This is a genomic window from Veillonella sp. VA137 (assembly GCF_003992015.1).
Classification (GTDB): domain Bacteria; phylum Bacillota; class Negativicutes; order Veillonellales; family Veillonellaceae; genus F0422.
The window spans coordinates 1-55612 of record NZ_RQVK01000012.1; the positions used below are offsets into that span (position 1 = coordinate 1).

At 40.1% G+C, this 55612-nt stretch carries 41 protein-coding genes and 1 pseudogene; 37 read left to right on the forward strand and 5 right to left on the reverse strand.

What is annotated here, in order from left to right; translation table 11 throughout:
• Positions 1-287 precede the first annotated feature (287 nt).
• Both EO116_RS06480 and EO116_RS06485 read left to right on the forward strand, forming a co-directional pair.
• Positions 288-11921 (forward strand): ESPR-type extended signal peptide-containing protein, encoded by an 11634-nt coding sequence (locus EO116_RS06480; protein WP_127161139.1) that lies wholly within the window; start codon positions 288-290, stop codon positions 11919-11921.
• Between the two features lie 355 nt (positions 11922-12276).
• Positions 12277-16035 carry a YadA-like family protein gene (locus EO116_RS06485; protein ID WP_164726094.1) on the forward strand — a complete coding sequence of 1253 codons (3759 nt, stop codon included), beginning with the start codon at positions 12277-12279 and terminating at the stop codon, positions 16033-16035.
• A 269-nt stretch (positions 16036-16304) separates the two neighbouring features.
• Here the strand turns inward: EO116_RS06485 and EO116_RS06490 are convergent, their stop codons facing one another.
• Complete coding sequence (locus EO116_RS06490; protein ID WP_127161141.1) at positions 16305-17126, reverse strand: MetQ/NlpA family ABC transporter substrate-binding protein; 822 nt, start codon at positions 17124-17126, stop codon at positions 16305-16307.
• Positions 17127-17302: 176 nt separating this feature from the next.
• Positions 17303-18208 carry a 1,4-dihydroxy-2-naphthoate octaprenyltransferase gene (gene menA / locus EO116_RS06495; protein WP_127161142.1) on the reverse strand — a complete coding sequence of 302 codons (906 nt, stop codon included), beginning with the start codon at positions 18206-18208 and terminating at the stop codon, positions 17303-17305.
• A gap of 213 nt (positions 18209-18421) precedes the next feature.
• On the opposite strand from menA, the gene EO116_RS06500 reads away from it, so the two are divergent.
• Genes EO116_RS06500 through EO116_RS06510 form a run of 3 tightly spaced genes read left to right on the forward strand, consistent with a single transcriptional unit; the run spans position 18422 to position 21602 of the window.
• Positions 18422-19879 carry a nicotinate phosphoribosyltransferase gene (locus EO116_RS06500; RefSeq protein WP_127161143.1) on the forward strand — a complete coding sequence of 486 codons (1458 nt, stop codon included), beginning with the start codon at positions 18422-18424 and terminating at the stop codon, positions 19877-19879.
• Positions 19880-19891: 12 nt separating this feature from the next.
• Entirely contained in the window at positions 19892-20704 is an 813-nt protein-coding gene (locus EO116_RS06505) for a hypothetical protein (protein WP_127161144.1), read from the forward strand.
• A gap of 4 nt (positions 20705-20708) precedes the next feature.
• Positions 20709-21602: a hypothetical protein gene (locus EO116_RS06510; RefSeq protein WP_127161145.1), complete on the forward strand. Its 894-nt coding sequence runs from the start codon at positions 20709-20711 to the stop codon at positions 21600-21602.
• Positions 21603-21604: 2 nt separating this feature from the next.
• Here the strand turns inward: EO116_RS06510 and EO116_RS06515 are convergent, their stop codons facing one another.
• A complete protein-coding gene (locus tag EO116_RS06515) occupies positions 21605-22108 on the reverse strand; it encodes a methylated-DNA--[protein]-cysteine S-methyltransferase (protein ID WP_127161146.1) in 504 nt (167 codons plus the stop codon).
• A 130-nt stretch (positions 22109-22238) separates the two neighbouring features.
• Between EO116_RS06515 and EO116_RS06520 the strand changes: the two genes are divergently transcribed.
• The 15 genes from EO116_RS06520 (at position 22239) to atpC (ending at position 35289) form a co-directional block, all read left to right on the forward strand.
• Positions 22239-22613 carry a RidA family protein gene (locus tag EO116_RS06520; RefSeq protein WP_009353332.1) on the forward strand — a complete coding sequence of 125 codons (375 nt, stop codon included), beginning with the start codon at positions 22239-22241 and terminating at the stop codon, positions 22611-22613.
• A 124-nt stretch (positions 22614-22737) separates the two neighbouring features.
• Positions 22738-23730 (forward strand): YitT family protein, encoded by a 993-nt coding sequence (locus tag EO116_RS06525; RefSeq protein ID WP_127161147.1) that lies wholly within the window; start codon positions 22738-22740, stop codon positions 23728-23730.
• Between the two features lies 1 nt (position 23731).
• Complete coding sequence (locus EO116_RS06530; RefSeq protein ID WP_127161148.1) at positions 23732-25456, forward strand: phosphoglucomutase; 1725 nt, start codon at positions 23732-23734, stop codon at positions 25454-25456.
• Between the two features lie 192 nt (positions 25457-25648).
• Positions 25649-26671, forward strand: a complete 1023-nt coding sequence (locus tag EO116_RS06535; protein WP_127061521.1) for a glycosyltransferase family 4 protein — start codon at positions 25649-25651, stop codon at positions 26669-26671.
• A gap of 512 nt (positions 26672-27183) precedes the next feature.
• Positions 27184-28329, forward strand: coding sequence for a non-hydrolyzing UDP-N-acetylglucosamine 2-epimerase (gene wecB, locus EO116_RS06540; protein WP_127161149.1), 1146 nt, complete (start codon positions 27184-27186; stop codon positions 28327-28329).
• A gap of 188 nt (positions 28330-28517) precedes the next feature.
• Entirely contained in the window at positions 28518-28721 is a 204-nt protein-coding gene (locus EO116_RS06545; protein WP_164723754.1) for an AtpZ/AtpI family protein, read from the forward strand.
• A 9-nt stretch (positions 28722-28730) separates the two neighbouring features.
• A complete protein-coding gene (locus tag EO116_RS06550; protein WP_126940435.1) occupies positions 28731-29117 on the forward strand; it encodes an ATP synthase subunit I in 387 nt (128 codons plus the stop codon).
• Between the two features lie 14 nt (positions 29118-29131).
• The gene (gene atpB, locus EO116_RS06555; protein WP_009353413.1) at positions 29132-29803 is read left to right on the forward strand and encodes a F0F1 ATP synthase subunit A; all 672 of its coding nucleotides are present in this window, start codon (positions 29132-29134) and stop codon (positions 29801-29803) included.
• Positions 29804-29823: 20 nt separating this feature from the next.
• Positions 29824-30096, forward strand: coding sequence for a F0F1 ATP synthase subunit C (gene atpE, locus EO116_RS06560; RefSeq protein ID WP_009353316.1), 273 nt, complete (start codon positions 29824-29826; stop codon positions 30094-30096).
• A gap of 29 nt (positions 30097-30125) precedes the next feature.
• Positions 30126-30620, forward strand: coding sequence for a F0F1 ATP synthase subunit B (gene atpF / locus EO116_RS06565; protein ID WP_009353350.1), 495 nt, complete (start codon positions 30126-30128; stop codon positions 30618-30620).
• A 4-nt stretch (positions 30621-30624) separates the two neighbouring features.
• Positions 30625-31191, forward strand: coding sequence for an ATP synthase F1 subunit delta (gene atpH / locus EO116_RS06570; protein ID WP_009353260.1), 567 nt, complete (start codon positions 30625-30627; stop codon positions 31189-31191).
• 2 nt (positions 31192-31193) lie between these two features.
• Positions 31194-32729: a F0F1 ATP synthase subunit alpha gene (gene atpA, locus EO116_RS06575; RefSeq protein WP_009353315.1), complete on the forward strand. Its 1536-nt coding sequence runs from the start codon at positions 31194-31196 to the stop codon at positions 32727-32729.
• A gap of 3 nt (positions 32730-32732) precedes the next feature.
• Positions 32733-33587, forward strand: coding sequence for an ATP synthase F1 subunit gamma (atpG, locus tag EO116_RS06580; RefSeq protein WP_127161150.1), 855 nt, complete (start codon positions 32733-32735; stop codon positions 33585-33587).
• A gap of 22 nt (positions 33588-33609) precedes the next feature.
• Positions 33610-35028 carry a F0F1 ATP synthase subunit beta gene (atpD, locus tag EO116_RS06585; protein ID WP_127161151.1) on the forward strand — a complete coding sequence of 473 codons (1419 nt, stop codon included), beginning with the start codon at positions 33610-33612 and terminating at the stop codon, positions 35026-35028.
• 3 nt (positions 35029-35031) lie between these two features.
• Entirely contained in the window at positions 35032-35289 is a 258-nt protein-coding gene (atpC, locus tag EO116_RS06590) for an ATP synthase F1 subunit epsilon (RefSeq protein WP_127135749.1), read from the forward strand.
• Positions 35290-35511: 222 nt separating this feature from the next.
• Here the strand turns inward: atpC and EO116_RS06595 are convergent, their stop codons facing one another.
• The gene (locus EO116_RS06595; RefSeq protein WP_370447272.1) at positions 35512-36651 is read right to left on the reverse strand and encodes a pyridoxal phosphate-dependent aminotransferase; all 1140 of its coding nucleotides are present in this window, start codon (positions 36649-36651) and stop codon (positions 35512-35514) included.
• A 446-nt stretch (positions 36652-37097) separates the two neighbouring features.
• Here EO116_RS06595 and EO116_RS06600 point away from each other — a divergent pair, with 446 nt between their 5' ends.
• From EO116_RS06600 to EO116_RS06660, 13 genes are all read left to right on the forward strand, one after another.
• Complete coding sequence (locus EO116_RS06600; RefSeq protein WP_370447273.1) at positions 37098-38231, forward strand: RuBisCO large subunit C-terminal-like domain-containing protein; 1134 nt, start codon at positions 37098-37100, stop codon at positions 38229-38231.
• Positions 38212-39048: an MBL fold metallo-hydrolase gene (locus EO116_RS06605; RefSeq protein WP_127161153.1), complete on the forward strand. Its 837-nt coding sequence runs from the start codon at positions 38212-38214 to the stop codon at positions 39046-39048. Before EO116_RS06600 ends, EO116_RS06605 begins: the two co-directional genes overlap by 20 nt.
• Before the next feature lie 78 nt (positions 39049-39126).
• Positions 39127-39606 (forward strand): 23S rRNA (pseudouridine(1915)-N(3))-methyltransferase RlmH, encoded by a 480-nt coding sequence (rlmH, locus tag EO116_RS06610; protein ID WP_127161154.1) that lies wholly within the window; start codon positions 39127-39129, stop codon positions 39604-39606.
• Between the two features lie 14 nt (positions 39607-39620).
• Positions 39621-40520 (forward strand): hypothetical protein, encoded by a 900-nt coding sequence (locus EO116_RS06615; RefSeq protein ID WP_127161155.1) that lies wholly within the window; start codon positions 39621-39623, stop codon positions 40518-40520.
• 12 nt (positions 40521-40532) lie between these two features.
• A complete protein-coding gene (locus EO116_RS06620) occupies positions 40533-40994 on the forward strand; it encodes a CBS domain-containing protein (protein ID WP_127161156.1) in 462 nt (153 codons plus the stop codon).
• A gap of 99 nt (positions 40995-41093) precedes the next feature.
• Entirely contained in the window at positions 41094-42422 is a 1329-nt protein-coding gene (gene tig / locus EO116_RS06625; RefSeq protein ID WP_127161157.1) for a trigger factor, read from the forward strand.
• A gap of 40 nt (positions 42423-42462) precedes the next feature.
• A complete protein-coding gene (gene clpP / locus EO116_RS06630) occupies positions 42463-43056 on the forward strand; it encodes an ATP-dependent Clp endopeptidase proteolytic subunit ClpP (RefSeq protein ID WP_206168330.1) in 594 nt (197 codons plus the stop codon).
• 12 nt (positions 43057-43068) lie between these two features.
• Positions 43069-44292: an ATP-dependent Clp protease ATP-binding subunit ClpX gene (clpX, locus tag EO116_RS06635; protein WP_127161159.1), complete on the forward strand. Its 1224-nt coding sequence runs from the start codon at positions 43069-43071 to the stop codon at positions 44290-44292.
• A 92-nt stretch (positions 44293-44384) separates the two neighbouring features.
• Positions 44385-46694: an endopeptidase La gene (lon, locus tag EO116_RS06640; protein WP_127161160.1), complete on the forward strand. Its 2310-nt coding sequence runs from the start codon at positions 44385-44387 to the stop codon at positions 46692-46694.
• The gene (yihA, locus tag EO116_RS06645) at positions 46691-47383 is read left to right on the forward strand and encodes a ribosome biogenesis GTP-binding protein YihA/YsxC (RefSeq protein WP_127161161.1); all 693 of its coding nucleotides are present in this window, start codon (positions 46691-46693) and stop codon (positions 47381-47383) included. Before lon ends, yihA begins: the two co-directional genes overlap by 4 nt.
• Positions 47380-48351, forward strand: coding sequence for a polyprenyl synthetase family protein (locus EO116_RS06650; RefSeq protein WP_127161162.1), 972 nt, complete (start codon positions 47380-47382; stop codon positions 48349-48351). The genes yihA and EO116_RS06650 overlap by 4 nt, the downstream gene beginning before the upstream one ends.
• A gap of 2 nt (positions 48352-48353) precedes the next feature.
• Positions 48354-49208, forward strand: coding sequence for a twin-arginine translocase subunit TatC (tatC, locus tag EO116_RS06655; protein WP_127161163.1), 855 nt, complete (start codon positions 48354-48356; stop codon positions 49206-49208).
• A gap of 77 nt (positions 49209-49285) precedes the next feature.
• Positions 49286-49936 carry a PepSY domain-containing protein gene (locus tag EO116_RS06660; protein WP_127161164.1) on the forward strand — a complete coding sequence of 217 codons (651 nt, stop codon included), beginning with the start codon at positions 49286-49288 and terminating at the stop codon, positions 49934-49936.
• Between the two features lie 21 nt (positions 49937-49957).
• Here the strand turns inward: EO116_RS06660 and EO116_RS06665 are convergent.
• Positions 49958-50092, reverse strand: a pseudogene (locus tag EO116_RS06665) (7-cyano-7-deazaguanine synthase); the annotation flags it as partial.
• Between the two features lie 102 nt (positions 50093-50194).
• Here EO116_RS06665 and trmB point away from each other — a divergent pair.
• From trmB to EO116_RS06685, 4 genes are all read left to right on the forward strand, one after another.
• The gene (gene trmB, locus EO116_RS06670; RefSeq protein WP_127161166.1) at positions 50195-50869 is read left to right on the forward strand and encodes a tRNA (guanosine(46)-N7)-methyltransferase TrmB; all 675 of its coding nucleotides are present in this window, start codon (positions 50195-50197) and stop codon (positions 50867-50869) included.
• The gene (locus EO116_RS06675; protein WP_255416980.1) at positions 50856-52256 is read left to right on the forward strand and encodes an FtsW/RodA/SpoVE family cell cycle protein; all 1401 of its coding nucleotides are present in this window, start codon (positions 50856-50858) and stop codon (positions 52254-52256) included. The genes trmB and EO116_RS06675 overlap by 14 nt, the downstream gene beginning before the upstream one ends.
• A gap of 36 nt (positions 52257-52292) precedes the next feature.
• Complete coding sequence (gene uraA, locus EO116_RS06680; RefSeq protein ID WP_127161168.1) at positions 52293-53570, forward strand: uracil permease; 1278 nt, start codon at positions 52293-52295, stop codon at positions 53568-53570.
• A gap of 353 nt (positions 53571-53923) precedes the next feature.
• Positions 53924-55585 (forward strand): N-6 DNA methylase, encoded by a 1662-nt coding sequence (locus EO116_RS06685; protein WP_206168329.1) that lies wholly within the window; start codon positions 53924-53926, stop codon positions 55583-55585.
• The last annotated feature ends 27 nt before the right edge of the window (positions 55586-55612 follow it).

Below are 55612 nucleotides of genomic sequence, written 5' to 3' on the forward strand. Positions count from 1 at the left end.
GTATATATTGTTTAAATATGTAATTATACCAATTTTGAATATCAAGATAATTTGTATTGAAAAAAATCAAAAGTGGAATATATAATAAGGATAACAAAATTAAATATAGATAAAGTAAGAAATGCAAGACCTTTATAAATTTATAAATATAAGTAAACTTATGTATTAACCGACTATAGCTTCATCACAGATCGAGTTATAGTCGTTTTTTTATAAAGGTTTGTATACAAAAATGGTATCTATTATCTACTCTGGTATTGATAGTTTTAATAAAGGAGAGTGGCTATATGTCATTGAATCATATTTATAAAGTTGTTTGGAGTAAAACAAAAGGTTGTTATATTGTTGTATCAGAACTAGCAAAACGAGTAGGTCGCAATAAGGCGAAAGCTATTGTCATTAGCTCTGCTGCTATGGCTATGGCGGTGAGTTCAGTGATGACAAGTACAGTCAGTGCGACTATAAATCAGGCAGGCACAGGGGGAAATGAGAGTGTTGCTTTTGGAGAGCAATCGACTGCAGGGGGATCTGGTGCTGTGGCCTTGGGGAAAACGGCTACAGCTAGTGCTTCTGGTGCTGTAGCCTTGGGGCAAGAAACAAAAGCTGAGAAGAACAATGGTGTGGCCATAGGTAAAGGAGCAAAATCTACAGAAGACAGTGCAATTGCCTTAGGTTTTGGATCTAAATCTACTGGTAACTGGTCAGTTGCTATTGGGTTACAAACTAATGCAACTAATAAGCAAGCAGTGGCAGTAGGCTCCAGAAGTCAAGCAAGTGGTGAGAATTCCATTGCTATCGGTAATGCTGCAAATGCATCGAATGAATTCAGTGTTGCCTTGGGTAGTAGTACAACATCAATGAATAAGTTCACCACAGCGGTCGGTGGAAAAACTTTTGCGAATCAAGAAGGAGCTACAGCTTTAGGATATGAGGCTAGAGCTACTGCTAAAAATACAATTGCTATAGGTAACTCAGCGAAGGCAGAACAAGAAGGAGTCTTAGCCTTGGGAGCGCAAGCATATGCAAAAGCAGCTGATACAATAGCAATTGGTAACTCAGCAACTGCCAAACAAGTGGGAGATATCATCATTGGTAAGGATGCAAAAAGCCGTGACCAAGGTGGGGGACGTAGTGTTGCCATTGGCTTTAAAGCCATGGCGGGAAGTAATAGAAATGGTCATGAAAAAGATGATGCTAGTACGGGAAGACGGGGAGATGACGGTAGTGTAGCTATTGGTACAAATGCCTATACAGGACTTAATAAGGATAATACTGCCGTTAACAATTCAGTTGCGGTCGGTGCTGGTGCAGGGGTAGGGTATCGCTCCGTAGGGGATGATGGAAACCCTCTTGGCGTTGGTACAGATGCAGATGATAATGCAACTGTATTGGTGAAAGCTTTTGGTGGGACTACCAGTAAATTGGATTATTTCAAAAAAACAGGAAAGGCCCAGTCAGAAGGGTTCTTTTCGTTTCAAGGCGTAGATATTAATGAAGGTACAGCCTTAGGCCGTAACACCCGTGCCATTGGTGACCAATCAGTAGCCATTGGTGCGCAATCTGTAGCCGGTATGGGTTCTATCGTTATCGGTGGTAATGATATTCAAGCCTATGACCAAAAGAAATATTTTAAAGCTAAAAATCCTGATAGTGGAGAGGCTAAAGGCGTCAATGATTATAATGCTGAGGTAACTCCAGGGACAGGAAAAAATGGACAACCTATTACGATTGCCGATAAATATAAGGAGCTTGTAGGTGTAGGTTTAGATAGATCTTGGCGAGCCAGCTATGGTCAAGATGGTTCAACCGTAATCGGCATGCAGGCACATTCAACTACACCATTAGGCGTGGCGATTGGTACAAACTCTATCGTTCGAAAAGGTGCTTTTGGTGCTACAGCCATCGGTTCTGGTGCTTCTGTAGTGGCGAATGCAGAGGCGGCAGTCGCCATTGGTATGGGCTCGGAAGCACGAGGTAATTATGCAGTAGCGGCTGGTACAGCTGCACGAGCAAAGGAGTCTGCAGTAGCTTTTGGTTATAGTTCTCAAGCAGATGTAAATGCTGTTGCTGTGGGTAATAAATCAGTATCAAAAGGTTCTGCCGTTGCTGTTGGTGATGAGTCCCAAGCAGTTGAAGCTTCTGTAGCCGTAGGTCAATTGGCAAAAGCTAAAAAAGTGGCAGATATTGCGGTAGGTCAAGGTGCTGTTGCTTCTGGTGAGCAAGGTGCTATTGCTATGGGCTTAGGAACACAGGCACAAGGTGATTCCTCCATTATGATTGGTGGTTCCGAAATTACTAAGGTAGCTGCACAAACTGTGAACTATCAAAAAGAGAAAAAAGATGCACAAGGCCACACGATTATCAAATCCACTAAAAAGACAGAGACCATTGGCGGAGAACAAATTGAACGAACCATCCGTTCGGTAGAAATGGAGAACACTAGTGGTACTATCCAACAAGCTTATGGAGAGTTAACAAATGGAGGTACCTTAAATACAACTACATTAGATTATTCCTCAACAACAAATAAAAATGGTCATGGATCTATTTCTATGGGGGTACATTCCTTATCTACTGGAGATTTAGGAACGGCGATTGGTACAGGTGCTCGTGTGACAAAATTAGGTGGTGTAGCTTTAGGTACAGGCGCTATTTCTGAGTTACAAAATGGGGTAGCTATCGGGACTGGTTCTAGAGCTGATATGAATTCTATTGGTACTCGTCAAACAGATATTTCTTATGATAATGAAGGTAAAATTGTACCCTTTGATAGTAAAAAAGTAGCTTATACATTCTATTGGGCAGGTGGCACAAATACTTCTGAAGGTGACGTAGTTTCTTTTGGTTCACCAGGGGCAGAGCGACAATTGAAAAATGTAGCAGCTGGCCGAATTGCGGACGATTCTACGGATGCTATTAATGGTTCTCAGTTGAACTCCATTACAAAGCGTATGTCTAATGGTTGGTCTGTAGAAGCTGAAAAAGATAAAACTAGCTCTGGTGTATTGAAATTAAATGGAGCGCTAGCTACAAAAGGAACTGAAGTACATTCTGCGGATGGTAAAACAACAACACGAGAAAACCCTGGAACAGCTACAGGCAATATCGATAAGATTCGCCTTAGTGATGAAGTGAAAATTCGTGTAGGTGATAATTTGGTGTTACATCAAGAAGATGCATCTAGACCAGTGTATGAAGATCCAGATAACCCAGACCGTCAAACAGGAACACGTGTAACGTCTAAATTTACATATTCCTTGAACCCAGAATTGACGGGGCTAAAAAGTGCTCAGTTTAAAAATGATGCAGGTGATACGACTGATATCAATGGTGCTGGAGTGACAGTCACTCCAGTAACTGCGGGGAAACAACCTGTTTCATTAACTACGATAGGTTTGAATAATGGTGGCAATGTGATTTCTGATGTGGCAGGTAATTTGCCGAGCACTAAAAATAACGATGCAACTACAGGATCAAGTAATGCCACTACATCCCAAGCAGCCCCAATGTTAGGGAATGCTGCGAATCAAGTGAATCCGACCAATGCAGCCACTGTATCTGACGTATTGAATGCTGGTTGGAATTTACAAGGTAATAACAAAGCGGTAGATTTCGTGAAGCCTTATGATACAGTGAACTTTGTCAATGGAGATGGCACGACAGCTACTGTGGAAAGTGCAGATGGTAAAACATCTACAGTGAAATACAGCGTAAACCTTGGCAATGGCTTGAAAAAAGATGATGCGACCAACAAAATCACTGTGAGCGCAGCTGACAAATCCTTAACTGTTGGAACCGATGGAGTTAAGGTTAATCCAGGGGATAAGTCATTAAAAACAACAAATGCTGGTTTAACCGTTAATACAGCAGATAAGTCTTTAGAAGTAACAAATGATGGCTTAAAAGTTAAAACAGATGGTACTACGATTACCACTGACAATACTGCTGGATTAAAAGTTGTCACTGGCGGTATTGAATCTGTTATAACTGGTGCTGATTCTGGTACTGTGAAAGTAAAAGATGGTGACAAAGGTAAAATTGCTACTGTAGATTCTGTGGTAAATGCTGTGAATAGTGCAGCGTGGATTGCTACCTCTGAGAAAACAGCTGCTGGTGAGTTAGGCGCAGCACCAACAGATCAATCTGTGAAAGCAGGCGACAAAGTTACTTTTGAAGCAGATAAGAACATCAAGATTACACAAGCAGGTAGTAAATTTACTTTTGCTACTAGAGATGACGTATCTTTCAATACTGTACAAGTAGGTGGCAGCACAGGCCCTAAATTAAGTAAATCTGATGCGGGAGACCTTAAAGTATCTGGCCCTAATGGTACAGATCCAGTGAAAGTTACAAATGTAAAAGATGGAGATGTTTCTGCAGATTCCAAAGATGCTATTAACGGTAGTCAATTCCATAAACTAGCGAACAATACTATCCAATTAAAAGGCCAAACAGATGATAATGCTGCTACAGAAACTAAGAAACAAGCATTAAATAAAGAAAATGGGATTGCTTTCACTGTTAAATCTAGCGATGGTACTTTGCTAGAAGTGAGCGCAGCAGAGGATACGATCACATTAAAACCAAAAATAGCAAGCCTAACAACAGGAGCTGATGGCGTGCCAACAGCGGATACGACAAATGGCAAATTGGTGACTGCTGATCAATTGGTGAATACCTTAACAGAAATGGGTTGGAAAGCGACAGCAGATAAAGATGGCTCTGGTATTGTGTCTGGTGCTGCTACAGAGTTGATCAAAGCAGGTAATACAGTAACTTTCAAAGCTGGTGACAATTTAGCCGTTAAACAAGATGGTAAAAACTTTATCTATTCTTTACAAAAAGAATTAACTGGTCTAACAAGTGCTGAATTTAAAAACCAAGCTGGTGATAAAACTGTAATCAATAGTGATGGCGTGACAATTACACCTGCTACTAATGGTAAACAACCAGTATCTTTAACTAATAATGGTTTGGATAATGGTGGGAACCCAATTACTAGTGTAACAAGTAATTTAGTTAACTATACAGATCCTGAAGTAAATGGTGTACAACTAGCTAAAAATAGTTTGCGTAATCTTAATGATAATTCTGTAGCGAATACAAATGCTGCTACTGTAGGCGATTTGCGCAACATGGGTTGGATTGTGTCCTCCGATAAAACAACAGGCGCTAAGGGAACAACAACTACCACTGCATATTCTGAGGCAGTAAAAAATGCTAATGAGGTACGATTTGTCGGCGAAGGTAGTGCTATTGTATCTGGTAAAACAGAGGGTAATGTTCGTACTATCACTGTAAAAGTAGATAATCAAACAGGTATCAACAAAACTATGACTCCTGTGAATTACACGAAAGCAGATGGTACGAAAGTATATCCTCAAGAAGTGGATAATGGAGATGGAACTAAGACTGTTAAATTTTTTGAAAATCCAGATGGTACAGGTAAAGAAATTCCAAGTACAGAAGTCATTACCTCTGTGAACGGACCAAAAGGAACAACTACGCCAACTACATTGTCTAACATAAAATCTAACCTTCCTGATACAAAAAATAGCGATACTGCCAATACAGCAGATGCGCCAAGCAATGCGACAAAATCTCAAGGAGCACCAAATATAACAAATAAAGATGGCGACAAATATATCAATCCAAATAATGCCGCTACTGTATCTGATGTATTGAATGCTGGTTGGAATTTACAAGGCAATGGAACTGAAGTAGATTTCGTAAAAGCATATGATACTGTAAACTTCATCGATGGCGAGGGGACAACTGCAACAGTGGCAAGTACAGATGGCAAAATATCTACTGTAAAATATAGTGTAAATCTTGGCAAGGGTTTACAAAAGGATGATACAGGAAATACAATTTCTGTAAAACCAGCAGATAGTTCTTTAGTTGTTGATGATGCGGGTGTGAAAGTTAACACAGGTACGATCAATAATGTTACTACAGGTGACAAACCAGGTACTGTGGAAGCCAATAATGGTGATAAAAATAAAGTCGCTACGGTAGGTAATGTTGTTAATGCTATCAACAATGCAGCATGGACGGCTACATCTGCGAAAACAAATGATGGAGAATTAGGAAAAGAAGCCACTAATCAACTTGTTAAATCAGGTGACAAAGTTACTTTTGAAGCGGATAAAAACATCAAGATTACACAAGATGGTAGTAAATTTACATTTACCACTAAAAATGATGTATCTTTTGATACAGTACAAGTAGGTGGAGATCAAGGTCCTAAGTTGTCTAAAACAGATGCGGGAGACTTGAAAGTGTCTGGTCCTAATGGTACGTCTCCAGTGAAAGTGACTAATGTAACATCTGGCTTAGATACATATGGAGATAATGTACCAGGTACAACAGATAAAAACCGTGGCTTAGTTGATTTATCCAAACCAGAAAATGGACAACCAAAAGTGAGCGACAATACAGCCGCTACTGTAGGTGACCTACGCAATATGGGATGGATTGTATCTGCCGATAAAAAGACCGGTGATTTGACTAATGTGTACTCTGATACAGTGAAAAATGCGAACGAAGTGAAATTTGTAGGTGCAGGTACTGCCATCGTATCTGGTGATACAGTGGATGGTGTGCGTACTATTACTGTGAAAGTGGATGACCAAACGTCTACGAACAATGCTGTAACACCTGTGGTATATACAGATAAAGATGGCAACCAAGTATATCCAACTGGTAAGAAAGATAAAGATGGTAACCAAATCTTTAATACAAAACCAGATGGAAAAGGAGCGGATGTAACAGGTCCAGTAAAAACGACTATCAATGGACCAAAAGGAACAACAAGTCCAACATCCTTAAGCAATGTTAAAAATAACATTCCAAATGTGAATGATGGATTCAAAACAATTACAAATCCTGATGGTATAGAAAAAACAGGAGATGTAGAAAACATCAACAAAGCGCCATTAACAGCGGAAGAAGCAGCCGCATTGGCAAATCCAAAAACGAAAGATGGACAAACAAATCCTAAGTATATTGGTAACAATGCAGCTACAGTGTCCGATGTATTAAATGCAGGTTGGAACTTACAAAATAACGGCACTGCAAAAGACTTCGTAAAACCATTCGATACTGTGAACTTTGTAAATGGTGTGAACACAACAGCTGTGGTTACTACATCTGAAGATGGAACCACAAGCAATGTAACGTACAATGTAACAGGCTTACCTGTCACATACACTACAGCAGATGGAACACCAGTATCTAAAATTGGAGACGATTATTATACAGTGAATGATAAAGGTCAACCAATTGATGCAAATGGTAAGCCAAGTACGAAGGTGAATAAAGATGGTAATCCTGTGGATGAAAATGGAAACGTTATCAAACCAATTGATACAACTGCAAACCCATTAACATCTTCTTTGGTGAACCCAAATGTTAAAAATACAGATGCTGAACTAAATAAGAAAACTACAGATCCTACACAATTAGGAAATGTAACATCTGGCTTACAAAAATACGGTGATACAGTAGATGGAAAAGAAGTTCCAGGTTCTACAAAAGCGAACCATGGTTTAGTAGACTTATCGACTCCAATAGATGGTTCAAAACCAAAAGTAAGCGATAACACAGCTGCTACGGTAGGCGATTTGCGTAATATGGGGTGGATTGTGTCTTCTGACAAAACAACAGGAGAAACAGACAAGGCCTATACAGATACCGTGAAAAATGCAAATGAAGTGAAATTTGTAGGCGAAGGGACAGCCAACGTATCTGGTAAAACTGTGGATGGTGTTCGTACTATCACTGTGAAAGTAGATGATCAAGTATCTACTAATAACTCTGTAACACCTGTGAACTATACTAAAGCAGATGGAACAAAAGTATATCCTAAGATGGTTACTAATCCAGATACTGGAAAAGAAGAACTTAAATTCTTTGAAAATCCAGATGGATCTGGTGCAGAAGTTTCAAAAGATGATGTGGTTACATCTATCAATGGACCAGAAGGTACAACAAGTCCAACTACATTGAAAAATGTGAAGAACAACATCCCAAATGTAAATGATGGAACAGAAGACATTACAAAACCAGATGGAACTGTGGTAGGTAAAACTCCTGATAGTGGCAATATTAATAAAGCACCATTAACAGCAAAAGAAGCGGCAGCATTAGCAAATCCAAAAACAAAAGATGGACAAACAAATCCTAAGTATATTGGTAACAATGCAGCCACAGTATCTGACGTATTAAATGCAGGTTGGAACTTACAAAACAATGGGGAATCTCGTGATTTTGTAAAATCATATGATACAGTAAATTTTGTAAATGGCCTTGGTACTACCGCGGTGGTAACAACTCGTGAGGGTAACACGGCAAGTGATGTTACATTTAATGTAAAAGCAGCTAATGGTTCTGTAACAGTTGACGAAAATGGCGTAAAAGTAACTACAGGTGAAATGAAACCAGCAGTAGGTACGGATAATAAGGAAACAGGAGCTATTGCTACACCTGCAGATCCAGCTACAGCTAAACAATTAAAAGAAACCTTAGCAGCTGCTGAAAAAGACTTGTCTGCAGCACGAGAAGCTTTAAAAGACGCAGAAAAAGCATTAGCAGCTAATCCGAAGGACCCAGCATTACAACAAGCTGTGGCAGATAAGAAAGCTGATGTAGCAGCTAAACAAACACCAGTAGACGCAGCTCAAAAAGCTCATGATGAGGCAGGATTGAACAAAGTGGCTACCGTACAAAATGTAGCGGAAGCGATTAACAATGCAGGATTCAACTTAAAAACATCTGCTGAGGGGGGAGAAAAACTTACTGGAACTAAGGATGATGGGGAGTTAATTAAACCAAGCAATACTGTGGAAATGGTAGCAGGCAATAACTTGACTGTGAAGCAGGATGTAAATGGTAAAATTACATACGCTACAAAGGATAATGTGACTTTCACCAATGTGGATACAGGCACATTGAACGTAGGTAGCCCGAATACATACACAGATGGCAAAGGTAATACGTACACGAAAGTGGGCGACAAGTACTACAACCCAGCTGATGTGGTGAACGGTGCTCCTAAACAAGATGCAACGCCAGTGGATGTAACAACACCTGTTACACCAGTAAGCCCTGTAACGATGAAAACAGAAGCAGCGAAGCCGGCTACGAACAATGCTGCTGATGCGCAACCATCTTCTGCGTTGAATATCACAGCGAAAGATGGCAAACCGACACAAATTATAGGTGTAGGTTCTACGTTGAATACAAATGTGGTTACAACAACTCCAGAAGGCACAGCAACGAAACCAGGTGCAGTACCAGATACAAAACCAAAAACTGAGGATGCTCATTTAGTAGACTTGAATGGCACAGCTGATGCGCCTGTCAACAAAAATGCAGCAGCTACAGTAGGAGACCTACAAAATATGGGTTGGGTTGTATCTGCGAAAGATGGCAATGGCTACAAAGATGTGGTGAAAAATGCTAACGTAGTAGATTTCAAAGGTGGTAACGGCATTGAAATTACTGGTAACACATTGGCTGACGGCACTCGTGAGATTACGGTAGGCATCAAAGAAGGGGAAGTTACGAATAAAGTAACGATCACTCGTCCAAATGGTAAGAAAATCAAAGCACTTAGAGTTGGAAATAATTTCTATAAGGTAGATAAAGATGATAACGTCACAAGTATCAGAAAAGATGAACATAGTAATTTAGTAGGTACTCCATTAAGTGTTAATCCTAAGGAAGATACAATTACTAATACTGGTTCTGGTGTTGTAACTGGTAATACAGTTGCTAATGCGATTCAAGCATCGGGGTGGCATATAGGTCTTGGAGAGACTGATAAAGATTTCAGTAAAGAAAGAAAAGATTACGATAAAGTAAATCCTAATGATCATGTGAAATTCGTAGATGGCGCTAACGCAAACGTATCTATGGTAACTGTAGATGGAGTTAATATGGATGGTATTAAGGAAGAAACTACATTTGTCAAAGTAGATGTGAATAGAGATCTTAAAATTGATTCTGTCACAACTGGCGGCACAGCAGTTGATAAAAATGGTAACAACCTTGTGAAAGTAGGCGACAAGTACTACAAAGAGTCCGACGTTGATCCAGTGACAAAACAACTAAAAGAGACTGCTAAACCAGTTTCACCAGCGGATGTAATTCCAAGTAAAGATGGCGCTATGGCTGTGAAAGACGCTAAAGGTAACGATGGCGTATCTGCTACAGCTAAAGATGGTAAAGGTACTTTAACATTGAAAGATGCTGGTAAAGATGGTAAAGATGCTTCTCAAGTAGATATTTCTACAGCAAAAGCACCAGCTGATTTGAACGATACACCGAAAGATGCAGTTCATGCCAATGATGGTAAATGGTATGCTCCAGCAGATGTGGACGTGAAAACTGAAAATGGTAACACTGTGGTGACACCAAAAGCTGGTAAATCTCCAATTGCAGATGCACCGACTATGGATCGTATCCAATACAAAGGTACAGATGGTAAACTTCGTGACGTTGCGACTATGGATGACGGACTTCGTTTCCAAGGTGATGACGGCGAATCTATCAGCAAACCATTGAACTCTACCGTACAATTGACTGGTGGTAACCGTGAAGATACAGGTAAACCAGTAGCGAAAGATGCCACAACAACAGGCAATATCGGCGTATTCAACACAGATGGTAAATTGTCCGTTCAATTAGCTAAAGACTTAGATAAATTGAACAGCGCTAACTTTGAAAGTAAAACTGACAAAGCAGGCAACCCATTGAAAGTAGTAGATGGTAAATACTATCCTGAAAAAGCGGTTGTTAAAGAAGGTAAAGTATATCCTGAAGGTACTGTCATCATTGATGGAAAACCATATCCAGCAGGTACCATCAAAGATACTACTGGTAAATTGGTGACTAATGGTCAACCTGCTACAGAAGCTAAACCATTGAATCCAGTGTCTAATGATAGAATCCAAGAAGGTCCTACATCTAGATTGACTGGCACAGGATTGACTTTCAACACGCCTACACCTAAGGATGAAAAAGGTAATCCGTTAGTATTAGTGGATGGTAAATACTATAAAGCTGATAACCTAGAAAATGGTAAACCAAAAGCTGATGCAAAACCTGAACCAGTGAAACCGGCACAATCTACTGCATTTACTCCAGATGGATTGGTGGTAACTCCGGAAACGGCTAAAGTAAGAGATGTGAATGGTAACCCTATCATTGATAAAGATGGTAGAGAAGTAGTAGATCCTACGAAAGTAGTATCCTTCGGTTCTCCAACAATCGTGGTTGACCCTAATACAAAAAAACCAATGGTAGATGCAAATGGAAATCCAGTGATGAAATCTGGTATTTCTGCAGGTGGTCAAGTGATGGCAAATGTGGCACCAGGTGTCCTTGATACAGATGCGGTTAATGTATCTCAGTTGAAAGGCGTATCTAATGCGGTGATGAATGTGAATAACCGTATGAATCGTATAGGTGCACAAGCAGCAGCCTTAGCAGGATTACAGACCATTCAGTACGATCCATTAGAGCCAACTCAAATTTCTGCAGGCGTAGGACATTATAAAGGTTCTAGCGCATTAGCATTGGGCGTAAATCATTTCAAAAACGAATCCACAATGTTCCACCTAGGAGCATCCTTAAATGGTCATGGAGATGAAACTATGATGAACGCTAGCGTGACTTGGAAATTCGGCGCACGTGCTGATGAAACGGCTGTAAAAGACACATTTCGTCAAGGACCTATCAGTGCATCCTACACATTACAAGACAAAGTGTCTGCCTTAGAAGCTCAGACTAGAGTACAAAAGGAACAGTTGAAAACGATAAAAGGGTTAGAAAAACAGGTAGAACTATTGAAAGAGTTAAATGAAAAGCAACAAGAACAAATTGCTGAGTTATTCAAACGATTAAGTGAAAAATGATAAGAAGATTACATTTGAGTTATTGAGTGTAAATAGGATAAGCTTAGTAATAATGTGGGTGTGTGAGCATATAAATTAGTCCTATTTCAGATACAGCATCACATGTATATGAACATAGGAAGGATTATATGCTTGCTATCCCTAAATAAACTGAGTAGAAATGTAAAGAAACTTCTAAAAATATTTTTATATATGTTCTAGTGAACATGTTACATACATGAATAAAATTTAAAAAATTCAATTTGAATAGTATACACAAATGGTATATAATAAATTAAAATTAATTCTGTTTCAACTTGATTGATACAAGACCTAGCCGAGCAAGATGACTAGATCGGAAGATGAGAGGAACAACATGAAGAAACAAAAAGTAGCAGTGTATGTGGCAAGTATGTTAGTGTTGGGAAGTCATGCAGTAGGTTATGCAGAGGGAGATTCCCATTTTGTAGAGAGTGGACAAGTTACAGGAGAAAAATCTGTAGCTATTGTAAGCACAGCGTCAGTTAATGGTGCGTCTGCCATCGCAATAGGGGATACTTCTAAAGTGGAAGCGAATCATGCTGTTGCCATCGGTAAAAATTCTAAAGCTAGCGGAGAATCGTCTGTAGCGATTGGGGATCAAAGTGAAAGTATAGGGATTAATAGCTTGTCTTTAGGAAAAGAAGCTAAAGCGAATGGAGAATCTTCGGTGGCCATAGGCACACAAAGTAAAAGTGTAGGATCTAATAGTTTAGCATTTGGTAAAGAAGCGAAAGCTAACGGAGAATCTTCCGTAGCAATAGGCCCACAAAGTGAAAGTATAGGAACGAATAGTTTGGCCTTTGGAAAGGAAGCTAAGGCAACTGGAGAATCTACTGCGGCCATAGGAAAAGGATCAAAAGCAACTGGAGCATCTACTATAGCTATAGGTACACAGAGTGAAAGTGTGGGAACCAATAGTTTAGCTATAGGTAAAGAGTCAAAAGGGACTGGAGAATCTACGGTGGCCATAGGTCTCCAAAGTGAAAGTACAGGGACTAATAGTATAGCTATCGGTAAAGAAACTAAAGCTACAGTAGATGGAGCTGTCGCTATAGGGGTTAACTCCATTGCAGATAGATCAGGGAAAACGGCTAGTTATATTGGCTATAATCCAATGAGTAATACACATTATAAAGTTGGTGAAGCTGGGGCGGATAATCCAAAGCTTGAAGCCTTATATGAAAAAATTCGTCAAGCTAATTATAAAGTACTACAAGCAGAAGAAGAGGTTAAAAGAGCGGAAGCAAGTAAAGATGCTGCAGTTATAGCAACTGCGAATGCGCAAAAAACTAAAGTAGATCAAGATCTGGTCGATGCAGAGAAGGCTTATGCAGCAGCGATAGAAGAAGCTAATAAAGCGGGTAATGATGCTATAAGTAGTGCTTGGAATGCTACGGATGGGGCGGTGTCTGTAGGCGGTATAAAAGATGGAAAACAACATACTCGTCAAATTACGAATGTAGCAGCAGGGTATGAAGATACAGATGCTGCCACAGTAGGACAACTACGGGTGCTTCGTAATCGCTTAGAACGAGAAAAACCACGATATATCTCTATTAAAAGCCGTGACCTTGGTGTAGATAGCAATGAACTGAATAATACTGCCACAAAAGAGGGGGCGATTGCCATTGGTCCAAGAGCGAAATCGGAAAGTGAAAACGCCATTGCTATTGGGCGTAATGTACAAATCGGTCAAAACTCAAAAAATACAGTAGCTATTGGTATTGGAATTGATAAGACTGGTACGAGGAGTGTCAATATAGGGGAAGGCACAAGTACATTAGGTGAAAATAGTACAGCTGTGGGTCAAGGTGCAAAAGCAGGAAATTCTGCGTTGGCTATCGGTGGTTCGGCTCGAGCTGAAAGTAAGAATAGTGTGGCAGTAGGTCGCGCGGCTACAATTGGAGCTAGTGCATTAGGAGCTACTGCGCTTGGTGATTCAGCAAACTCAGATGAAAGTCAGTCAGTCAGTGTGGGATATAGTGCACATGCGTATCAATTTGGATCTATTGCTGTAGGGGCTCACACAGAGACCCATGGAAATGGATCTATAGCTATTGGTCATAATAGTAAAGTTGGAGAAAGTGGCAACCAAGCATATGCTGGAATCAGTATTGGGATGGACTCCAAAACAGTAGTTAGAAATGGTGTTGCATTAGGCACAGGCTCTTATGCAGATCGGGCTGTAAATTCTACGTTTAATCGTGGCTATGATCCATCCTTACATGGATCTCATTTTGCTGATGCTGCAGCAGAGGCAGCAGTACCAAGTTCAGAAAGAAGCATATGGAAAGCGACTGACTCAGCTGTATCTGTAGGGAATGGTCTTTCTGGTTATCGTAAAACCCGTCAAATCATTAATGTAGCAGCTGGTGGAGAAGATACGGACGCTGTCAATGTAGCGCAGTTAAAAGCTTTAGAAAAACGTAATACAATCTTGGCAGGTAATGATGTGCCGTTTAAGGCAGATGGTACCGTGTCTGATGCTACTCCGGACACACGTGTGTATACGCCAGGGGATAAAGAAATTAAGATTCAAGGTAAGGCAAATACTGTATATGGAGTGGCTCCACAAGCTGGCGCAAAAGCTCCAGATGGTAAAAGTGAGTATGCAGCGCCAACGTTATATAGCTCTGACAACTTGATTACCTACAAGGATCCAACAGACTCTATCTTGCGAATTGGCATGCTGAAAGCACCGACTTTCACAGGTATACATTTTGATAATCCTGTGATGAATATTTCCTTAGGCAGTAATGATAAAGGGCATTTAACCTTAACGACTGGTGGCAAAGGGGATGGTGCTACATCCACCACAAGCCCTGTATTGACAGCGGCTTCTTTGAAGGATGTATTAAAAGCTGAAAAGGGTATCAAAATCACTGAAAAAGATGAAGGAGAATATGGTAAAACATACACATTCAGCTTGAATAAGGATGAGTTGAAAGGTGATCCTGACTTCAAAGGTGATAAGGGTGATCCTGGTGCTAAAGGTGAGAATGGTACAAATGGTAAGTCTGCCTACGAAGTATGGAAAGAAATGTCAGGTAACGGAGAGAAAACAAAAGAAGAGTACCTAGCATCTCTAAAAGGTGAACGTGGAGAAACTGGTCCACAAGGTATCGCAGGACCTAAGGGTGAAACTGGTGCTGATGGTAAATCTGCTTTCGAAGTGTGGAAAGGAATACCAGGTAACGAAAATAAAACACAAGATGACTTTATCAAAGCCATTACAGGAGCCAACGGTAAAGACGGTGCAGCAGGACCTAAGGGTGAAGCTGGTGCTGACGGTAAATCTGCTTTCGAAGTGTGGAGTAAAATGCCAGGCAATGAAAATAAAACGCAGGATGACTTTATCAAAGCCATTACAGGAGCCAACGGTAAAGACGGTGTAGCAGGACCTAAAGGCGATAAAGGTGAATCTGGCGTAGTAGGCCCTAAAGGCGACAAAGGTGATGCTGGGAAAGCCGGTAAAGATGGCGCTAAAGGCAAATCTGCTTATGAATATTGGAAAGAAATCAAAGGTAATGAAAATAAAACAGAAGATGATTTCCGCAAATCTTTAGAAGGTGGTTCTAAAGGAGATAATCATAACTATGAAAAATTAGAGCGTCAAATTGGTGAACTTGGTAGTGATTTACAAGAATTACGCAAGGAAAGTCGTAGAGGCGATGCGCTAGGTGCTGCATTATCTGCATTAAAACCAATTCAATATGATCCATTAGAACCAACACAAATTATGGCGGGCGTAGGACATTATAAAAATGTGAATGCCGTAGCATTAGGTGTGGCTCATTATACTAAAGAATCTACTATGTTCCATGCTGGTGTATCTATGGTACGTGGTGACACTATGGTGAATGGCGGTGCAACGTTCAAATTTGGTAATAGTCCAGAGAAAAAAGCTGTACCAGAACGCTATCGTAATGGCCCTATTTCTTCTGTGCTAGTATTGCATGATGAAATGGTAGCTCTGAAAGAAGCTTATGGTCGTGAACTTACAGTTCTAACAGAGGAAAATAATAACTTACGTCAAGATATTGTGACATTACAACAAGAAATGCAAGAATTACGAGCTATGGTTCGTAAATAATAAAAGGGTCCTTCGGGACCCTTTTTCTATTTTGAACAGATGTTTAAACCTATTATATATTAGTATGCGTTATTTTTTCTGTTATAATTACATATACAATTAGCAGTTATGAAAGCTGATATAGTGGGTTACAGTTATATTGTATTATACATAAAGAGAACAAAGGCAAGTTGAGCGAATCAACTTGCCTCTGTTGTTGTATAGTTAAGTATGTATGATAGTTGTTGGTGTTTATTTTTATTTGAAGGAGTCTATTCTAAGTGATTCCATTAGAATGCTGGAAGAATAGCACCTTTGTATTTGTCTTCGATGAATTTTTTGATTTCAGGGCTTTGTAGCGCTTTGATCAATTTTACGATTTCATCACGTTTTTCATCGCCTTCACGAACGGATACGATGTTTACGTATGGAGAATCTTTAGTTTCTAAGAATAATGCATCTTTTGTTGGGTTCAGATTAGCACCTAATGCAAAGTTTGTGTTAATCACAGAGATTGTGGAATCATCTAACGTACGAGGTAATTGAGCAGCCTCTAATTCAACGAACTTCAAGTGTTTAGGATTGTCTTTGATGTCTTGTACTGTAGCAGAGATGCTGTTAGGATCGTTCAAAGTGATTAAACCAGCTTTGGAAAGTAATAGTAATGCACGACCACCATTTGTTGCATCAGATGGGATAGCTACTTGAGCGCCATCTTGTACGTCTTTCAAATCTTTTACTTTTTTAGAGTAAATGCCCATTGGCTCGATGTGTACGGCACCTGCTGTTGCAATGTGAGTACCTTTTTCTTTGTTGAAGTTTTCTTGGTAAGGAATGTGAGCGAAGAAGTTCGCATCAATTTCTTTGTCGTTCAAGGATACATTAGGTTGTACATAGTCGCTGAACTCAATGATTTCCAATTTGATACCTTCTTTAGCAAGGATTGGTTTTACTTGCTCTAGGATTTCAGCGTGAGGTACTGGGGAAGCACCAATTTTTAATGTTTTACCTGCATCGGAACCAGTGGAGCTAGTGCCAGTGGAACCACAGCCACCTAATAATAAGGCAGCGCCTAATACAGCCGTAGCGGCTAAACTAAATAATTTCTTCATGTCTTATCTCCTTTTCTTTGTGTACTTACATAGTGAATTTCTACTTGCTTAGTATAACAAGAGTTTTGTTATAAGTAAAATATATTATATATCTAAGGCGTTATAGTTATTGACTATGAATTAGATGGCTACTACTATGAAAGTAATAAAGACTCCCCTCATAAAGAATGCTAGTTTTATATGATTGTATTACAAAGAAGTCCTATGGCCCACAAGAAGTGATACAGTGTACAAGAAATAGAAGTAAATTTCATAGCCTCGTTTAACCGTATTGGATCCGCATAGGTGTTAAAGATATGGATGACTTTCATAGCAGGCAGTAAGGAAAGTAAAGCTACTAAGGAAGGCCATGGGATAACTCCACAGATAGTCCATATTAGTATCCATAGAGAGCTAATGAGGAAGAGCCCTTGTAACAGTTGGAGGCCTCTTTCACGGCCAAGAAGAATGACTAAGGTACGACGACCGTGGTTCGCATCGTTTGTAAAGTCTCGTAAATTGTTAGTCATCATAATAGCACCGATTAAGATGGTGGATGGTATTGCAGGAATCAGATAGGTCCAGTGCAAGGTGTGAGTCCATGCGTAGAGGGTTATGCCTACGATAGCAAACCCCATGGCAAGACCAGAGGCGAGTTCACCAAAAGGGGTACGAGAAATGGGTTTAGGTCCACCAGAGTATAAGATGCTAGTCAGTATGCAAAGCATGCCTACAGGAATATACCACCATGTGACAGCCTTAGCGAGGGCAATGCCTAAGATGAGTGGAAGTATAGTCGTCATATATCCCCAACGTTTAATCACAGTAGGGGCGATGCCATCACGGACGATGGAACCACTATTTCCAGCTGCTTGTGTGAGGTCAAGGCCAGATTTAAAATCGAAATACTCATTCCAAATATTGGCTGCGATTTGCGCGCTTAACACACAAATTAGAATGCCTACGGTATACACCAAGGATAGCCAAATAGGTTGTACGGTTTCAAATTGCGTAGCCCCCATAGCGGCCCCTAACACAACGGGGCTGAAAGCAGCCGTTAAGGTACGAGGGCGAATTAATGCAAAAAATTGTGACAGATTCATAGTCATCCTTTCATCATTAGAAGTTATATAATATATGGTATCATTCTAACCTAAATAGGAGATTATGACAAACAATAAGGAGAAAAACAATTATACATGAAATGTAATAGTAGAGTATAATAGAAGGAAGTAGACGATAGGCATAGTATTCAAATTGTCATAGAAAAGTGCTTAGTATGCTATAGGGTAGACCTATAAGAACAGGAGTTATTCATGATTACACATGCTCTATTAACAGATATGTATCAATTTACCATGATGCAAGGTTTATTTACACAAAACAAACATCGTACTCGTTGCGTGTTCGATCGCTTTTACCGGACCAATCCATTTCAAGGCGCCTATACTGTGGTCGCTGGATTGGAACAAGTTATCGAGTATGTGAAAGGCTTGCGTTTCTCTGAGGACGATATTACCTATTTACGTCAAACTGGTGTGTTTACAGAAGAATTCTTGACATACCTAAGCACGTTTCGCTTTACGGGAACAATCTATGCGGCCCCAGAAGGATCTGTGGTATTCCCAGGGGAAGTGTTACTTCGAGTAGAATCTGCCAAGGATGAGGCGATTTTATTGGAAACTGCATTATCGATGTTTTTAAATCATGAGTCCTTGATTGCGACCAAAGCCCGCCGTATCCGATCTGTTATTGACAAGGATGGAGTAGCAGAGTTTGGTATGCGAAGAGCGCAAGGTGTGAGTGCTGCCGTGCAAGGTGCTAGAGCGGCTTTCATAGGTGGATTTGATAGCACTAGTGATGTGTACAGTGCTGCTTTGTACGGTATGCGACCTGTAGGGACTATGGCACACAGTTGGGTCATGAGTTTTCCTACTGAAATTGATGCATTCCGTGCGTATGCAGCCCAATACGAAAATAATTTGGTGTTCTTAGTGGATACATATAATACACTACATAAAGGTGTGCCTGCGGCCATCCAAGTGTTCCAAGAGATTCGTGAACGTCGTGGGGGCACGATGCCACCTATCTATGGCATTCGCTTAGACAGTGGCGATTTAGCGTACTTATCCATCGAGGCTCGTAAGATGCTAGATGAGGCAGGGTTTAAAGAGGCATTAATTTTTGCTACCAATGATCTAGATGAATACAAAATTGCAGACTTGAAACAACAAGGGGCAGCCATTACAGCGTGGGGTGTAGGCACTAAATTGATTACTGCCGATGAAACACCAGCCTTAGGTGGTGTATACAAATTAGCAGGTCAATGGGAAGGGGATACCTTTATGCCAGCCATGAAGTTTTCTGACAATATTGAGAAAGTGACGAATCCTGGCAAGAAAAAGGTATTACGCCTCATCAATACACGAAATAACAAACTCATCGGTGATTTAATTTGTTTGGACCACGAAACAGTGGACACCACACAGGACTATGTGTTTAAAAATCCGCTTCATCCATGGAAACAAACAGTGTTAAAAGCAAATACTTTCAGAGTACAAGAATTATTAGTACCTATCTTCGTAGATGGAGAATTAGTGTACGATGTACCAACCTTGGCACAAGTGAAAGCCTATGGAGAAGAACAAATTCAATTGCTATGGCCAGAATTTTTGCGACTTCGCCGAGCACCAGAGGTGAAAGTCAACATCAGCGAAGAATTGCATCAGTTGAAATCTAAATTGTTGTTGGAAAAAGTGGGGGAGCCTAGTTAGAAAGGAGTTATTATGAATTGGAAATGTGTGATGGCTAGTGTGGCATTAGTAGGGACGATGCTTTCAGGAAATGCAGCATCAATTGCATTGGATGGGCAAAGCAGTGTAGAGTTACCTAGCCATATTTCGGTAGCTAATCATGATGATTTAATGGAAGGTTTTATAAAAAAAGAAGATACAGTTAGTATAGTACCTTCTAATGATTGGCATATAGATGAAACAGAGGCTAAGGTGCTAGATACAATTGTCAAAAACGTAATGCAACGTGGTCAACGCTATCAGTTGCAAGGGCGTGATGAGCGGGGCTTACATACGGCAGAGTTGATACACCTTCATATGACAGGTGCAGAAGCGGCTGAAGTGTGGAAGATAAAATATAAAGGAACTACGATAGCGCCACAATTTGTAGGGGAAACATTATATAACAAAACAGTGAAAGAAGTACAAAATATTGGACTTTACAATGTGGATCTTATGAGAGGAAAGCGGTTAGAAAAGAATGGCGCCGCTTTAGCTCCCTTCGTTATAAGTACTAAGCCAGAGTTCAGTAGTACTGAGATTTTGAGAGCCGTATTACCACTGGTAAACGTAAGATTTCTGGATGGAGAGATGATGAAACCTGTGCGCCTACAAGGTGATAAGGGGTTGTATACGCATGGTAGAGTACAATTAGATGTAGATGGATTTGTGTTACCTGCGTATATTAGTTTTGTAGGACGGTATGGTCAAGATGGGGTATCTATCACATGGATCACAACGGCTGATACATCGAGAGCCTATTGGAATCCTGTTATCAAGAGTCTGTTAGGTGTGAAGGGAGAATAAGTCAATGAAATTTTGGAAACAAACGGGACTGGCTATCCTAGTAACTAGCCTTATGATGGGCTATGGGCAAGTGTCTGCACAGGTACATGATGATACCTATAGTGCAATAGCTAGTACTAAGCCAATGGCAAAGGGGAAAGTAGGAGTTCCTTCAGGCACTATCTTAGATACCGAGAAAAAACGTCCAACTGGTGACGAAATCATGGCAGAGTTCGATGCACTACTAGAGCAGAATCCATTGATCGATTTGCGGCAGACAATAGGGCCAGAGATTACTGTTAAACAATTGTCTTCTTCAAAGTTAGCTCAGGTAGGAAAAGGATATATGTATGCTAACCTAGGTACAGTGGGTACTACCGTTGGTAAAGTGAAGGACTATGCACGAATGCAGAACATGAAAGAAGGACTTAAGCTAGGTCGTTATATGGATGTCTATGAATTGCAAGGTGCGGATCAGTATGGTGTAAATACAGCTTGGGTTCTTGTATTTCCACTGCCTAAAGAGTTGCTGATGAGTTCATTAGAATCATATGGAAAAGAGGGATTTTCACCTGCGAAAATGGAGGCGTTTACAAATGACACGAATGCCTTTTTAAAGGAATATCATGTTAATATTCTAGAAGATAGAGATATTGATTATTCTCAGAATAAGATTCCATCAAAAATACGATTACGGAATTTAGAGCCATTACATACGTTACCAAATAGTAAATATGGTACGATGACAACTGCGGGAACTATGACCTATGATATAAAAGGGGTTCAATACCCTGCCTTTTTGCGGATAGCATTAGTGGGAACGCCAGAGTATTTAACAACGATTGTAATGGGAACTAGTGAAGTGGAAGGAACATTCTTTAAGCCGTACTTCCTAGAGATGTTACAACATATTAAGTAAGCCTACTTATCTATAAAATCGATATGTTCAATGGATAGCAAAGCTCGTTTAATGGACAGCCCTCCGGTATACCCCGTGAGGGCTTTTCCTTTGCCTAGGACACGGTGGCAGGGAATAATAAGAGAAATAGGATTAGCGCCAATAGCGGATCCGATGGCTTGGGCTCCTTTGGGTGTGGGTGAGTTAAATACACGTTGGCTTAGCTCGCCGTAGGTAAGGGATGTGCCGTAGGGAATATGCTGTAAGTGGGACCATACTTTTTCTTGGAATGTGGTACCCTGTGGTGCTAAGGGGATTGTCATAGTTGGGACTTGTCCAGCGAAATATTGATCTAGCCACTGGCTAGTTTGTTGTAAAATGGGGGAGGAAATTGTTTCATCTATGACCACTGGGGCTTGAAAATTTACAGATTGAGTTGGAAATGTGAGTCCTACTAAGGCGGATGCGGTGGCATATAGTGTAAGAGTGCCCAAAGGGCTTTCATAAGTAGTATAAATAATAGACATATAGGTACTCCTTATAGAGGTATGCAAATAAAGTACAATAGAAGTATGAAAAATAGCTACACTTCGATACCATTACATGCTATACTAATGGTATATTATAAATGTCTTATGGTAATGAAAGGGGACAACTATGAAACAAGTGTATACAGAGCAAGCACCAGCAGCATTAGGACCATACTCTCAAGCTTACAAAGCAAATGGTTTTGTGTTTATCTCTGGTCAAGGCGGTATTGATCCAGCACAAGGCGCTCTAGTAGAAGGTGGCGTGGAAGCACAAACGTTGCAAGCGATGAAAAACATCGAAGCTATCTTAAAAGAAGCAGGCACTGATTTTTCTAAAGTTGTAAAAACAACATGCTTTTTAGCAGATATGGGTGACTTTGCTAAATTTAATGCTATTTATGCTGAGTATTTTACCTCTAAACCAGCTCGTAGTTGTGTGGCAGTCAAAACATTACCAGCTAACTTCTTAGTAGAAGTAGAAGTGATTGCCCTAGCAGAATAGTATATCGTATTATACCATAAGCGGTCTAATACATACTAAAAAGCTGTTACATTATCCTTGTAATGTGGCAGCTTTTTGCTTATGGTAAAATGGTGATGAAAGTAGTGATAGAATAGGTGGAATTATGTTAAACAAACCCAAATATTTAAGTACGGTGAAAGCCATTATACATATTATTCTTGGCTCTACTGTGTTTGCAGTAGGGGTGCAGGGATTCATTGTACCTCACAAATTATTGAGTGGAGGTATTAGCGGTCTTAGCTTGATTATTTATTATGTGACACAAGGTATAGTAAGTTTAGGTTCTATTAACTTTCTTTTGAATATACCAGTGTTGTACGCGGCATGGAGATGGTTAGGACGTTGGCACCTAGGAATTACCATATTAGGTACCATTATTATGTCGACCTTGATTAATCTATTGGCTCCATTGGCGACGTTGGAATTAACCCATAATCCAATTATTGGAGGTATCTTAGGGGGCTTATTTTCTGGATTAGGACTTGGTATCGTCTATCGTGGCGGCGGTAATACGGGTGGTATGGATCCCATTGCTATGATTATTCGCAATCGCTTTGGACTACAAATTGGAAGTATCTTATTCGGTATCAACATGATGATTCTTATTGTTGGTGCTATTGTTATTAATATTGAAGCGGCAGCGACTACTTTGATTAGTACCTATTTAGCAGCGATGGTAACCAATAAGGTAATTACTGGATTTAACCAACGAAAGGCGATGTTTATCATCTCCTATAAACCAGTGACGATTTGTAATTTAATCATTGATAAAATTGGTCGTGGTGCTACGATTTTGAATGGAGAAGGCGCCTATACACATCAGCCTAAACAGGTTATTATGGTAGTAGTAAGTTTATTGCAAGTGGCTCGCTTGAAAGCTGCCGTAGAAGCGGAAGATCCAACAGCATTTATGGTCATTACGGATGCAGCAGAGGTTATCGGCACAGGTTTCTCGGCAAGGTCTACTAATGGTGCTGTAGAACGGGTATTGCAAACCTGTGATCCAGTGAAAGCGGCTGAAGCAGAGCAAATGATTCATGAAGTGCAAATGGCAAGACATGAAATCCCTTCCCAAGAGCATAAGGAGGAACAATAATATGGTACATCCATTGGCAGGACAACCTGTAAAAAAAGAAGATATTATTAATGTAGATACAATTGTGAAAGACTTTTTTCGCATTGTTCCTAATCATGAGACTTTAGAAGAACGAGTAAGCTTTGGTACGTCTGGACATCGAGGGATTGCATCCAAAGGGACCTTTAATGAACTCCATGTGGCAGCCATTGTACAAGCGATTTGTGATGTACGCCAAGAATTTGGCGCCACAGGACCTTGTTATATTGGACAAGATACACATGCCTTATCACAGCCAGCCTTGCAAGTAGCTATTGAAGTCTTGTTGGGAAATCGTGTGAAAACACGCGTGGACGCACATCGTGAATTTGTACCTACTCCAAGTGTATCTCGTGCTATTTTGCGACACAATGCAAATACACCGAAAGATAATGTAGCAGATGGTATTATTATTACACCGTCACATAATCCGCCAGAACATGGTGGCATAAAATATAACCCACCTCATGGGGGTCCAGCAGATACAGTAGTAACTAAACGGATTGAAGCTTTGGCTAATGAATATTTACAAAAAGGGTTGGATAGCATTCAACGATTTTCTTTTCATCATCTAGTGGGCGTTCATGAAAGTGCTCATTGTGGTTGCTGTCATCATGAAGAAGAGAAAGCAGTAGCACCTGCTGCGATTTCTGTAGAGGAAGCGGGACAATATCTAGAACCATATGATTTTAAAATGGTCTATGTAAAAGAATTGCCGCAGATTATCAATATGAAAGCAATCCAAGAAGCCAATCCAAAGGTGTTAATTAATGCGTTAGGTGGCAGTGGAGGAGCCTATTGGCATGCCATTGCTGAGGAGTATAATCTAAATTTTACCATTATTAATAGTGACTATGATCCAACATTTAGTTTTATGTCCTATGACCATGATGGAGCGATTCGTATGGACTGTTCTTCCCCATATGCTATGGCAGAGGTGGCGAAACATTTAGGTGATCATGTGCTAGCTATTGGAAATGATCCGGATTATGATCGTCATGGCATTGTCACAGAAGAAGGTTTGTTAGCACCAAATCAATATTTAGTAGTAGCTGCTAAATATTTGAATGAAACTCGTCCGTGGGAAGGGAAAGGTATTGGTAAAACAGCCGTTGTTACTGGCTTGATGGATGCCTATTGCAAAGACTCTAATCATCCCGTGTATGAAGTGCCAGTAGGGTTTAAATATTTTGCGCCTTTATTATTTGATGGACGCATTGGTCTTGGAGCTGAGGAGAGTGCAGGAGCGTCCTTCTTGCAACAAGATGGAACTGTATGGACTACAGATAAAGATGGCATCATTCTAGGTCTGTTAGCTGTGGAAATGGTAGCCACTACAGGGAAAACTCCAGCACAGCACTATGTAGATGTGACGGCGCAATGGGGAACACCGGTGTTCCAACGTGTGGATATGCCTTGCACAGCGGAAATAAAAAGTGCTTTAAAAGGTATGAAACCTAGTGATGTGGCTATGACAAAATTAGGAGGCAGTCCGATTCTAGATATTCGTACGACCTCTTTGTTTGAAGAACAACCTATCGATGGTGTTAAAATTGTGACAGATACAGGTTGGTTTGTAGCACGACCATCAGGTACAGAAAACTTATATAAAATGTATGCAGAGTCCTATTTAGGCGAAGAAGGGCTGGCGCAGCTGATGGAAGATGGTAAACACATTATTGAAGGGTTAGTAACAAAATCTGTTTAGTTGGTAACCGTCTTTAACATGTCCATGAAGAGAAGGGAGTCCATGTACTTACTGAGTCTGTTCTTGTATGTCCTGTGTTTAACTGATATAATTAATAAATATGGTCTATATACAATGAACTAAGTATTCGAATAACAGACTATTGACAATCATTTGTTATAATCATGAAATACCACGTATGGAGGTGGTGGAATGACAGTATATTTATGGGCCTTTGTCATTGCTCTCGTAGTAACGTATATTTGCACACCTTTGGTGAAACAATTTGCTGTTAAGGTAGGTGCTATTGATAAACCAGATGCACGTAAGGTGCATCAAGTGTCAATTCCACGATTAGGTGGATTGGCCATCTATATTGGCTATATGGTATCTTTGCTGTATAGTGTGAAAGATGTGTCTTCTATCAAAGGATTGATTGTAGGTTCAATTATCCTAGTAGCAGTAGGGATTTGGGACGATATTAAGCAAATTGGTCCCAAAACAAAATTGATGGGACAAATTTTGGCGGCTCTTATGTTGCCACTGTTTGGCAATGCGGTGCATTTTATTAGCATTGGTGACCATCTATTGTATTTAGAATATTTTGCTATACCGTTAACGGTATTTTGGATTGTAGGGTTTACGAATATTGTGAATCTCATTGATGGATTAGATGGATTGGCAGCAGGGATTTCTCTCATTGCGTGTATTACGATTTGTATCGTGACTTTGCAAATGGGGCAAATCGAATTGGCTTGCATTACTTTGGCATTAGCTGGGGCGGCTTGCGGATTCTTGCGCTACAACTTTAATCCTGCCAAAATATTTATGGGTGATACAGGCAGTATGCTATTGGGTTATACCATGGCAGCTATCTCTGTCATGGGTAGTGTAAAAACGGCAGCGACTGTGGCATTGGTGGTACCTGTGATTGTGTTAGGATTACCAATTTTAGATACTTTATTTGCCATTGTACGTCGACGTATTAATGGACGCCCTGTATTCCAACCAGATAAAGGACATTTGCATCATCGTCTACTGGCGATGGGGCTCACACAAAAACAAGCAGTGTTGCTCATGTATGCCATTACGGCACTCTTAGGTTGCGTGTCTATCGTGGCGGCAAAAGCAAACTTTGTTATCGGAGTCTTGCTAGTGCTTGTTATACTTTGTGCATGTGTGTGGACCGCAACAAAAATTGGGATTATATCCAAAGACAACGACGTTCGTAAATAGCTATGCAAAACGCCAGGAGTCCCTCAGAAGATTTTCTGAGGGGCATATGGCGTTTTTTATTACTTCATAAATTAAGACCGCGGCATATTCCTTCACAAACGGTATTTCATAATGTTTGTTCAGGAACATACCGCGGTCTTTTTGCGTTTTCTTAATGTTAGTAATGAAATGCCATATGCCTTAGATAATCTATTTCGCGGCTAAAGGCGTTTTGCCTAGTGTTTGCTCACTCTGTAGGAGAGGGGGTGCCACGCTTTCTAGTGTTTGTAGAATTAAGTATATTACGCCATGTCGCTTACGCTTATGGCGTTTTGCCTAGTGTTTGCTCGTTCTGTGAGGGAATGGGGCATGGTATTTTGTTTGGATATACTTCTTTGCAGTTTCTACTAGTATGGAAGGCTTGTACATGATACAATAGAGATAATTGAAAAAGCTTAATAAAGTGATTTAGGAAAGTTTGTATATGACGGCTTTCATGGTAAAGGAAGTAAACGAAATATGTGGGAGGTACTATGTTAAAAGTCATGACCATATTTGGGACACGTCCTGAGGCAATAAAGATGGCACCAGTTGTTAAGGCTTTGGAAGCAGCGCCTGATATGGAGTCCATCGTTACGGTAACGGCACAGCATAGAGAAATGTTAGATCAGGTGTTGCATTTGTTTTCTATAACACCTGATTATGATTTAAATATTATGAGTCAAGGACAGACCTTGTATGATGTAACTTGTCGTGCCTTAATGGGACTGCAAGAGGTATTGAAAGAAGCAAAGCCTGATGTGGTGCTTGTTCATGGCGATACGACCACTACTTTTGTGGGGGCGCTAGCGGCATTTTATGAGGGGATTCCTGTTGGGCATGTGGAGGCAGGTCTTCGGACGGGTAATATTTACTCTCCATTTCCTGAGGAGATGAATCGTAAGTTGACCGGTGCTATTGGGACCTACCATTTTGCACCTACCACTACATCAGAAGCAAACTTATTGAAAGAAAATATTAATCCAGATCACTTGTATGTAACAGGAAATACGGTTATTGATGCATTACGTACAACGGTGAAGGAAGAGTATACATTCAAGGAAGAGTTGCTGAACAAAATTGATTACGTGAACCAAAAGGTTATTTTGGTGACCACTCATCGTCGTGAGAATTTAGGCGATCCAATGCGCAATGTGTATGAGGCAATTCGTGATATTATTGGAGAACATGAAGAGGTAGAAGTTATCTTCCCTATGCACCGAAATCCAAAGGTACGCAGTATTGTACAAGAGGTACTAGGTGATATGCCGCGTGTACATTTGATTGAGCCATTGGAATATGAACCATTTGCAAACTTAATGGATCGGACCTACCTTATTATGACAGACTCTGGTGGTATTCAAGAGGAAGCGCCATCTTTGGGTAAACCTGTACTAGTTCTTCGTGATACCACAGAGCGACCTGAAGCAGTCCAAGCAGGTACAGTAAAATTAGTGGGCACTGATAAAGCAACTGTATACTCCACAGCTAAAGAGTTAATTACGAATGCAGAAATGTATACTACTATGTCAAATGCAGTGAACCCTTATGGGGATGGATTAGCATCAGAACGAATTGTACAAGCCTTACGGCATGAATTTTTTGAGCATCAAGAAAAACCATCGTCCTTTGGAAAATAATAGTCGATGTATGCATTCTAGTTATAATTAAGTTGATAGCTACTTTCATTGACTGTGTAATTGAGGAATGTACACGGTTTTGAATCAAATCGTATGGAAAGTTTTGATAGATATAAAATTTATATATTGTTAAAATTGTTTTCATTGGTGGTATAATCTACGATGTTAGAGGTATAGGAGGTATGTCTATGGGGAAAGAAAAATCAGATCTATGGATGGCTATCTCCAAAGCATCAACTACGGGATTTACCATACTTTGTTCTATCGGTATCTGTATGGGTCTTGGTTATGCCATTGATCACTATGTGGGAACGCACCCTTGGGGCGTGCTCCTAGGTGGATTAATCGGTGGATTTCTAGGCCTCTACGGTGTCATACGTCAGTGTATGTAAGGAGACTGTATGAAAGAATATATAACCTATATCAAAAGTCATTGCCGATGGATACTGTCAGTGGCTATACTAGGTGTAGTCGTGTTATGGATACTGGACTGGACTCAGCACATCACGGGTTGGCTATGGGGCATGATGACATATGTTGTATATTTCTTGTATTTAGCCTTTCAAACCTACAAGATGAAAGGCGCCACCTTAGACGATGTGAAACGTCGAGTTTGGATTGGTGTTATGAGTCGGTTTAGCTTAATCGTATTGTTAGTAGGCATAAGCACGCAGATCCCTTCTATTTCCATGAAAGGTGTACTAGGCGGAATCTGTGTGTTTGTTCCTATGCAATATGTTGAGTATAGTATGTATGTACGTCAACGTAATAGGGAATCATCTATGTGAAAGGGGGTGGGAATATGGAGTTACATGCAGGGCATCATCATGTTGTTCAATGGATGGGCATATCCTTTAATATGGATACGCTATACATGACGTGGTTAGTGATGGCAATCATTATTGTAGTCACACTATTAGCTACACGGTCACGGGCCATGGTACCACAGGGGATTCAAAATGTGATGGAAGGCGTGCTAGAAGGATTGACTGGTCAGTTTAAAACGAACCTAGGCAATCAGTGGAAGTTTTTAAGCTCCATCCTATTTACGTATTTTCTGTTTATTTTGGTGAGTAATGAATTGGGCTTGATTCCAAGTCCGCATATCTTGGCATCGCCAACAAATGACATTAACACCACCTTGGGATTAGCCATTTCAAGCTCAATTCTTGTATGGATTGTAGGCTTGAAAGTCAAAGGAATTGGCTATTTTAAGCATTTTGTGCAGCCATTTAAATTATTTATCATCATCAACTTAATGGAAGAAATAGCGAAACCTGTCACATTAGCCTTCCGTTTGTTTGGTAACATACTAGCGGGAGAAATTCTTTTAGAATTATTATATGCCTTGGTACCCTATGTACTTCCTATCGTATGGTTAGCCTTTAGTCTAGCAATCGGTATTATTCAAGCGTTTATTTTTGCCATGCTCGTTACCTCGTATTTGGGGATGACAATTGGAGATGGACATTAATAGTTTAGGAGGAAATCATAATGGAATTATTATTAGCAAAAGCGTATGTATTGGTTGGTTCTGCCATTGGCGCTGGTTTAGCAATTGGTTTAGCTGCGATTGGTGCAGGTATTGGTGACGGTCTTGTATCTGGTAAAGCTTTAGAAGGTATGACTCGTCAACCAGAACAATCTGGTAAATTATTTACAAATATGTTAATTTCTGTAGGCTTAATCGAAGCGGTGCCTATTATCGCAGCAGTTATCGCGATTGTATTAGTGTTCGCAAACCCATTGGTAGACTTACTTAAATAATAGACATTAGCTAAGAGGAGGTATGACCGTTGGTAGATTTAAACGGCACACTCGTACTTCAGATTTTGAACTTTATTGTGCTAGTGTTGATTTTAGCAAAGTATGCGTATAAACCGTTATTGCAAACCATGGAAGAACGGAAACGTCGCATTGAGAATGATCTTACCAGTGCAGAACAAGCTAGAGAAGAAGCGGCTGCGTTGAAAGCTGAATATACAGCGCAATTGCAAGAAGCTCGTAAAGAAGCACAAGGGATTATCGAGACCGCAAAACAACAAGCAGAAGCAGAATCACAAGCACAAATCAAAGAGTTACGAGCTCAACTAGTGAAAGAAAAAGAAATCGCCCGCCAAGAAATTGAACGGGAACGGGAAAAAGCAATGCAACAAATCCGCGCAGAAGTTGTGAATTTGTCTGTACAAGTGGCTGGTAAGTTAATTGGAAAAGACTTTTCCAGTGCTGATAATGTAGCTCTTGTAGAGGATACCATTGCAAAACTTGATAGTACAACTATAAGGTCGTGATACGATGAGTGTAGAAAGAATTGCAGAAACATATAGCTCCGCTATATTTGAATTAGGACAGGAATCAGGTTTGTTACCACAATTTGATACAGATCTTTCCTATGTGCAAGATTTATTTTCCACCCATGAGGAATTACGCCAAATTTTAATCAATCCTATGTTAGAAGTAGCGGGAAAAAAGAAAATTTTACAACAAATCTTTGGTAGTGAAGTGCATCCATTGATTATGAATTTTCTCAATGTTATGGTGGACCGCCGTCGCAGTCCCTATATCATGGAAACAGCTCGTGCTTACGTAAAACGCTCCCGTGAAAGTCGCGGTATTTTGGAAGCGAAAGTAACGGTTATAGAACCACTTTCAGAGGCAATGCGGGAAAAAGTATTGCGTAAGTTACAAGAGATCACTGGCAAAGAATGTGTCATCGAAGAACATGTGGATCCATCCATCTTAGGTGGCATGGTCATTCAAGTGGGAGACACTCGGATTGATGGAAGTATGGCTAGACGATTGGAAGAATTAAAAAAATCATTGCTTAATGCAAGTACCAATAAGATTGGGGTGAATGGTTAATTATGAAAATGACGCCTGAAGAAATTACTGCCATTATTAAACAGCAGATTCAGGACTATAATGTTGAATTAAACGTAGATGACGTAGGAACTGTTCTGGAAGTAGGGGACGGTATTGCGCATATCTACGGTCTTGAAAAAGCCATGGCTGGCGAATTGTTAGAGTTACCTCATGGCGTATATGGCATGGTACTCAATTTAGAACAAGATAATGTAGGCGCCGTTCTCCTAGGTAATGACTTCTTGATTAAAGAAGGCGATGAAGTGCGCCGTACAGGCCGCATCATGCAGGTTCCTGTAGGAGATGGCTTAATTGGTCGTGTTGTGAATGCCCTTGGTCAACCTATCGATGGTAAAGGTGAAATTGTGGCAGAAACATATCGTCCTGTAGAATACCCAGCACCTGGTATTGCAGATCGTAAATCTGTATTTGAGCCAATGCAAACTGGTTTGAAAGCCATTGATGCGATGGTACCAATCGGTCGTGGTCAACGGGAGTTGATCATTGGTGACCGTGGTACTGGTAAAACAGCGATTGCTATTGATACGATCTTGAACCAAAAAGGACAAGATGTGATTTGTATCTATGTAGCGATTGGTCAAAAAGAATCTACTGTAGCTCGTGTAGTACAAAAATTAGAAGAAGCAGGGGCTATGGACTATACAATCGTTGTGTCTGCTGGTGCTTCTGAAGGGGCTCCTATGCAGTACTTAGCACCATATTCTGGGGTAGCTATGGGTGAACATTTTATGTACCAAGGTAAACATGTACTTTGCGTATATGATGATTTAACAAAACAAGCTGCTGCCTATCGTGCAATGAGTTTGTTGTTACGTCGTCCTCCAGGACGTGAAGCGTACCCTGGTGACGTGTTCTACTTACATTCTCGTTTATTGGAACGTTCGGCAAAAGTATCTGATGAATTGGGTGGCGGATCTATTACAGCTTTACCAATTATCGAAACACAAGCAGGTGACGTATCTGCCTATATCCCAACGAACGTAATCTCCATCACCGATGGACAAATTTTCTTGGGTACAGATATGTTCTACTCTGGCGTTCGTCCAGCAGTTGACGTAGGTTTATCCGTATCTCGTGTAGGTGGTAGTGCGCAAATTAAAGCGATGAAACAAGTAGCTGGTAAATTGCGCTTGGAATTGGCACAATATCGTGAATTAGCGGCTTTCGCCCAGTTCGGTTCCGATTTAGATGCCTCCACAAAAGCACAATTAGATCGTGGTGAACGCTTAACTGAAATGTTGAAACAACCACAATACTCTCCGTTAAAAGTAGAAGAACAAGTGGTATGTTTATATGCAGGTATTAATGGCTATTTCAAACGATTAGCTGTGCATGATGTACCAGCATTCCAAGATGCTTTATTACACTATGTACATGGTAATTATGCCAATGTATTAGCATCAATTAGAGATACTAAGAAATTAGAAGAAGATACAGAAAAAACATTGCAACAAGCGATTTTAGAATGTATTGATGTCTTTGGTGCTACTCACGAATTATTACCAGAGGAGGCGTAATCTATGAGTAGTGCACAAGACTTACGCAAGCGTATAAAAAGTGTCACTAATACGCAGCAAATTACAAAAGCTATGAAGATGGTAGCATCTGCTCGTCTACGTCGTGCACAACAAAAAGCGAAAGGTACTGAACCTTATACTGAACGTCTCCGCCACATGCTGCATCAAAGCATGTCCTCTATAGATGGGGGCGCAGATTTACCGCTACTCACAGTTCGTCCTGTGAATAAGGTAGCCTATGTGGTGGTAGGTGCGGATAAAGGTTTGGCTGGTGCTTATACTAGTAATATCATTAAATACGTGCAATCCTTGCTCAAGGATGCGCCAACAGATGCCTATGGTTTATTTACAGTGGGCCGCAAGCCAACGGAATATTTCACAGGCCATGGCTATTCTGTAGTATCTGATTTGCAAGGTTTTTCTGATAAACCAGGCTTTCATCATGCCCAAGACATTGTGGAACAAGTAAAAACAATGTTCTTGTCTGGTGAGGTGGATGAAGTGGTATTGGTATACACTAAGTTTGTGAACTCCTTATTGCAAGAAGTGACTCATGAGCGCTTATTACCTCTTTCATTAGAGTCCGATGCAGCAGAGGCCGGTGAAAGTTTATTCTATCCGGACCAAGGGTCTGTATTGGAACAATTGTTGCCAGCCTATGTGGAAAGCACTGTATATAATGCATTGCTACATGGGGCGGCTAGTGAATTAGGTGCCCGTATGACGGCCATGACATCCGCTACAGATAATGCAGGCGAATTGATTGGTACCTTGCACTTAGAATACAATAAGTTGCGCCAAGCAGGTATTACTAACGAAATTTCTGAAATCGTAGGCGGTGCAAACGCATTGCAATAATAGATAAAGGAGTATCTCGTATATGAGTACAAATATAGGTAAAGTAGTTCAGGTTATTGGACCGGTGGTAGACGTAGTCTTTCCAAAAGGTGAATTGCCTGCTATTTACAACGCAATTACTATTACAAAAGGCGACGAACAAGCATCTAAGATTGTTGTAGAAGTGATGCAACATTTAGGGGATGACACAGTTCGTTGTGTAGCCATGAGTTCCACTGATGGATTGACTCGTGGTATGGAAGCAGTGGACACAGGTGCCGCTATTTCCGTTCCTGTTGGTGATGGTGTATTAGGTCGTATTTTCAACGTATTAGGCGAAACAGTAGACCACGATCCAGCAGAAGTGAAAGTGAATGAATACTGGCCAATTCACCGTGCTGCTCCAAAATTTGATGAATTAGCGCCAGAAACTAATATTTTAGAAACTGGTATTAAAGTTGTAGACTTAATTGCACCATATGTAAAAGGTGGTAAAATCGGTCTATTTGGCGGTGCCGGTGTAGGTAAAACAGTTCTAATCATGGAACTGATTCATAACATCGCTACAGAACATGGTGGTTACTCCGTATTCGCAGGCGTTGGTGAACGTACCCGTGAAGGGAATGACCTTTGGAATGAAATGAAAGAGTCTGGCGTATTGTCCAAAACAGCTCTTGTATATGGGCAAATGAATGAGCCTCCTGGAGCTCGTATGCGTGTAGCTTTAACAGGTTTGACAATGGCGGAATATTTCCGTGATGTACAACAACAAGACGTGTTGTTATTCGTAGATAACATTTTCCGTTTCATCCAAGCTGGTTCCGAAGTATCCGCCTTGCTAGGTCGTATGCCATCTGCCGTTGGTTACCAACCAACATTGGCCAATGACGTAGGGGCATTACAAGAACGTATTACATCGACAAAAGAAGGTTCCATTACGTCTGTACAAGCCGTGTATGTACCTGCCGATGACTTGACTGACCCAGCACCAGCAGCCACATTTGCTCACTTGGATGCTACTACAGTATTGTCTCGTTCCATTGCAGAACTTGGTATTTACCCAGCCGTGGATCCATTGGATTCCACAAGCCGTATCTTGGATCCATTAGTATTAGGGGAAGAACATTACTCCGTAGCTCGTGGCGTGCAAGAAGTACTTCAAAAATACAAAGATTTACAAGATATCATTGCCATCTTAGGTATGGAAGAATTGTCTGAAGCGGATAAATTGACCGTAGCTCGTGCTCGTAAAATTCAACGTTTCTTGAGTCAACCATTCTTCGTAGCCGAAGTATTTACAGGCAGTCCTGGTAAATATGTGCCATTGAAAGAAACATTGCGTGGTTTCCGTGAAATCTTAGAAGGTAAACATGATGACTTACCTGAAAGTGCTTTCTACATGGTGGGAACTATCGATGAAGCTGTTGCCAAAGGAAGGGACATGTTAGGGAAAGGAGAATAATCTATGAGTACCATGCATGTAACAATTATTACTCCTGATGAAACAGTGTTTTCTGGAGACGCAACGATGGTGGTAGGAAAAGCTCTTGATGGAGAGTTTGGTATCCAACCACATCATATGCCTTTAGTGAGCGCTTTGGCGCCAGGGGCAATTCGCATTGACCATGAGGGCAAACGTGAAGAGTTTATCCTTCCTGGGGGATTCCTCGAAGTGGAAAACAACTCTGTGTATATTACGACAGCCTCTTGTGAACGTGCTTAATTACATATCGAAGAGATAGAAAAAGGGTTGTACCGAACTACTGTAGTAGTGTTGGTACAACCCTTTTATGGTATGAATAGCTATTTAAATATTATTTAGGATAAGGTATAAAGCAATTAAGCGGTTCCATGAATAAGGTGATACATACATAGATAGTACCATATACAATAGAAGAAAATTGCTATGAGTACATTTATTTCCCAATGTTGTTTTATGTATATATTAATTATGGACAGTATCTAAAAATAACTTAATACGACGTAATGCCTCTTGGATAGTTTCCTTAGAGGACGCATAGGAACAACGAATGCGGTTAGCACCGCAGGTGCCGAAGGCAGACCCTGGTACAACGGCCACATGTTGTTGCTCTAGTAATTGTTCACAGAAATCTTCGTCGGACAGACCAGTTTGAGAAATGTCTGGGAACACATAGAAAGCTCCTTCTGGAACGGCAATTGGTAGGCCCATGTCTTGGAAGCCTTTCACGATCATGTCACGTCGTTCTAAGTAATCTTGTCGCATAGCGATAACGGAGTCGTCGCATTCGTTTAGAGCTACGATGGCAGCGTGTTGTACTGGTGTAGCAGGTGCAACGATGCTGTACTGGTGCAATTTAATGCAAGCTGTAATAAACTCAGAAGGTGCACAAAGGAAGCCGATGCGAAGACCTGTCATAGCATAGGACTTGGAGAAACCGTTTAAGATGATAGTGCGCTCTTTCATGCCCGGCAAGGACGTCATAGATACATGGTCCTTGTGGTAGGTGAGCTCCGAGTAAATTTCATCGGAGATGATGATTAGATCATGGGCTTTCGCGAACTCGGCGATAGGCAATAGATCTTCATAGTCCATGATGGCTCCTGTAGGATTGCTTGGATAGCACATCAAAATAGCCTTTGTTTTGTCCGTTATAAGCTTTTCTAACTCTTCTACACGAAGTTTGAAGCCATCTTCTAAATGCGTCGGTACAGGTATAGCCTTGCCACCACACATGTGGACCTCTGCTTGATGAGCTACATAGGATGGATTCGGGATGAGCACTTCATCGCCTTCGTTTAAGAGGGCACGCAAGGATAAATCGATGGCTTCACTAGCACCGATAGTAAGCATCATTTCATCCGTGTCGTAGTGTACGTGGTAACGGCGGTTATACCAATTGCTAATAGCTTCGCGTAGTGGCAAGATACCAGCATTGGGGGAGTAGTTTGTTTCCCCTCGCTCCACACTGGCTACCAATGCATCTAGCACAGGTTGAGGAGGTATGTAATCGGGTTCCCCCACGCAGAGGGAGATGACATCGTCCATAGCCATGGCTTTTTCCCAAAATTTGCGAATCCCAGAAGGGGGTAATGTTTGTGTCATAGTTGAAAGATAATTGTTCCAGTTCATAGATTGTCCTTTCCGATACGGCTGTATCTCTATATGCGATGTTCAATGTGGGATGTATAATAAACGATATACCAAATACAAAGCACGATATAGTATGTATCATATATCTTATACGAGTATAGGAATGGTATATCTTACATAATGGTACTCGGCAGAGGTCATATGTAGTTATACAAGACCTAGTAGAATGATAGTGTTAACAATAGTAACAGTGTACCACATTCTTAGAAAAGAACCTAGTCGATTATAGGTTCTTTTTTATTGCATATAGTGTATAATTGTATGTATGACATAGCATTTCATAGGAACTTATGTCATACTATAAAAATAGAGAAATAGTCTCGAAGAATTGTTACAACCTAGTAGAATGTAACAGGCTTTCACGAAGATACTCACAAGATAGAATAGATACAGTTGTAATGATGGGAAAGGAGTCACCAATGGAAACATTTTCCGTTACCTATGCATTGCATGTTCCCACCTATGAAGAGGCGAAGCAAGTGGCTTGGTCCATACAGGTGGAGCAAACCATTGAATTTCCTTATGAATTATTAGGTGAAAGTGATCCACGCCGTCATATGGTGGGGCAATTGCTTTCCTTAACAGAAACAGAAGATTGTTTTTTGGCAAAGATTGCCTATCCGGTGGAGACATCAGGATTGGAAGTGACGCAGTTTTTAAATGTAGTCTTTGGGAACTCGTCTTTGCAACCACACATTTGGGTGGTGGATATAGAGTTGTGCCCAAGTTTAGTAAACGCATTTCAAGGCCCTAAATTCGGCTTAGCAGGCATTCGAGAATTATGCCAGACCCCAACTCGTCCTATGATTCAAGCTGTTATTAAACCGATGGGTACGCCCAATGAAGAATTGGCTCGTATGTGTCATGCCTATACCATGGGCGGTGCCGATGTGATCAAGGATGACCATGGATTGACAAATCAATCCTTTTCTCCTTTCAAAGATCGGGTGTCACGTTGTGCCAATGCGGTGCAAGAGGCGAATGCTAAGAGCGGCCATCATACCCTCTATGCAGCGAATGTATCTGGGGATGGCACAGACGTGCTAGAACGGGCCCATTATGCAAAAGAAGTGGGTGCTACGGCTCTCATGGTGGCGCCGTCCTTAATCGGCTTTGGTTGGCTTCATCGATTGGCTACGGATGATTCACTGAACCTGCCATTAATTGTACATCCTGCTATGATGGGTGGATTCACATTACCAGGTACATCAGGGATCGCCGCTACCATTTGGATGGGCTTATTGCCACGTATTTTCGGTGGGGATATGAATATTTTTGTGTCCTATGGTGGACGATTTACATTTAAACCAGACTTATGTCGTCAAATTTGTGATAGTAATCGTGGACCATTGGCGTCGATGAAATCGTCTTGTCCATCTCCAGGTGGTGGTGTGACTGAGGCGCGTTTGCCAGAGTTGGTGAGCATTTATGGCAAAGATACCATGTTCCTTGTAGGGGGCGATATGTTCCGCCGAGGACCAGATTTAACAGAGAATATGAAAGCTTTCATAGATGTATTGGAAAGAAGCTAGGAGACATATGACATTGCAAGAAAAAGAATTACAAGTTCATGTCGTAGCTAGCGGTAGTAAAGGGAATTGCACCATTATTCGCAGTTCTCGCAGTGCAGTGATTATTGATGCAGGTATTAGTTGCCGGCGGATTACGAATGCCTTACAAGATTTAGAGATACCGAAACATATAGTCGAAGGGATTGTCATTACCCATGAACATTCTGATCATATTGCAGGGGTACCTCAAATGATTAAACAAATGGGTTTACCTATTATCACAAGACCTAATACAGCACGGCGCCTTATGGATAAATTTAGCGTATCTGCGGAGTGCTTTCAAACGTTAGGGACGAAAGAAGTGACCATAGGAGATATGGTATTACAACCATTTTCTACTAGCCATGATGCGGTGGATCCCATTGGTGTCACTTGTTATAAAGGGCACACAAAAGCAGCTTTGCTAACAGATACAGGTATGGTATCAAAGGAAATGTTAACACATTTGCATGATACAAATTTATTGGTCTTGGAAGCGAACTATGATGAACAGATGTTGCTCTATGGACCGTACTCACCAGATTTAAAACGTCGTGTAAAAGGCCAATCAGGACATTTGTGTAATGTAATGGCTATGAAAGTATTATCAGCCCTAAGACGACCTAAGGGGATGGAAGTTGTCTTTGCTCATCGTTCCGAGCAAAATAATTCTCTCCATTTAGTAGAGCAGCTATCAGAGCGCTTGCTAACTTGGTGCAAAACACAAGGTCAAGAAGGGTTTACTGCATATCATGGGGATCCGAAGGAATATACATCCATTGGTATCGATGGAAAATAATACCACCCATTGGTATGTATAGTAGCCAACATGGTTCCGAAGAGGGAATACAGTGAGCGTCGTAGGAGATAGTATAGTATGAAATTTTCTATCTATTGCATAGGAAAGTTAAAAGAACCTTATTTACGAGAAGGGGTAGCAGAGTTTGTAAAGCGAACACAACCTTATGGGGGTGTGACGATTACAGAGCTGCCTGAAAGTAAATTGGGGGATAAACCGAGCCCATCAGATAAGCAAAAAGCACTCTATGATGAAGGGCAGCGGTTATTGAAATACATTACGCCTCAGTCTTTTGTGGTGCTTTTGGATGTATATGGAAAACTGATGAGTTCCGAGGACTTGGCAAAGCGGATTAGTGAATTAGAAGTACAAGGGCATAGCGAGATGGTGTTCTTCATTGGTGGCGCCTTTGGGGTGTCTGAAGAGCTGCGACAACGGGCAAACTGGAAATTGTCCATCAGTCCTATGACTTTCACCCATCAAATGGTGCGGCTTGTACTGGTAGAACAATTATATAGAACTTGTAAGATTAATCGAAATGAACCATATCATTGGTAGGAAAGGAGATATGCATGGCAAGTGCAATTGAAAAAGGAATTACTTATGTGTCAGCAGATGTACAGGAATTGTCCATAGAAGATCCGGAATTTGTGAGACACTATTCTACAGAATTAACAGAGGGGAAAGAAGATATTCTTGCGATTCAAAGTGAAATACAAACACTGGTACAAGGATATGAGGCACTCTTTGTCGAATTAGAAGAAAAGGGAAGATCTAACATATTAGAAGAACGTCGTCATATGGTTCTCGATGGTATACGAGAATATGAGAATGTAACAAGTACAATTTGTACCGTATTGGATACCTATGTAGATATGGCGAATATGATTCAACAAATGGAAACTTCTGGTGGTAATCCAGCTTATTTATTCCATCGTAAACACGAATTATTAGAACAAAACGTAGAATTGAATAAAATTTTTGACCGTGTAGATTATTATATTTCTACAGTGGTGGATATGCTTGCGAAAGAAACGGAACTTGCGAAAGCAGTAGTAGAAGGGGCACTAGGTGTATCGGAAGAAGAAACGATGCAAATTTTATTCTTGCATCAAACTGTATTGAGTTCCTGCGTAGAAATTAATAAGGCTTTGGTAGAACGGTTGCAAATAATGGTACCGCGTCTTGAAGGGTTACGAGAAGATGTGATGAAAGTGCAAGTTCATTCCGTAGCCAATGATGTAGAAGAGCGTAGAAAACGATTACAAGAATTACGTCAACAAGCAAAAGTGGAAGATGTGACAGATTATGCGGACTTAGAAGGTCAATATCGTCATAATTATGATGAAGAAGGCAACCACATAGGCACAGAAGAAGGTGGAGATGGTGGTAACCGCAAAAGTTTAACAGCTATTTTGGTTGTAACAGCGATAGTAATAGCTATCTTTGCTGCGTATGTATATATGAAATAGGAGGAACCGACTATGACATTACAAGAAATTATGAACAAATACCCAATTACTGTTGGTAAAGATGAACAGATTACGAATGTAGCTAAATTGATGGTGAAACACAATTTAACGGCCATTGCTGTCGTAGATGAAGAGAACAAATTAATTGGTATTGTATCGGAAGGGGACTTATTGTATAAAAAAGTTCGGCCTCATGCACCACATTACATCAATATTTTAGGTGCTAATATTTACTACGGTGGCATCGGTGAATACGATGGACAATTCAAAAAACTGATGGCTATTCATGTAGAAGAAATTATGACTACAGAAGTAATTACTGCCTATGCAGATGCAGAGGTGGAAGCGACTGTAGGGGCTATGGTAGAAAAACATTTGAAAAATTTGCCAGTTGTTGATGATGCGTATCATTTGATTGGCATGGTAAGTCGTCATGATATCATGAAACTTATCGCAGAAGAACAAGGTAAATAGGGAAATAATTGCACTATTGACAACTTTATGATAATATTAAGAATGCAATATTAAAACTTATAATTTGGGTGCAGTATACCCTAAGGAGGAAATAGTTTCATGAAAGCAACTGTAACTGCTGTTGATCAGCACAAGGTATCTATTACAATTGAAATTCCAGCGGAAGACGTGAAAAAAGGTTTTGCACAAGCTGTAAAACGCATCGCTGGCCAAGTTAACATTCCAGGCTTCCGTAAGGGTAAAGCACCTCGTAAAGTGTTGGAAATGAACTATGGTAAAGAAGCTATCGCTGAAGAAGCGTTCGAATTATTAGCAGGCCGTGCTTACACAGAAGCACTTCGTGAAAACGAAATCGTTCCTGTTAGCAATCCAGAAATCGAACGTGAACAATTCGAAGAAGGTAAAGATTTAATCTTCAAAGCAACAGTAGTAAAACAACCAGAAGTAACTTTGGGTGACTACAAAGGTTTAGAAGTAGAAAAACAAGATGCGACGATCACTGATGAACAAGTAGAAGAACAATTGAACAATATCCGTAGCCAACAAGCTAAAATGGTAGCAGCTCCAGAAGATGCAACTGTACAAAAGGATGACTTTGCTACAATCGACTTCAAAGGTTTCATCGATGGTGAAGCATTTGATGGTGGTGAAGGCAAATCCTACCCATTGCAAATCGGATCTGGTAGCTTTATTCCAGGCTTCGAAGAACAATTAATCGGTCACAAAGCTGGCGAAGATGTAACTGTTACTGTATCTTTCCCAGAAGATTACTTCGTAGCAGAATTAGCTGGTAAAGAAGCAAAATTTGAATGTCATATCCATGATATTAAACGTAAAGAATTACCAGAAATCACTGATGAATTCGTACGTTCCGTATCTGTAGGTCAAGGTAAAACTGAACCATCTTACAATACAGCAGAAGAATTCGTAGCCGATCTTCGCAAACGTATGGAAGATGATGCAGCACGTCGTGCTATCGATGCGTACAATGCAGGTTTAGTAGAATTAGCTGTTAAAAATGCAACAGTAGATATCCCTGAAATTATGATTGAAGACCGCGCTGAACAAATGGTTCAAGAATTAGCAATGAATCTTGAAGGTCGTGGTTTAAAATTAGAAGACTACTTGAAATTCTCCAACAAAACTATTGAAGAATTACGTGAAGAAAATAAAGCGGCAGCTGCTGAAAACGTTCGCGCTGACTTAGTATTAGATGAAATTGCAAAAGCAGAAGGCGTTGAAGTAACTCCAGAAGACATGAACTATGAAATCTTTGCTATGTCCCAACAATTCGGTGCTGATCCTAAAGAAGTATACGATATCATTGTAAAAGAAGGTCGTGTATCTATGTTAGCAAGTTCCGTAGCACGCAAAAAAGCAGCTCGTTTCATCATTGAGAATGCTAAAGGTGCTGAAAAAGCTGAATAATTGCTAATGCAGGTACATGTATAAGAGGTGTTAGATGTCTATGTATGTGCCAATCGTAGTAGAGCAAACTGGTCGTGGTGAGCGATCCTACGATATTTATTCTCGTCTATTAAAAGATCGAATTATTCTATTGAGTGGCCCTATTGATGATACGGTAGCTAATAGTATCGTAGCTCAATTGCTATTCTTAGAATCGGAAGATCCAGATAAAGACATTCACCTATACATTAATAGCCCAGGCGGCGTGGTAACTGCAGGTATGGCAATTTATGATACTATGCAGTACATTAAACCTGATGTATCTACCATATGCGTAGGTTCAGCGGCGAGTATGGGTTCCTTGTTGCTCACAGCGGGAGCACCTGGTAAACGGTATGCGTTGCCACACTCTCGCATTATGATTCACCAACCTTTAGGCGGTGTGCAAGGGCAAGCGTCTGAAATTGAAATTCACGCTCGTGAAATTTTACGGTTACGAGAAGAATTGAATGGCGTATTAGCACATCATACAGGTCAGCCAATAGAAATCATTGCGCAAGATACAGATCGTGATAACTTCATGTCTGCAGAAGCGGCAAAAGCATATGGTTTGATTGACGAAGTGTTAACGCGTCCATCCTCAACAGAAAAATAAGGAGACAGGGGTTTGAATAAAGACGATAAAGAAAGACGTTGTAATTTTTGCGGTAGAGCAGAAACTGAAGTCGAACGATTGATAGCAGGTCCTAATGTGTTCATTTGTAATGAATGTATTGATGTATGCCAGCATATTATTGAGGAAGACAAAATTGAAGAACTACCGGAAACGTTTGATTTAAACGATATCCCGACTCCAAAAGAAATTAAAGCTCATCTTGATCAGTATGTCATTGGTCAAGATGACGCTAAAGTTTCCTTGTCTGTAGCCGTATATAATCATTACAAACGTTTGCAACATGATAATGTCATTGATGATGTGGAACTACAAAAGTCCAATGTCCTGTTTATTGGGCCCACAGGTAGTGGTAAAACATTATTGGCTCAAACATTAGCAAAAATGTTACAAGTACCATTTGCCATGGCAGATGCTACTAGTTTGACAGAGGCAGGCTATGTGGGGGAAGACGTAGAAAATATTCTTCTTAAACTAATCCAAGCTGCCGACCATGATATAGAGCTAGCTGAACGCGGTATCATCTATATTGATGAAATCGATAAAATTGCTCGTAAATCAGAAAATCCGTCCATTACTCGCGATGTATCTGGCGAAGGTGTACAACAAGCATTACTGAAAATCCTAGAAGGAACAGTAGCCTCTGTGCCACCACAAGGGGGACGGAAACATCCTAATCAAGAGATGTTACACTTAGATACAACAAATATCTTGTTTATTTGCGGTGGTGCTTTCGATGGCATGGAAAAAGTGATCACGAAACGGACTGCAAAAAAAACATTAGGGTTTGGTGCAGATATTCAAAAGAAAGAGGAGAAAGATGTAGCCTCTATCTTGAAAGAAGTTGTGCCAGAAGACTTACAAAAATTCGGATTAATTCCTGAATTTATCGGACGATTGCCAGTGATGGTTACGCTCAGCCCACTTGATGAAGAGGCATTAATTAAAATTTTGACAGAGCCTAAAAATGCATTGACTAAGCAATACGAAAAAATGCTGTCTTTAGATGATGTAAAATTAGTCTTTGAATCAGATGCACTCCGTGAGATTGCGAAAGAAGCCTTAGAACGCAATACGGGAGCACGCGGATTACGGGCCATTATCGAAAAAGTTATGAAACGTGTGATGTATGAAGTACCATCTATGAAAGATGTAAAAGAATGCATTGTAACAGACAAAGCGGTTCGTGGCGAAGAAGAGCCAATACTCAATAAATGAGTCCACGCTGAAGCAATCAGATAGTAAAGGCAAAGAAACTCATTTCAAAGGCGGAATGGGTTTCTTTTTATCATATAGTACTGGGAGGTTCAATGGAAACTAAACCTATGACATTACCGATGGTTCCCCTACGTGGAATTGTCGTATTTCCCAAAGTAGTGACACAATTAGATATTGGTCGTACTACATCGGTGCAAGCTGTAAAAGCAGCTATGGATAAAGATCAATATTTAGTGGTAACTGCTCAGAAAGACGAAAGTATCGAAACTCCTACCTTGGAAGAGTTAGGCAAGGTTGGGACAATTGTTAAAATAAATCAAATGCTCCGTTTACCAGGGGGCGTAGTTCGTATTTTAGTAGAAGGAGTAAGCCGTGTTAATGTGGATACTATTCTTTCTACAGAACCATTCTATGAAGCCACAGTAACTCCACTAGAATCGATACATGAAGATCCGATGGAAGAGGAAGCATACCGTCGTATTTTGCAATCGAAATTTGCCCAATGGGTAGAGGTAATCAAACCGAATACGGATGAAGGCTTAGATCATGTATTGGGGAGCGCGGATGCTAGTGAATGGGCTGACCAAATAGCCTTTCTCGTGCCTCTCCAACTGAAAGTGCGCCAAAGCATTTTAGAAGAGCTGTCCATTAATCGCCGTCTGAACATGGTTGTAGGTATTTTGAATACCGAACTTCAAATTTCGGATATGGAAAACTCCATTAATAACCAAGTTCGACAATCTATGGAAAAAGCACAAAAGGAATATTTCTTGCGAGAAAAAATTCGTGCAATTCATGATGAACTAGGGGATAAAATGGACCCTGATCAAGAGGCAGAGGAACTACGAGAACAATTGGTAAAATTAGAATTACCTGAAGATATCCATGCACGTATCGATAAAGAGATTACTCGTTATAGCCGTATGCCACAAATGATGCCAGAATCCAATATTTTGCGCAATTATATTGATTGGTTATTACAACTTCCTTGGAACACCTTGTCTGATGATCGTTTAGAATTGAAAGAAGCTAGTGATGTACTGGATGGTGACCATTATGGTTTAGAAAAAATCAAAAAACGCATTCTAGAATTCTTAGCAGTGCGCAAATTATCTGGTAAACAAGGTGGATCTATCTTGTGTTTAGTAGGACCACCGGGGGTAGGTAAAACATCCTTAGCAAGTTCGATTGCCAAAGCTATGAATCGTAAATTTATCCGTGCATCCTTAGGTGGTGTACGTGATGAAGCTGAAATTCGTGGTCATCGTCGTACCTATGTAGGAGCTTTACCAGGTCGTATGATTCAAGGACTTAAAACTGCAGGTACTCGTAACCCTGTGTTCTTGCTTGATGAAATTGATAAATTAGCATCCGATTATAAAGGGGATCCATCTTCCGCTTTATTAGAAGTGTTAGACCCTGAGCAAAATAGTACATTCAGTGACCATTATATTGAAATTCCATTTGATTTCTCTGATGTATTTTGGATTACTACTGCTAATGTAGCAGGTAATATTCCTAGACCATTATTGGATCGTATGGAAATTATCGAACTTAGCAGTTATACAGAAGAAGAAAAATTAGAAATTGCTAAACGCTACTTAGTGCCAAAACAAATTGAAAAACATGGCTTACAAGATCAAGGTGTCAAACTGTCAGATGCAGTGTTAAAACGTGTGATTTCTGAATACACTCGTGAAGCCGGTGTTCGTACATTAGAAAAAACAATTGCTAAAATTTGCCGTAAATTAGCATTTGCTGTGGTTACGGAAGGTGAAAAAGTACCTAAAGTAACAGTGAAGAATTTAGAAGACTACCTAGGTACTCCTAAATTTGTGGAAGAGTCTCGGGAAAAACAAGCACAAGTTGGACTTGTATATGGTTTAGCTTGGACTTCCGTAGGTGGTGTTGTTTTGCCATGTGAAGCGACGACAATGCAAGGAACAGGCAAATTAAGTTTGACTGGTAGCTTAGGCAAAGTGATGCAAGAATCTGGTCAAGCGGCTATGTCCTACATTCGTCATCGTCAAAAAGAATTGAAATTGCCAGAAAAATTCCATAAGGAACTAGATATTCATGTGCACTTACCAGAAGGGGCTACGCCTAAAGATGGCCCATCTGCAGGGATTACGATGACATTGGCTATCGTATCTGCTTTGACGGGCAAAAAGGTGCGCTCTGATATTGCTATGACAGGGGAAATTACTTTACGTGGTAGAGTATTGCCAATCGGTGGTTTGAAAGAAAAATTATTAGCAGCCCTTCGTTACGGAGTGAAAGAAGTACTCATTCCAGAAGGCAATAAAAAGGATATTCAAGACTTACCAGATATCGTAAAAGAAGGGTTGATTATCACTCCTGTAAAGACGATGGAAGAAGTACTAGAAAAGGCATTACTATGAAGAAGAAACCAGCTGTAAAACGCCATCCAAAACCAGTGTATACTAGAAAAGAGACGACAGGTCCACGCATCATCGCAGCGAAATATATAGCATCTGCGGTGAAGGCGGATCAATACCCAGAAGGTGATACCATAGAAATTGCCTTCTTGGGACGATCCAATGTGGGAAAATCTTCTTTGATTAATTCTTTGTGTAATCATAGAGGATTGGCATTGGTTAGTGGTACGCCAGGTAAAACGAAAACGATTAACTTCTTTAGTATAGAATCAAAGGAAGATTTACCAGATGATATGGAACGTCGCTTTGATTGGTTCTTAGTGGATTTACCAGGGTATGGATATGCTAAAACAGGTGGATCCAATACTAATATTTGGTCTTCTTTCATTGCTAATTATATTTTACAAAGCGAACGGATGATGCTATTGTGTTTACTCATTGATGGGCGTCATCCAGAGTTACCCATTGATCAGGAGGCCTTTGATTGGTTGCAATCACATGGAGTCCCTTTACAAATTGTGGTAACAAAAGCGGATAAATTAAAAATGAACGAGCGACAAAAACAGTTAAAGACTATTGAAGAGCGATATCCAACAGGATATCCACCAATTTTGTACAGTTCTTTAAAGCATACAGGTCGTGATCGTTTATTAGCGCGTATTAATGCGGTCTTATTGGGGGAAGAGGAATGAGTATTCTTACAGATGCACAAATGAAACTGCGCGTATCTAAAGATTTAGAGCGTGTAGAAACATATTTGCAACAATCTCTACAAACTGGTGCAGAAGATTTTAATGCACTCATTCGTCCTCTTTCAGCAGGGGGCGGCAAACGATTACGGGCACAATTGTGTTTGTTGATTGCCTTGAGTGGAGATTCCAAACAAGAAGATAGAGTTCGTATGGCAGCAGCGATTGAGATGTTGCACTTGGCTACTCTCATTCATGATGATGTATTAGACCAAGCAGAAGTGCGACGAGGAGTTACTTCTATTCATTGCACAAAAGGCAATAAAGTGGCAATCCTTAGCGGAGACTATTTATTTGCCAAAGCGTTTGGTATTGTAGCTGAAATCGGATCCATTCCATGCTTAACCATTTTTTCTGAAATTATTTCTGCCTTAGTAGAAGGCGAATTTATGCAAATGGAAGATGTATACCGATTAGATCAAGGTACAGACCGATACCTATTAAAAACACAAAAGAAAACAGCGGACTTCATTGAAGGCTGCTTGGCATTAGGTGGCATTCTTGGCGGATGGTCAGAGGAGCATATTTCATTATTACGCACCTATGGTCATGGCTTAGGTATGGCTTTCCAAATTACCGATGATGTGATGGATTACCGTGAGCAAATGGTAACAACAGGAAAACCAGTAGGTAAGGATGTAAAAGAAGGTATCTTGACCTATCCCTTATTATCTATCGTAACACCAGAAAACACCTCTCGTTTGACCACTATGATAGAAGAGATTCGTGAGGGAAAAGATACAAAAGAATTGTTGGCTTATGTGATTGCTAAAGGCGGTATTGATCAAGCGTTAGCTCTTGAAGGGATGTATCGCAGACAAGCAGAGATAGCATTAGAGCAATTACCATCCTTTAAAGGAAAAGAGATTTTAGAAACTGTTCTTGAAAAGTTATCGAACCGTAAGGTGTAAGAATGAAAGAATTTCAAGTAAAAGACTTTACTATGAGTGCGAAACGTCCATCCTTGAATAGTGTAATAGCGCAAAGAAAGCGTCTTGCTCAGCAACAGGCAGAGCAAGACGCCTTGTTACAACAGGACAACTATACAGAGACGGAAGCAAAACTTATGGAAGAAGCATCTTCTATGTCTGTGGTAGACCATTTAGATGAACTTCGCATGCGTTTAGTAGTAGCCATTGTAGCGATTATTATAGGCACTTTGGGGGCCTATTATTATGTGGAAGACATTCTTCAAATCTTAGTGGCACCAGCTGGAACATTGTATTATACAAAACCAACAGAAGCGTTCTTTACATATATGAAGATTTCCTTAGTAGCAGGCTGTATTCTATCGAGTCCTATTTGGTTTTATCAGATTTGGGCATTCATTGTGCCAGCCTTATCAAGAGGTGAGAAAAAAGTAACTTTTATGGTGGTGCCTGCAGCCGTTACCTTATTCATAGTAGGTGTACTGTTCTCATATTATTTAGTACTGCCAATGGCCATACAATTTTTTATTGGCTTTGGTACAGATGAATTACAACCATTATTTTCTATAGGTCAGTATATCGATTTTGTCATTGCCTTTATATTACCATTTGGTATTACCTTTGAACTTCCACTTATATTGATTGCTCTGGGCGTGATTGGTATTCTTTCATCTGACCGATTACGACAATATCGGAAAATGTTTATTCTAGTGGCCTTTGTTGTGGGTGCAGCCATTTCACCGACACCAGATATGCTATCCCAAACTATGATTGCGGGACCTATGATTTTGCTCTATGAAATTAGTTATGCTGTATTGCGATATATTCTGAAAGTATGAAGTAGGGGTTCATTTTACTTTCATAATGATAGTGTATACTATGGGAGAAATTATTTAGTGTGTAAAAAGGATGCCATATGAAACGAAAGATACTCATAAGTATCCTAAGTATTTGTGCTATTGCTTCTGTAGGGACAATTTCATGGTATGCATGTTGTAGTGAAAAAGAAACCGTTTCCACAACTATTACATCGCCAGATGCAGAGCCCATTACGATGAAGAAGGTGCCGTTACCTGAAATAAAAGTAATACCTAATTCGCAGGATAAGGTGGAGTCTACGGATGGGGAGGGCCCCATATTAGTCGATGCCAAGGGGGCTGTAAACCTGTATAAGAGGCAATATCCAACAGCACAAGTGAAAGGGATAACATTTGAAACGCAAGATGGCCGTAAAAGCTACGAAGTAGAGGGAGTCTCCTCCGAAGCAGGTCATAGCGTGACCATAGATGCTACTACAGGACAGGTATTAAATGCTGCTGTAGAGAGTGCACAAGAATCAATGGTGCAATCTGCTGCCATTGATTTAGGCAATCTTATCAATCCTGATGAAGCAACGCAAGTAGCGATTGCTATATTAGGCAGTGAAGCTCGCTTAATTCGTTGGGAGCTGGAAACAAAAGGATATGTTGCTCTATACCATGTTGTATTAGATATGCGTGGAGAGACGATGTATGTGACGATTGATGCAAATTCTAGTCAGGTCATAGAAGTGACGAAAGAACGATAAAAGCTATTCATTCCGTTAGGTTTGAATAGCTTTTTTGTGCTTTTGCCCGTACCAAATGGACAGGGCGCTCACATTGTCTGTGCCGAGAGCATCGATGGCCATGGCTAAGCAGGTGGTGGAATCTACACCGCCACTAGATAATACTAATGCTTTCATGGAAATCCTTTCATGGAAATAAAAAAATTATAAGTGAGTACTGACATAGAACAGATGATGTACTATAATAGTAAGGATAAGATTGTTATAAAAGGAGATAGTATGCGTTTACGGAGAAAACCATGGATTGATGATGCAATCCTAGAATATAATACATATACTGTACTAGAGAATCACGAAGTTTTCAAGGGAAAATGGCGTGAAAGTTTTGCAGATCCGTCTAAACCATTATATATGGAGCTAGGAACGGGTAAAGGCAAGTTCATAGCTGGCATGTGTGAAGCCCATCCAGAAGCAAACTTTGTGGGCTTTGAAGTGCAAATTGGCGTGCTATATTATGCGGCTCAAAAATTGTATGAACAAAAAGCAGAGAATGGTAAAGTGAGTTTGTTTGATATTGCAGGCATTGAAGAGGTGGTAGCACCAGGTGAAGTTGACCGTTTCTACATCAACTTCTGTGATCCGTGGCCAAAGGCGAAGCATGCAAAACGCCGTTTGACCTATCATACATTTCTAGAACGCTATGCGCGATTGTTGAAAGAGAATGGAGAAATCCATTTTAAAACAGATAATGAAGGATTATTTATGTTCTCCTTAGAGGAGTTTGCAAACTCTGGTTGGACATTAAAAAATGTAAGTTATGATTTACATAGTACAGATATGCCAAATGTGCGCACAGAATATGAAGAAAAATTCAGCGCTAAAGGCCAACCAATTTTCCGCTTAGAGGCGATTAAGCCAGCTAAAGGAAGTGATACGACAGATGCAGGAGAATAGCAGTTCACCTAACAAAAATTTCGGTATATTTCAACAAATTAGATCCCTTTATAAAAGTATTATCAAGCATGATGGACAAGGTATATTGGTACCTCTCTTCGGAATTATCTTAATAGGTTTTTTGAACGGATATAGTGCGACCTATACGACGACCTTGCATGGGGGAGACAACTGGAAACCATTTTGGTTTCTATTAGGGAAGCAAGCTTTGTTTTTAGGGGCAGGCGTTTTTGTGGCGTGGGCTTTCTATCGTTTTGATTATCGTAAATGGGGAGACCCTAAGGTACAACGTAAATTGTTGGTGATTGTACTTATCCTCATGGGTATCGTTTTTATACCGTTTCTTGGACATGGTGCGAATGGAGCACGACGTTGGATTAGTTTGCCTCTAGGGTTAACGCTACAACCGTCGGAGTTTGCCAAGTTAGCGGCCATGCTTTGGGCAGCGTACCGTATTGATAAACAAGTAAAAGAACGGGGCATCATGCATTTGTTTGAGCCACATGAATGGGGGAAATCTAAAGGTTTGGGCTGGCTTTGGAAAGTGTGGGCCTTCATTGTATTCCAAATCAATAGACTGTGGAAACGATTTCGAGGGACTCCGGGCAAATTACATCCAAACTTTCTATTGCCATCTGCGTTTTTTGTACCCATTCTATATGCGGGGATTACCATGAAGCAGCCAGATATGGGAACAGCGGTGCTGATTTTATTGTTTCCTACCTTAATGACGTTTTGCGTAGGCTATCGAAAATCGGACTGGAAATATTTGGTGATCGTCTTTAGCATTCTCGCTGCTATTGCATATCCTTTAGTCCGCTATGAACAGTATCGTTGGGATCGTGTAGTAGCCTTCTATGATCCATGGTCGGATACGACTGTCAATGGATACCAAGTAACGCAAAGTATATTGAGTGTGTCCATTGGGGGATTCTGGGGAGAAGGATTTACGCAAGGAATTTCTAAATATAATTATTTACCAGAAGCTCATACAGATTTTGCCTTTTCCATTTTCTCTCAAGAATTTGGCTTTTTAGGTGTTTGCTTGGTAGCGTTTTTCTTCTTATGGTTTACGAAATATGGCCTTTCCATTGCTCGTCAATCTAGAGATGTATTAGGCCAAATATTAGCGATAGGACTTACATTTTTTATTACTATTCAAGCATTTTTTAATATTGCTATGGTGGTAGGTTTAGTGCCGGTAACAGGGGTTCCCTTGCCATTTATTAGTTATGGCGGGTCCTCATTGGTAACGAATTTTGCTGTCATAGGGATATTATTAAATATTGCGCGTCGCAATGAATATGCACGCAAACAAATTGGAACGACCCGTCATTTACCATCTATTGGTGAAGAAACACGGCATCGGTTTCAACCTAGGTCTTAATGTTTTAAGTGTGATTCACACAGAAAGAGATGAACCATGAAAGATTTTATTGATGTTCACGAACGCCCGTCTTTCGCTAAGTTATTACCACTTAGTTTCCAGCATTTATTTGCTATGTTCGGGGCTACAGTATTAGTACCATTCTTATTGAAAGTTGATCCAGCTACGTCCTTATTCATGAACGGTATTGGCACTATTTTATACGTATTAATTTGTCAAGGAAAGATTCCTTCCTATTTAGGCTCTAGCTTTGCTTTCATTGGACCTGTAGGTGCAGTAGTAGCATCTGGTATGACCTATGGAGCAGCGCAAGGTGGTTTCATTGCCTTTGGTGTGTCTTTTATGCTATTGGCTTTATTAGTTAAATTTATTGGTATTAAATGGATTGATGTATTATTTCCACCAGCAGCGATGGGCGCTATTGTTGCGGTTATCGGTTTAGAAGTGGCCCCTGTAGCAATGGGGATGGCAGGCATCATTGGAGATCAATGGCAAACATTTGGCATGACTCATGAACAAGTGTTATTCTTATCTTTATTTTCCTTAGCAGTGACTATCCTAGGTACTGTATTATTCCGTGGGTTCTTTGCGGTAATTCCAGTATTAATTGGCGTAGTATCTGGCTATGTAGCGGCTGCGATTATGGGAGTAGTAGACTTCACAAGTGTAGCCAATGCACCTTGGTTCGCCCTTCCACATTTCTATGAGCCAGAATTTAATATCAATGCTATTTTAATGATTATGCCAGCTTTGTTCGTAGTATTTGCGGAACATGTAGGGCATATTGTAGTTACAAGCAATATCATTGGTCGTGATTTAATGAAAGATCCAGGTTTGAGCCGTTCTTTATTTGCAGATGGCTTATCCAATGTGTTATCCGGTTTATTTGGTGCTACACCAAATACAACATACGGAGAAAACATTGGTGTAATGGCAATTACACGTGTATTCAGCACCTTCGTTATCGCTGGTGCAGCAGTACTTGCTATCTTGTTCTCCTTCGTTGGTAAAGTAGCAGCTTTAATCCATGCCATCCCTGTTCCAGTAATGGGTGGTGTAAGTATCTTATTATTCGGTATCATCGCTGCTTCTGGTTTACGTATGTTAGTAGAACGTAAAGTGGATTATACAAAATCGTCTAACCTAATCTTAACATCTGTAGTACTAGTTATTGGTTTGAGCGGCGCTAAATTAGCCATCGGTCCAGTGGTATTGCAAGGTATGGGATTGGCAACAGTAACAGCCATCTTATTGAGCGTTATCTTTGCCATCTTCCGTAAAACAGGACTTGGAAATTCTGAACTCAAAGACTAATCTTGCTCTGCTATGTAGCCTGTGGCGGTCTTAACTGAATATAATAAAAGGAAGAGCACGGTATACTCCTCACAAACGGTATTTCATAATGTTTGTTCGGAGAACACCGTGCTCTTCTTGTGTTTGTATAATTTTGCTAGTAAGGGACGCCACGAGGCTACTATACATAACTGCGATTGAAGGAGATATAGAGGTATTGGGCTTTTTTAGATCAGTGCTAGTTAAGCAAATTCTCAATCAAAAGATACAGGTGGCTTATATAGTTTTTTTTGAAGTATGTTATACTTAAAGAGAAAACCTTAGAAGATATATTTAAAGATTAGGGAGGATTAAGATTGATAACAATATCAAATTTGAAAGATGTTCTTAATTCTATTGGGTATAAAGAAGATAAAGATACTTTTATAAAGGAATATCAAGAATTTGGATGTGCTATTATAGTTAATTTTAAAGAACAAACTATACAATATCCAGAAGAAAGTGGACTAAAGGTTCATAAAAAAACAACGTGTAATTTTAGTGAGTCAGAAAATTTTGTGGTTTTGGAATGTGTGACAAGGTTATTAGATAAGGGATACAGACCAGAACATATAGAGTTAGAAAAGACGTGGACATTAGGACATGAACAAAAGAGTGGTAGAGCGGATGTATTAGTAAAAGAAGATACTGGTAAAACACTCTTTATTATTGAATGCAAAACCTATGGAAAAGAATATGAAAAGGCATTAAAAGATACGATACATGATGGTGCTCAACTATTTTCATATTGGCAACAAGAAAAACATTGTAAATGGCTGGCGCTTTATACATCAACACTGAATAAAGGGAAAGTTGAATATAAAGTTCATGCGATAGATTGTAGTGATGATAAAAATTTAGAAGAATTAGCAAAAAAGGATTCCTCTATACAACTATATAAAAATGCATATACTGTTCCTGATCTTCATAATGTTTGGAAGGAAACACATGAAAGAAGACTATTAGGCGATATTTTTTTTAGAGATGATTCTGTGGCTTATCAAGTAGGAGTAAAACCATTAAGAAAAAGAGATTTAGTAGATTTTTCGGGAGATGATAAGGTTGTAAATCGCTTTGAAGAGATTTTGAGACATAACAATGTCTCTGATAAAGAGAATGCATTCAATAGATTAATTGCACTTTTTATTTGTAAACTGGTAGATGAATTGCAAAAAGCTGATGATGATATCGTTGAATTTCAATATAAAGTAGGTACAGATACCTATGAATCTCTACAAGATCGCCTACAAAGACTTCATAAGGAAGGTATGGAGGAATTTATGCGTGAAGAGATTTACTATGTGTCTGATGATTATGCAGAGAAGCTTGTAAAACAATATACCAGCCAAAAACGAGTAAAAATGATTGAAGAATTAAAGAATACGCTTCGTATCCTAAAATTCTATACCAATAATGATTTTGCATTTAAAGATGTTCATAACGAAGAACTTTTCTATCAAAATGGTAAAATTTTGGTTGAAATGGTACAGCTCTTTCAGGATTATAGAATTATCGGTTCCGCAGATCTTCAGATGCTAGGAGATTTATTTGAGCAATTGCTTAATAAAGGTTTTAAACAGAATGAAGGTCAATTTTTTACACCTACTCCTATCACTCGTTTTATATGGGACAGTCTTCCGTTAAAAGAAATAATGACTAAAACTGATGGCATTGAATACCCTAAAATTATCGATTATGCCTGTGGAGCAGGTCATTTCTTAACGGAGGGATTTGAAGCGATTCAGGTCAGTGCTAATACAATCAATAATAATGAAAGCTCATCCAATCACTGGGTAGAGAAAAAAATATTCGGCATTGAAAAAGACTATAGACTAGCAAGAGTCTCTAAAATTTCCCTATTCATGCATGGCTCCGGTGGCGGAAATATAGGCTCTCTGTCAAATGTTGGGGTATTCACCCTACGAGTCTTCTTTGGCACCAATCATATGTATGGTTGGTGCCATTCTTTTTGCTCAAAAGTAGAATACGTACTCTAAATCTACCAAAGTGGCGAAGTCCATAGC

What these genes read in the sequence shown, in the direction of transcription:
- EO116_RS06530 (WP_127161148.1), top strand. Translation starts at nt 23,732, where the DNA reads ATGGTACATCCATTGGCAGGACAACCTGTAAAAAAAGAAGATATTATT.
- EO116_RS06505 (WP_127161144.1), top strand. Translation starts at nt 19,892, where the DNA reads ATGAATTGGAAATGTGTGATGGCTAGTGTGGCATTAGTAGGGACGATG.
- EO116_RS06600 (WP_370447273.1), top strand. Translation starts at nt 37,098, where the DNA reads ATGATGGGAAAGGAGTCACCAATGGAAACATTTTCCGTTACCTATGCA.
- rlmH (WP_127161154.1), top strand. Translation starts at nt 39,127, where the DNA reads ATGAAATTTTCTATCTATTGCATAGGAAAGTTAAAAGAACCTTATTTA.
- uraA (WP_127161168.1), top strand. Translation starts at nt 52,293, where the DNA reads ATGAAAGATTTTATTGATGTTCACGAACGCCCGTCTTTCGCTAAGTTA.
- EO116_RS06550 (WP_126940435.1), top strand. Translation starts at nt 28,731, where the DNA reads ATGAAAGAATATATAACCTATATCAAAAGTCATTGCCGATGGATACTG.
- menA (WP_127161142.1), bottom strand. Translation starts at nt 18,208, where the DNA reads ATGAATCTGTCACAATTTTTTGCATTAATTCGCCCTCGTACCTTAACG.
- lon (WP_127161160.1), top strand. Translation starts at nt 44,385, where the DNA reads ATGGAAACTAAACCTATGACATTACCGATGGTTCCCCTACGTGGAATT.
- atpE (WP_009353316.1), top strand. Translation starts at nt 29,824, where the DNA reads ATGGAATTATTATTAGCAAAAGCGTATGTATTGGTTGGTTCTGCCATT.
- EO116_RS06535 (WP_127061521.1), top strand. Translation starts at nt 25,649, where the DNA reads ATGACAGTATATTTATGGGCCTTTGTCATTGCTCTCGTAGTAACGTAT.
- tig (WP_127161157.1), top strand. Translation starts at nt 41,094, where the DNA reads ATGAAAGCAACTGTAACTGCTGTTGATCAGCACAAGGTATCTATTACA.
- EO116_RS06490 (WP_127161141.1), bottom strand. Translation starts at nt 17,126, where the DNA reads ATGAAGAAATTATTTAGTTTAGCCGCTACGGCTGTATTAGGCGCTGCC.
- EO116_RS06515 (WP_127161146.1), bottom strand. Translation starts at nt 22,108, where the DNA reads ATGTCTATTATTTATACTACTTATGAAAGCCCTTTGGGCACTCTTACA.
- atpH (WP_009353260.1), top strand. Translation starts at nt 30,625, where the DNA reads ATGAGTGTAGAAAGAATTGCAGAAACATATAGCTCCGCTATATTTGAA.
- atpB (WP_009353413.1), top strand. Translation starts at nt 29,132, where the DNA reads ATGGAGTTACATGCAGGGCATCATCATGTTGTTCAATGGATGGGCATA.
- atpD (WP_127161151.1), top strand. Translation starts at nt 33,610, where the DNA reads ATGAGTACAAATATAGGTAAAGTAGTTCAGGTTATTGGACCGGTGGTA.
- atpG (WP_127161150.1), top strand. Translation starts at nt 32,733, where the DNA reads ATGAGTAGTGCACAAGACTTACGCAAGCGTATAAAAAGTGTCACTAAT.
- EO116_RS06510 (WP_127161145.1), top strand. Translation starts at nt 20,709, where the DNA reads ATGAAATTTTGGAAACAAACGGGACTGGCTATCCTAGTAACTAGCCTT.
- EO116_RS06480 (WP_127161139.1), top strand. Translation starts at nt 288, where the DNA reads ATGTCATTGAATCATATTTATAAAGTTGTTTGGAGTAAAACAAAAGGT.
- clpP (WP_206168330.1), top strand. Translation starts at nt 42,463, where the DNA reads ATGTATGTGCCAATCGTAGTAGAGCAAACTGGTCGTGGTGAGCGATCC.
- EO116_RS06620 (WP_127161156.1), top strand. Translation starts at nt 40,533, where the DNA reads ATGACATTACAAGAAATTATGAACAAATACCCAATTACTGTTGGTAAA.
- EO116_RS06660 (WP_127161164.1), top strand. Translation starts at nt 49,286, where the DNA reads ATGAAACGAAAGATACTCATAAGTATCCTAAGTATTTGTGCTATTGCT.
- EO116_RS06545 (WP_164723754.1), top strand. Translation starts at nt 28,518, where the DNA reads ATGGGGAAAGAAAAATCAGATCTATGGATGGCTATCTCCAAAGCATCA.
- trmB (WP_127161166.1), top strand. Translation starts at nt 50,195, where the DNA reads ATGCGTTTACGGAGAAAACCATGGATTGATGATGCAATCCTAGAATAT.
- EO116_RS06520 (WP_009353332.1), top strand. Translation starts at nt 22,239, where the DNA reads ATGAAACAAGTGTATACAGAGCAAGCACCAGCAGCATTAGGACCATAC.
- EO116_RS06615 (WP_127161155.1), top strand. Translation starts at nt 39,621, where the DNA reads ATGGCAAGTGCAATTGAAAAAGGAATTACTTATGTGTCAGCAGATGTA.
- yihA (WP_127161161.1), top strand. Translation starts at nt 46,691, where the DNA reads ATGAAGAAGAAACCAGCTGTAAAACGCCATCCAAAACCAGTGTATACT.
- EO116_RS06500 (WP_127161143.1), top strand. Translation starts at nt 18,422, where the DNA reads ATGATTACACATGCTCTATTAACAGATATGTATCAATTTACCATGATG.
- tatC (WP_127161163.1), top strand. Translation starts at nt 48,354, where the DNA reads ATGAAAGAATTTCAAGTAAAAGACTTTACTATGAGTGCGAAACGTCCA.
- wecB (WP_127161149.1), top strand. Translation starts at nt 27,184, where the DNA reads ATGTTAAAAGTCATGACCATATTTGGGACACGTCCTGAGGCAATAAAG.
- atpC (WP_127135749.1), top strand. Translation starts at nt 35,032, where the DNA reads ATGAGTACCATGCATGTAACAATTATTACTCCTGATGAAACAGTGTTT.
- EO116_RS06675 (WP_255416980.1), top strand. Translation starts at nt 50,856, where the DNA reads ATGCAGGAGAATAGCAGTTCACCTAACAAAAATTTCGGTATATTTCAA.
- EO116_RS06595 (WP_370447272.1), bottom strand. Translation starts at nt 36,651, where the DNA reads ATGACACAAACATTACCCCCTTCTGGGATTCGCAAATTTTGGGAAAAA.
- EO116_RS06650 (WP_127161162.1), top strand. Translation starts at nt 47,380, where the DNA reads ATGAGTATTCTTACAGATGCACAAATGAAACTGCGCGTATCTAAAGAT.
- EO116_RS06525 (WP_127161147.1), top strand. Translation starts at nt 22,738, where the DNA reads ATGTTAAACAAACCCAAATATTTAAGTACGGTGAAAGCCATTATACAT.
- EO116_RS06485 (WP_164726094.1), top strand. Translation starts at nt 12,277, where the DNA reads ATGAAGAAACAAAAAGTAGCAGTGTATGTGGCAAGTATGTTAGTGTTG.
- EO116_RS06605 (WP_127161153.1), top strand. Translation starts at nt 38,212, where the DNA reads ATGTATTGGAAAGAAGCTAGGAGACATATGACATTGCAAGAAAAAGAA.
- atpA (WP_009353315.1), top strand. Translation starts at nt 31,194, where the DNA reads ATGAAAATGACGCCTGAAGAAATTACTGCCATTATTAAACAGCAGATT.